44 protein-coding genes (2 of these 44 cut by a window edge) are annotated in these 57,671 nt (G+C 45.8%); 32 read left to right on the top strand and 12 right to left on the bottom strand.

All coding sequences use genetic code 11. The features are described 5' to 3' along the window. From Q0V21_RS04345 to Q0V21_RS32805, 17 genes are all read left to right on the top strand, one after another. Positions 1 to 791, top strand: the 3' portion of a protein-coding gene (locus tag Q0V21_RS04345; RefSeq protein ID WP_301878401.1) for an LLM class flavin-dependent oxidoreductase. The gene continues 391 nt to the left of window position 1, outside the view; 791 of the gene's 1,182 nt are visible here — the last part of the coding sequence; its start codon lies beyond the left edge, outside the window; the stop codon is at positions 789 to 791. 246 nt (positions 792 to 1,037) lie between these two features. Further along, positions 1,038 to 2,312, top strand: coding sequence for an ABC transporter substrate-binding protein (locus tag Q0V21_RS04340; protein WP_301877735.1), 1,275 nt, complete (start codon positions 1,038 to 1,040; stop codon positions 2,310 to 2,312). A 3-nt stretch (positions 2,313 to 2,315) separates the two neighbouring features. After that, positions 2,316 to 3,188, top strand: coding sequence for a carbohydrate ABC transporter permease (locus Q0V21_RS04335; protein WP_301877734.1), 873 nt, complete (start codon positions 2,316 to 2,318; stop codon positions 3,186 to 3,188). Positions 3,189 to 3,287: 99 nt separating this feature from the next. Beyond that, positions 3,288 to 4,103, top strand: coding sequence for a carbohydrate ABC transporter permease (locus tag Q0V21_RS04330; RefSeq protein ID WP_301877733.1), 816 nt, complete (start codon positions 3,288 to 3,290; stop codon positions 4,101 to 4,103). Positions 4,104 to 4,217: 114 nt separating this feature from the next. Next, positions 4,218 to 5,435, top strand: coding sequence for an MFS transporter (locus Q0V21_RS04325; protein WP_301877732.1), 1,218 nt, complete (start codon positions 4,218 to 4,220; stop codon positions 5,433 to 5,435). Positions 5,436 to 5,713: 278 nt separating this feature from the next. Then, positions 5,714 to 6,766: a cell wall hydrolase gene (locus tag Q0V21_RS04320; protein WP_301877731.1), complete on the top strand. Its 1,053-nt coding sequence runs from the start codon at positions 5,714 to 5,716 to the stop codon at positions 6,764 to 6,766. Positions 6,767 to 7,326: 560 nt separating this feature from the next. After that, complete coding sequence (locus Q0V21_RS04315; protein WP_301877730.1) at positions 7,327 to 8,991, top strand: AraC family transcriptional regulator; 1,665 nt, start codon at positions 7,327 to 7,329, stop codon at positions 8,989 to 8,991. A gap of 549 nt (positions 8,992 to 9,540) precedes the next feature. Further along, a complete protein-coding gene (locus Q0V21_RS04310; protein WP_301877729.1) occupies positions 9,541 to 10,425 on the top strand; it encodes a prohibitin family protein in 885 nt (294 codons plus the stop codon). A 215-nt stretch (positions 10,426 to 10,640) separates the two neighbouring features. After that, positions 10,641 to 11,393 (top strand): peroxide stress protein YaaA, encoded by a 753-nt coding sequence (yaaA, locus tag Q0V21_RS04305; protein WP_301877728.1) that lies wholly within the window; start codon positions 10,641 to 10,643, stop codon positions 11,391 to 11,393. Positions 11,394 to 11,759: 366 nt separating this feature from the next. Next, a complete protein-coding gene (locus Q0V21_RS04300; protein WP_301877727.1) occupies positions 11,760 to 15,056 on the top strand; it encodes an RHS repeat domain-containing protein in 3,297 nt (1,098 codons plus the stop codon). Positions 15,057 to 15,087: 31 nt separating this feature from the next. Further along, positions 15,088 to 19,806: an RHS repeat-associated core domain-containing protein gene (locus Q0V21_RS04295; protein WP_301877726.1), complete on the top strand. Its 4,719-nt coding sequence runs from the start codon at positions 15,088 to 15,090 to the stop codon at positions 19,804 to 19,806. 4 nt (positions 19,807 to 19,810) lie between these two features. Further along, positions 19,811 to 20,248: a hypothetical protein gene (locus tag Q0V21_RS04290; protein WP_301877725.1), complete on the top strand. Its 438-nt coding sequence runs from the start codon at positions 19,811 to 19,813 to the stop codon at positions 20,246 to 20,248. Positions 20,249 to 20,394: 146 nt separating this feature from the next. Continuing rightward, a complete protein-coding gene (locus Q0V21_RS32810) occupies positions 20,395 to 20,676 on the top strand; it encodes an integrase core domain-containing protein (RefSeq protein ID WP_367620504.1) in 282 nt (93 codons plus the stop codon). Positions 20,677 to 21,157: 481 nt separating this feature from the next. After that, positions 21,158 to 21,733, top strand: coding sequence for a hypothetical protein (locus Q0V21_RS04285; RefSeq protein ID WP_301877723.1), 576 nt, complete (start codon positions 21,158 to 21,160; stop codon positions 21,731 to 21,733). 359 nt (positions 21,734 to 22,092) lie between these two features. Beyond that, positions 22,093 to 22,815, top strand: a complete 723-nt coding sequence (gene yaaA / locus Q0V21_RS04280; protein WP_301877722.1) for a peroxide stress protein YaaA — start codon at positions 22,093 to 22,095, stop codon at positions 22,813 to 22,815. A gap of 769 nt (positions 22,816 to 23,584) precedes the next feature. Next, positions 23,585 to 24,343, top strand: coding sequence for a hypothetical protein (locus Q0V21_RS04275; RefSeq protein ID WP_301877721.1), 759 nt, complete (start codon positions 23,585 to 23,587; stop codon positions 24,341 to 24,343). 410 nt (positions 24,344 to 24,753) lie between these two features. Further along, on the top strand, positions 24,754 to 25,032 hold the full coding sequence (locus tag Q0V21_RS32805; RefSeq protein WP_367620503.1) for a DNA methyltransferase: 279 nt from the start codon (positions 24,754 to 24,756) through the stop codon (positions 25,030 to 25,032). A gap of 135 nt (positions 25,033 to 25,167) precedes the next feature. Here Q0V21_RS32805 and Q0V21_RS04265 read toward each other — a convergent pair whose 3' ends face one another. After that, the gene (locus Q0V21_RS04265) at positions 25,168 to 25,389 is read right to left on the bottom strand and encodes a hypothetical protein (RefSeq protein ID WP_301877720.1); all 222 of its coding nucleotides are present in this window, start codon (positions 25,387 to 25,389) and stop codon (positions 25,168 to 25,170) included. Between the two features lie 604 nt (positions 25,390 to 25,993). Between Q0V21_RS04265 and Q0V21_RS04255 the strand changes: the two genes are divergently transcribed. Further along, positions 25,994 to 26,275: a DUF6809 family protein gene (locus Q0V21_RS04255; RefSeq protein WP_301877718.1), complete on the top strand. Its 282-nt coding sequence runs from the start codon at positions 25,994 to 25,996 to the stop codon at positions 26,273 to 26,275. 159 nt (positions 26,276 to 26,434) lie between these two features. Here Q0V21_RS04255 and Q0V21_RS04250 read toward each other — a convergent pair whose 3' ends face one another. Together Q0V21_RS04250 and Q0V21_RS04245 are read right to left on the bottom strand one after the other, a co-directional pair. Continuing rightward, positions 26,435 to 27,799 (bottom strand): right-handed parallel beta-helix repeat-containing protein, encoded by a 1,365-nt coding sequence (locus Q0V21_RS04250; protein WP_301877717.1) that lies wholly within the window; start codon positions 27,797 to 27,799, stop codon positions 26,435 to 26,437. A gap of 469 nt (positions 27,800 to 28,268) precedes the next feature. After that, positions 28,269 to 29,864 (bottom strand): catalase, encoded by a 1,596-nt coding sequence (locus Q0V21_RS04245; RefSeq protein WP_301878399.1) that lies wholly within the window; start codon positions 29,862 to 29,864, stop codon positions 28,269 to 28,271. A 191-nt stretch (positions 29,865 to 30,055) separates the two neighbouring features. Between Q0V21_RS04245 and Q0V21_RS04240 the strand changes: the two genes are divergently transcribed. Beyond that, positions 30,056 to 32,020: an ATP-dependent DNA helicase gene (locus Q0V21_RS04240; RefSeq protein WP_301877716.1), complete on the top strand. Its 1,965-nt coding sequence runs from the start codon at positions 30,056 to 30,058 to the stop codon at positions 32,018 to 32,020. 135 nt (positions 32,021 to 32,155) lie between these two features. Here the strand turns inward: Q0V21_RS04240 and cysK are convergent, their stop codons facing one another. Next, positions 32,156 to 33,115, bottom strand: coding sequence for a cysteine synthase A (cysK, locus tag Q0V21_RS04235; protein ID WP_218671917.1), 960 nt, complete (start codon positions 33,113 to 33,115; stop codon positions 32,156 to 32,158). A gap of 303 nt (positions 33,116 to 33,418) precedes the next feature. Then, the gene (locus Q0V21_RS04230) at positions 33,419 to 33,802 is read right to left on the bottom strand and encodes a YhjD family protein (protein WP_301877715.1); all 384 of its coding nucleotides are present in this window, start codon (positions 33,800 to 33,802) and stop codon (positions 33,419 to 33,421) included. 453 nt (positions 33,803 to 34,255) lie between these two features. Between Q0V21_RS04230 and Q0V21_RS04225 the strand changes: the two genes are divergently transcribed. Then, positions 34,256 to 37,819, top strand: coding sequence for an S-layer homology domain-containing protein (locus Q0V21_RS04225; protein WP_301877713.1), 3,564 nt, complete (start codon positions 34,256 to 34,258; stop codon positions 37,817 to 37,819). 501 nt (positions 37,820 to 38,320) lie between these two features. Here the strand turns inward: Q0V21_RS04225 and Q0V21_RS04220 are convergent. Together Q0V21_RS04220 and Q0V21_RS04215 are read right to left on the bottom strand one after the other, a co-directional pair. After that, positions 38,321 to 38,554, bottom strand: coding sequence for a hypothetical protein (locus tag Q0V21_RS04220; RefSeq protein ID WP_053784364.1), 234 nt, complete (start codon positions 38,552 to 38,554; stop codon positions 38,321 to 38,323). Next, on the bottom strand, positions 38,551 to 39,588 hold the full coding sequence (locus Q0V21_RS04215; protein ID WP_079349509.1) for a nucleotide-binding protein: 1,038 nt from the start codon (positions 39,586 to 39,588) through the stop codon (positions 38,551 to 38,553). Before Q0V21_RS04215 ends, Q0V21_RS04220 begins: the two co-directional genes overlap by 4 nt. A gap of 923 nt (positions 39,589 to 40,511) precedes the next feature. Here Q0V21_RS04215 and Q0V21_RS04210 point away from each other — a divergent pair. Continuing rightward, complete coding sequence (locus tag Q0V21_RS04210; RefSeq protein ID WP_024631049.1) at positions 40,512 to 41,234, top strand: YitT family protein; 723 nt, start codon at positions 40,512 to 40,514, stop codon at positions 41,232 to 41,234. Between the two features lie 189 nt (positions 41,235 to 41,423). Here the strand turns inward: Q0V21_RS04210 and Q0V21_RS04205 are convergent, their stop codons facing one another. After that, entirely contained in the window at positions 41,424 to 41,897 is a 474-nt protein-coding gene (locus Q0V21_RS04205) for a DUF2188 domain-containing protein (RefSeq protein ID WP_301877712.1), read from the bottom strand. 224 nt (positions 41,898 to 42,121) lie between these two features. On the opposite strand from Q0V21_RS04205, the gene Q0V21_RS04200 reads away from it, so the two are divergent. Continuing rightward, the gene (locus Q0V21_RS04200; protein ID WP_301877710.1) at positions 42,122 to 42,922 is read left to right on the top strand and encodes a lipid II flippase family protein; all 801 of its coding nucleotides are present in this window, start codon (positions 42,122 to 42,124) and stop codon (positions 42,920 to 42,922) included. A 186-nt stretch (positions 42,923 to 43,108) separates the two neighbouring features. On the opposite strand, the gene msrA is transcribed toward Q0V21_RS04200, so the two are convergent. Together msrA and Q0V21_RS04190 are read right to left on the bottom strand one after the other, a co-directional pair. Next, positions 43,109 to 44,071 carry a peptide-methionine (S)-S-oxide reductase MsrA gene (gene msrA, locus Q0V21_RS04195; RefSeq protein ID WP_024631046.1) on the bottom strand — a complete coding sequence of 321 codons (963 nt, stop codon included), beginning with the start codon at positions 44,069 to 44,071 and terminating at the stop codon, positions 43,109 to 43,111. Between the two features lie 128 nt (positions 44,072 to 44,199). Continuing rightward, positions 44,200 to 44,811 carry a TVP38/TMEM64 family protein gene (locus Q0V21_RS04190; RefSeq protein ID WP_301877709.1) on the bottom strand — a complete coding sequence of 204 codons (612 nt, stop codon included), beginning with the start codon at positions 44,809 to 44,811 and terminating at the stop codon, positions 44,200 to 44,202. Between the two features lie 200 nt (positions 44,812 to 45,011). Here Q0V21_RS04190 and Q0V21_RS04185 point away from each other — a divergent pair, with 200 nt between their 5' ends. After that, the gene (locus tag Q0V21_RS04185; RefSeq protein ID WP_024631044.1) at positions 45,012 to 45,950 is read left to right on the top strand and encodes a Gfo/Idh/MocA family protein; all 939 of its coding nucleotides are present in this window, start codon (positions 45,012 to 45,014) and stop codon (positions 45,948 to 45,950) included. 84 nt (positions 45,951 to 46,034) lie between these two features. Then, positions 46,035 to 46,349 (top strand): hypothetical protein, encoded by a 315-nt coding sequence (locus Q0V21_RS04180; protein ID WP_301877707.1) that lies wholly within the window; start codon positions 46,035 to 46,037, stop codon positions 46,347 to 46,349. Positions 46,350 to 46,389: 40 nt separating this feature from the next. On the opposite strand, the gene Q0V21_RS04175 is transcribed toward Q0V21_RS04180, so the two are convergent. Beyond that, the gene (locus Q0V21_RS04175) at positions 46,390 to 47,208 is read right to left on the bottom strand and encodes an AraC family transcriptional regulator (RefSeq protein ID WP_024631042.1); all 819 of its coding nucleotides are present in this window, start codon (positions 47,206 to 47,208) and stop codon (positions 46,390 to 46,392) included. Positions 47,209 to 47,396: 188 nt separating this feature from the next. On the opposite strand from Q0V21_RS04175, the gene Q0V21_RS04170 reads away from it, so the two are divergent. From Q0V21_RS04170 to Q0V21_RS04140, 7 genes are all read left to right on the top strand, one after another. Beyond that, positions 47,397 to 48,509 carry a Gfo/Idh/MocA family protein gene (locus Q0V21_RS04170; protein ID WP_079349504.1) on the top strand — a complete coding sequence of 371 codons (1,113 nt, stop codon included), beginning with the start codon at positions 47,397 to 47,399 and terminating at the stop codon, positions 48,507 to 48,509. A gap of 172 nt (positions 48,510 to 48,681) precedes the next feature. Further along, the gene (locus Q0V21_RS04165) at positions 48,682 to 49,764 is read left to right on the top strand and encodes a Gfo/Idh/MocA family protein (protein WP_079349503.1); all 1,083 of its coding nucleotides are present in this window, start codon (positions 48,682 to 48,684) and stop codon (positions 49,762 to 49,764) included. Between the two features lie 180 nt (positions 49,765 to 49,944). Beyond that, complete coding sequence (locus Q0V21_RS04160; RefSeq protein ID WP_301877705.1) at positions 49,945 to 50,913, top strand: sugar phosphate isomerase/epimerase family protein; 969 nt, start codon at positions 49,945 to 49,947, stop codon at positions 50,911 to 50,913. 24 nt (positions 50,914 to 50,937) lie between these two features. After that, on the top strand, positions 50,938 to 51,666 hold the full coding sequence (locus tag Q0V21_RS04155; protein WP_024631038.1) for a ThuA domain-containing protein: 729 nt from the start codon (positions 50,938 to 50,940) through the stop codon (positions 51,664 to 51,666). 321 nt (positions 51,667 to 51,987) lie between these two features. Next, the gene (locus tag Q0V21_RS04150; RefSeq protein WP_148661829.1) at positions 51,988 to 52,284 is read left to right on the top strand and encodes a winged helix-turn-helix transcriptional regulator; all 297 of its coding nucleotides are present in this window, start codon (positions 51,988 to 51,990) and stop codon (positions 52,282 to 52,284) included. Between the two features lie 168 nt (positions 52,285 to 52,452). Next, positions 52,453 to 53,184, top strand: a complete 732-nt coding sequence (locus Q0V21_RS04145; RefSeq protein ID WP_079349502.1) for a hypothetical protein — start codon at positions 52,453 to 52,455, stop codon at positions 53,182 to 53,184. Between the two features lie 195 nt (positions 53,185 to 53,379). Beyond that, positions 53,380 to 54,093, top strand: a complete 714-nt coding sequence (locus Q0V21_RS04140) for a hypothetical protein (protein WP_024634542.1) — start codon at positions 53,380 to 53,382, stop codon at positions 54,091 to 54,093. Positions 54,094 to 54,174: 81 nt separating this feature from the next. Here Q0V21_RS04140 and Q0V21_RS04135 read toward each other — a convergent pair whose 3' ends face one another. After that, positions 54,175 to 54,891, bottom strand: a complete 717-nt coding sequence (locus Q0V21_RS04135) for a Crp/Fnr family transcriptional regulator (RefSeq protein WP_024631034.1) — start codon at positions 54,889 to 54,891, stop codon at positions 54,175 to 54,177. Between the two features lie 427 nt (positions 54,892 to 55,318). Between Q0V21_RS04135 and adhE the strand changes: the two genes are divergently transcribed. Beyond that, positions 55,319 to 57,671, top strand: the 5' portion of a protein-coding gene (adhE, locus tag Q0V21_RS04130; protein ID WP_053784380.1) for a bifunctional acetaldehyde-CoA/alcohol dehydrogenase. The gene runs 260 nt beyond the window's last position; the window shows 2,353 of its 2,613 coding nt (coding positions 1-2,353); the start codon lies at positions 55,319 to 55,321; its stop codon lies beyond the right edge, outside the window.

Below are 57,671 nucleotides of genomic sequence, written 5' to 3'. Positions count from 1 at the left end.
CGAGCGAGTACATGGAAGTGATGAAGCGTTCATGGACGCAATCGACCGGGCTGAATCTAACCGAGTTTGCTGGAAGTGGTGCTCAGTCGAATCAGGAAGCATCCGATGATAATCAGGAGTTTAACGGTAAATATTACAATTTCAAAGCTCCGGTAGGTATGCCTGAAACCGTGCAAAAGCCGTATCCGCCATTCTACCTCGGAGGAAGTTCACCGATTGCGAAACGGGTAGCTGTTGAACATGCAGATACATTCCTCATGTGGGGCGAGCCGCATGACTGGATTCAGGAGCAGATCGAAGAAATTGAAGGCATTCGCGAACAGATCAAAGAGGAAACGGGTCAAGATCGCCAGTTGCGTTACGGCATGCGGGCACAGGTACTCATTCGGGATACCGAAGAAGAGGCATGGGCGGCGGCTTGGGAGATTATTAGCAAAGTTCCACCTGAAGCGATCGAGAAAGCCAAAGCTGCCTTCGCGGAGACGGATGCAACCAATCAACGCAGGCAAAATGAGCTGCGGGAACTGTCCGAGAAGCAGCAGTTTGTCGTAGGTCCGAACCTGTGGACAGGTTTGTCTGTTGTTCGTTCCGGCGGAGCAATTCTTATTGTCGGTACAGCCGAACAGGTCGCTGAGCGCTTGATGGAATACGGGGATATGGGCGTAACGACATTTATCCTTTCGGGATATCCTCATTTGGAAGAAGCCGAAATTTTTGGACGGACAGTTATGCCGATCATTCGTGAGAAGTGGAAAACAAGACAAAAACAGCATTCAGTTACTACCAATTAAGTGAGTTAACCCTTTTTTTACACTTTAACGGAGAGAGTAGAACCGATCTGAAGAAGCGAAGCGTTCGCCTGAAAGCTTTCTGAAAGAAAGCTACATCGGAAGCATACGCTATCCCCGGATTTCTCCTTTAATAGAATTGAAAAAATCCGGGGGTAACAGCGATTGGAAGATTGTTATGAATACGTAGTGTTCAGTGTAAATTTAGTCGTTTAACTTACATCAAATATCTTCAGGAGGTCTTCTTTCATGAGAAAAAAACAAAAATATATCCTGCCCCTCGTCAGTATGCTGATGATGTCCATCCTGTTGTCTGCTTGCGGCGGCGGGGATACTGCTTCATCAGGAGAGAGCGGCTCCTCCGGTTCAGGCAAAGTAACAATCAGCTTCATGCACTGGCGTGGTGAGGATGTGGAGGCGCTGAACAAGACGATTGATGCGTTTGAAAAGGAAAACCCGAACATCCATGTAGAAATGCAAACTCTTCCTTCGGACCAATATCAATCCACTGTACAATCCAAAATCAGTGACGGTTCGGTTGGGGATGTATTTGCTTCCTTCCCTGGTGCACAGTTCGAAGCCTTCACCAAAGCCGGATTGTTTACGGATTTGACTGGATCGTCGTTTCTGTCAGCCTACAATCCAAAGCTGATTGAAGCAGGCCAGCACGATGGCAAACAATATGCAATTCCTTATCAACTCGTATACAACGATCCAATCTACAATGTGAAGCTGTTTGAAAAATACGGACTGACCCCGCCGACGGATTGGGAAGGTTTTCTAGCGCTTTGTCAGACACTGAAAGACAACGGCATTATTCCGATTGCATTTGCTGGAGCGGATATTGGTCCGGGCCAATTCATGAATACGATGGTGATGAACAATGCGCCGAGTGACGACATTTTTACCAAAGTGGAAGCTGGCGAAGCAAAACTGACGGATGAATTTTGGGTGAAAACATTGACTCAAATTAAAGAACTGAACGACAAAGGTTACTTCCAGCAGGATGCACTGGGAACGAAAGACCCGGCAGCGGGAGCACTCTTCATCCAAGAGAAAGCGGCGATACTGGCAAGCGGATCGTATCAGTTGGCACAGAACAAGCTGCAAAATCCGAATTTGGAGCAAAAATTGCTCGCACCGATTACCGTAAGTGCCGATCAGGCGAAATATGAAGGGGTGCACACCACTACATTCATGCTCGCGGTGAATAGCAAGTCCAAACACCCGGAAGAAGCGAAGAAGTTCCTCGAATTCCTGAGCAGTCCGGAAGTGGCTGGCCAATATGCCAACCAGACAGGACAGAACGTGACAGTGAACGATGTAAAGTACGATACACCCGAGCTTCAGGTTGCCGGAGATTGGGCGAGCAAAAAGACCGTGTTCCAGCCACGGTTCACCATCCTGAATGGAGATAATCAGAAAGCGGTGACGAACTCCATTCAGGCTGTACTGAGCGGCACTTCTCCTGAAGAAGCAGCACAGCAGGCACAGGCGATCATTGATCAGCATATCGGGAAATAAACGATGAAGAACCGTATTCAGCTATCCCTGTTTCTGTTACCCGGGTTGCTGCTGTACGTTGCACTGTTCGTATTTCCTACATTGACGGGGCTGTTCTACTCCTTTACGGATTGGGACGGGGTATCCCCGTCGTATGCATTTGTAGGGCTGGATAATTACAAGGACAGTCTCAGCAGCATCGTATTTCGCAAAGCCTTTGGCAATAACGTTGAATTCATGGTAACGGTTGTTATAGCGCAAACCTTTATTTCACTTGTCCTGGCGCTGCTTCTAGTACGTAACACAAAGACACGCATCGCGCTCCGGGCCCTGTATTTTCTGCCTGCGATTCTGTCCTCCGTATCGGTGGGGCTGATCTGGGCATTTATGTATGATCCTTCGATCGGGTTGATTAACTATGGACTGAATGAAGCAGGTATGGGGAGCATGGCCCACAACTGGATTGGTGATCCGAAGATCGCCATCTACTCGATTGCCGCGGTACAGGTCTGGGCACATGCCGGGCAGATGATGATTGTGTTTATCGCAGGTCTGCAAGGCATTCCGTCAGAGCTGTATGAAGCAGCACGTATGGATGGCGGTAGCAAATGGCAGGTATTTCGTACCGTGACCTGGCCGCTGCTGGCACCTTCGGCAACAATTGTTGTGGCCTATACGACCATTCAGTCGTTCAAGGCATTTGACCTCATTTTCACGATGACGGACGGAGGCCCGAACTACGCGACTGAAATTTTGACGACATATATCTATCATACCGCCTTTGGCAGCTACTCCTTTGGCCTCGCTTCAGCAGGTTCGATGATTTTCCTGGTTCTGCTGGCGCTGCTGACACTATTACAATTCAAAGCGCTTCGAGCCGACCGGGTAAGCTATTAACGATTGGACGAATTGAAATGCTCATGAGTACGTGAATTATTAAGTTTTACTCTGCCCAGCAGCATCCAAGCAACCAAAGGAAGAAGGGAGGGAATTTATATGTTTTTAAAATGGTTCAATCGACTGATCTTATTGGTATACGCGCTGCTGATTATCGTGCCGCTGTACTTTGTATTTGTGTCATCGTTCAAAACCAGCAGCAACTTCTTTAGCAGTCCATTTAGCTGGCCGGACCCGTTTACATGGGATAATCTCACGGGAATGTTCCGCAACCAGCCGATGTGGCAGTATTTCGAAAACAGTCTGGTCGTAACGCTGGGCACGGTTGCGATTGAGTTGTTACTCAGCAGTATGATTGCATATGCCATTGTTCGCTGGGGTGGCAGCGTGGGCAAAATTGTGTTTGCCCTGTTCGTTGCGGGACTGATTGTTCCTTCCCAGGTAAGCATGCTGCCGATCTATTCCCTGACGCGTACGCTTGGGTGGTCGGACAGTCTAACGGGACTCATTGTAGTATCAGCTGCGATGCTGATGCCGGTCTCCGTATTTATGCTGACGGGCTTCATGCGTATGCTGAATGCGGAAATACTGGAAGCGGGCAGCATGGATGGAGCAAGCGAGTGGAGGCTCTATACACGGATTGCGTTACCACTGGCTGCACCTTCTTTGGCAGCTACAGCTACGTTCCTGCTTGTGATGGTCTGGAATGATCTGCTCATTCCGATGCTGATGCTCAGCAGTAAGTCCAAGCTCACATTGCCTCTCGCGCTCATGCAGTTCCGCGGGGAATACGTGACCAACTATCCGATGATGCTCACGGGTGTGCTGGTAACAGCCATTCCGATGATCGTGCTGTTCATTCTGCTTCAACGCTATTTTGTTGCAGGTCTGACAGCGGGTTCACTCAAGGGGTAAGGTATGGGAAGAAGATCAACGGATATGCGTATTTTGCATTGATTTCTGGATCATTCTGCATAATAATGGTTTAGTGTCAGAATGATTATATAGAGATCAAGGGAGCTATAAGTGATGAGCAAACTGGAAGTATTGCGGAATCCCAAGCAGCGCAAGCTGCTGTTCAGTGCCGGCATGAGCTGGCTGTTTGATGCAATGGAAGTCGGCATGATTTCCTTCATCGTGGCTGCACTTGCCAAGGAATGGAGTCTCAGTCCCGGACAAGTCGGGGTGCTTACAAGTATCAACTCGATTGGTATGGCGCTAGGTGCATTGCTTGCGGGGGCACTTGCGGACCGTTTCGGGCGTAAGGCCATTTTGATGTGGACATTACTAATTTTCACGATTGCTAGCGGTCTTTCAGCCCTGGCGACCGGATTCGCCGTATTGTGTGTACTGCGTCTGATTGCCGGTATTGGCCTTGGCGGTGAGCTGCCCGTAGCATCTACATTGGTATCGGAGTCCATGCCTACGGCAGAACGCGGACGTGCAGTTGTACTGCTGGAGAGTTTCTGGGCAGGCGGTTGGATAGTATCGGCACTCATTGCCAACTTTGTGATCCCGGAATATGGCTGGAGAATTGCTTTTGCTATTGGTGCTGTTCCGGCGTTCTATGCGCTGTACCTGCGCCGTGCTATTCAGGACCCGCCACGTTACAAGAACAATACCAAGCTTCATAAAATCACGTTCCGTGAGAAGGTAGCTACGGTCTGGTCAGCACCGCATCGTCGTACAACGTTGATGCTCTGGATCTTGTGGTTTACCGTCATTTTCTCTTATTATGGCATGTTCTTGTGGTTGCCGTCGGTTGTCATGGCGAAAGGCTTTACGCTGGTCAAAAGCTTCCAGTACGTGCTGATTATGACGATCGCGCAGCTGCCAGGTTACTTCACAGCGGCGTACTTCATTGAGCGGTTTGGTCGCAAATTTGTACTTGTCGTTTATCTTACATTGACAGCAGTAAGTGCGATTGCTTTTGGACTGGCAACAACGGAAGCGACGATTCTGACCGCAGGTATCTGCCTTTCCTTCTTCAATCTGGGAGCTTGGGGCGGACTGTACGCGTATAGTCCGGAATTGTATCCCACTTCCGTTCGTTCCACAGGTGTGGGTCTTGCCACATCGGTAGGCCGGATTGGGGGCGTGCTTGCGCCATTAATGGTTGGTATGCTGGTTCAGCGTGAGGTTGCAATCAGCCTGATATTCACGATTTTCTTCGTGACCATCCTCATTGGCGCAGCCGCTGTGCTGTTCTTGGGCCGGGAAACGAAGGGTTTGGAACTGGCCGAATAAATGTCAATAAATACAACGCAACTTTTGTACGGGTCAACCTGCCTACGGAAATGATGGGCTGGACAAGCGGAAGGAAGTTGATACAAGAAGAGGCATGACCATGGCGTGACCATGGGCTCATGCCTCTTTTTGCTATGTTTGGAGTGGATTTTTGCCTGCGCCCTCGGTCCGATAGACGTCACTTTTTCTATATCCTATAATGACACTCGGGATGTCCAACCGTGAGAATTCAGGGGGAAGAAGTGGGATCTGGATTCAGAAAAGTGGAGGTTAATGGAATGATGAAAAACAATATTGAAATGGATCAGACGCGTAAAATGAATGAAGTGAATGCAGAGAATATGATGAATGAAAAGCATATGATGAGTGGACAGAATAGCGTGTGTGAACGGATACGTGTGATTGAGAATGTGGGGATGAAGGTGATATACAGCTATAATGGCAACGATAGGATGAGTGAGATGAACAGGAGATATGATGTGATCGACCTTACTCCTGTTCAAGAGATGAGAGAAATGAAACAGATGAAGTATATCTACAGCCTTGATGAAGAAGTTAGTTTAAATCGCGGGGATGAGAGGCTTGAATTGTATAATCTGTATGATCTGCACACAAGTACTGACCACATGGGGCCTATTACCGTCAGCCGGAAAGTCACCCATCGCAGGGGGAAAAAGGCTGGCAAAAGGGCAGGACGAGTCAGTGTGCTTCTCGGTGCCTTCGCGATGGCTCTCGGACTTACGATGGCAACTCCTTCTGCCGGAGCACAGAAGCTGGAGCAGGGCGTTCGCGGTGAACATGTGCTGCAATTGCAGGAGCAATTAAGCGAACTGGGGTATTTTAAGGCCGGAATGACTGGATATTACGGTTCTATTACCAAAGGCGCTGTCCGTAAGTTCCAGCAGGCTCAGGGGTTGAGTGCGGATGGGATTGCAGGTCCGGCAACACTGAACAGACTAAACAAGAAGGCTGCAGCCCAAGGCAACACGCTGCGCCAGTTGGCAAAGCTGATTCATGGGGAAGCACGCGGAGAATCCTTTGAAGGACAGGTTGCTGTAGGCGCGGTCGTCTTGAATCGTGTGCATTCGAATGCATTCCCGTCATCAATTCCGAAAGTGATTTTCCAGAAAGGGCAGTTCACGGCCATAGACGATGGACAGTTTAATACAAAACCAACCCAGACTTCCTACCAGGCAGCACGTAAAGCCTTGAATGGCACTGATCCGACACACGGAGCCCTCTATTATTACAATCCGAAGATTGCAACGTCGTTGTGGAGCAAGAGAAGACCAACGTTGCTGACGATTGGGCAGCATGATTTTACAAGGTGAGTTAGGTTAAGAGATATAAGTAATAATTAAAATAATGGTGAACCCCAGTTGTGCGCTGCTGAATGCAGATGCGCTGCCGGGGTTCTGTTCGTTCTGGAGGGGAGTGTAGGGATTTCTTCTTACCCTTAAGTCGCTCTCTAATTGACAATGATTATCGTTATCGAATATAGTCAAAGTGAATTATAAAGGGATTTCTTACTGAATATTAGGTTCAGTATGTGGTCAAACGGGGGAGAAAAATAGTGAACTGGGAAGAGTATATTCAAATGTGGGACAATTCATCGATTCAGCTGGTGGATATTCGCCAAATTGTAATAAGTAGCGGGGGGAAGCAGCAATATCATCTCCCAGTCAGTGGTTTTATATATATCGTGCAAGGACAAGGCTCCCTTTGGTTGGATGATGATATACATATATTTAAAAGGTTTTATCTACTGCATGCAGGAAAGGGAAGCAGGATCAGATTTGAGGCTGGACAAGATGAGGTGACGTACTATTACATTTTATATAGAGGTAGTATGTCCCCCAAAGCTAGCAAAGAAATCCAGAAGAACTATCTCATGAACAACCCTTTTCAGCTACCCTATGCCTACCAGCCTCTTGCTCCGGTTAATCTGTATCGTCATGTCGATTCGATGTATGAGGAATGGAACCGAAGACAGATTTTTGAACGTTTTCATGTGAAAATCTTTTTTTACCAGTTCGTATATACACTTGTCCAGCAACTGAAGCTTCAAGGAGTTACTTCAAAGGAAAAGGATATGGTAGAAGAGATCATCCAGTACATTCACGAACATTTTAATGAATCTATTTCTCTGGAGTCCTTGGCTGAACAATGGAATTACAGCATTCAATACTTATCGAAACAGTTCAAACTTCGTACGGGCAGAAGTCCTATCGAATATGTGATTCAGGCGCGGATGGCTAAAGCAAAAGAATTAATGATTCGGACAGATGCCACTGCACAGGAGATAGCTTCAAGCGTAGGTTATAGTGACGTTTTTTATTTCACACGTTTGTTCAAGAAGCAGGTCGGGATGACGCCAGGGCAATATAAAAAGAAAATGAAGGAGGACGTAGGCGATTCAGATAGTCCATGGGAAGGGTTCGTATCCTCTATGGGCAAACATTCTTCTACTTGTTATGTTATTGATGATAATCATTATCAATACAAAACAGAAGGGGATAGACAGATGTATAGAGGAACAAGATCGAAGATGGTATTAACACTCATGTTATGTTTTACGTTAATGCTTGCAGCGTGCACGAATGGGAACTCCAGTCAAAATAATACCCAGGGATCAGCAGGTGGAAATTCAAAGCAGAGTGCAAAGTCTACTCAAAATATGCCTTCCAATGAGGCCAAAGAAGATACGAGCATGCGTAAAGTATCAACGGTCATGGGAGAAGTTAGTGTTCCGACACATCCCAAACGTGTTGTTGTTGACTGGGACTTAGGGCCAGTCTTAGCTGTAGGGGTAACGCCAGTTGGAGCATCCAGTACACAAATGAACTTTGCAAAGTTTCTAAAACCTTATTTACCTGACACGGTTCAAGATATTGGTTTGGAGGGAAGTATCTCTTTAGAGAAGGTATTGGATTTGTCTCCAGATATCATTATTACTTGGAATACAGCAGCCTATGAAAGTTACTCTAAGATTGCACCGACCGTCGTGTTTGAGACAAGCAAGTACTCCACGATTCAGGAAGAAATTACGGCGATGGGCGATATTCTGGGTCGACAAGAAGAAGCTAAGAAGTGGAATGAAGATTTTGAAAAACGTACGGAAGCTGCCCGCAATAAAATTAGAAATGTAATTCCTAAAGATGCAACGATCTCCATTGTGGATTATATTACTGTAGACAAATTTTTGATGGTGATTGGTAATGCAGGCGAGCGTGGGGGCAGAGCTACATACGATATTTTGGGTCTGAACCCAACGCCTAAAGTGAAAAGTGAAATCATTGACAAAAAAGAGGATCGTATTGAAGTGTCATGGGAGACTGTAAACGATTATGTAGGCGACTACGTCATTGTGCTTAAAGTTGAAGGTAAAGAGCCACCCAAGCTCCCAGTGACGTGGACATCCTTAGATGCCGTCAAAAATCATCATGTGATTGAGATCGAAATGGAAAAATATTTCGCGGCGGATTCATTCTCGTCTCTGTTACAGGCCGAAGATATTGCGGATAAGATTACGAAAATGGCTGCGGCTGCTAAATGATTAAATGCTCCAATTGGATCTAGGCTTTCAATGCCGAACTGAAAACAACGCACATTGATTGAATATTAATGCCTATCGTAGATTAACTATTTTAGTTAGAGGGTACCATCAAAGTCGCCTACATGGCGGCTTTTTTTGTGACAGTAGGACAGTCACCTACAGAGAAGAGCAAGGGGGACAAACTCACTCCTGATCCATAATTCCCAGATGAATTGATGATCACTTTCTTGTTAGGAATAACCGGGTACTGAACGTCCCTCACTCACCATTTTCTTCGCTACTTTACTTAATAGTAGTTCAAGCGCTGGATATCATTGAAACCGAATACGGATTTACAAAGTATATATAAAGGAGGATATAATTAGTTGGTTATAAATTTGTACTCGGTTACATCCATAGAAGGGAGGACGAATATGCCAATTATTGGGGGGATCATTTTAATCTTTATCCTAGCATTTATTCTATGGTCATTAATGTTCCCGCTATTCAATAAAATAGGTAGTAGAGTTTTGAAGAAATACAATAAATTCAAACAAGAGGAGAATGTAGATGGAAAATTCAAAGACGTTTAAAGTAGGGGCTATTGCGGTTGCGATAGTTATTATTGTGGGAGTGTTACTGGTGACTTTCTTTGTAACACGAATTCCTAATGGATATGTTGGAGTCGTTTATTCACCCAATGGAGGCGTAAAAGATAGTACACTGAGTCAAGGGTGGAAACTAGTTGGAGCGTTTGATAAAGTAACGAAATATCCGATCCGAATTCAAACGGTTGAATACAGAGATATTCAGATTGCTACTTCTGACGGGAAAAACATCACAATCGATTTTGCTTACAACTACCAAGTAGAACCAAGTAAAGTATCTTCTATTTTCAATACATTTGGGCCAATTAGCATTCAAGAAATTGAGGATACATATCTCAAAACACGTTTCCGTGACGCAGCTCGTAAAGGTATTTCCAAGTTTACAGTAATTGATGTTTATGGTGAAAAGTCATCCGAAGCAGGAGTGGATGTCCAACAACGTTTTTCTGATGACGTTAAAGAGTTAGGCTTTATTGTATCCAACGTTACCGTAGGTGTTCCTCAACCTGACGCTAAGACGCAGGAAGCAATCGATAAGCGTGTTGAAGCTTCTCAAGAACTGGAACGTAAAACGACTGAACTTGAGATCGCCAAGAAAGAAGCAGATCGTAAGCGCGTGGAAGCACAAGGTAATGCAGACAAACTATTGATCGAAGCAGAGGGTCAAGCTAAAGCAAATAAAGAGCTTCAACAATCATTATCGAGTCAACTCGTTGAATATGAAACCATCAAGAAATGGGATGGAGCCCTTCCATATGTAAGTGGGTCAAATACGCCAATGATTCAATTGCCGACTTCGACTACAAAAATAGAGCAAAATAGCGGCTCGGGGAGCGTATCTCCCTAATAACGGTTTGAAATGCACGCCTTGCTTTCTCACCAATTTTATGTGTTGGATTCTAATGAACAAGCCGGTCCAATCGTGGGCTGACTTGTTCATTTTTGAGTCTTTTCAAAGGTACCATGAGGGATTAAGTTAAGCCTTGGCATTGGATTCAACTGTCCAATCCTGTACAATGGATAACGACAAAAACAACGGTAGATTAAGGATGGATCAGCACGATGAGAATGATCATATCACCAGCGAAAAAGATGAAGATCGATACCGATCTTATGGCTATCGCGCAGATGCCGCATTTTATAAACGAGTCAGAACAGCTATTGAGTCTGCTTCAAGAGTTATCCTATGACGAACTCAAAGCGATGTGGAAGTGTAACGATGCAATTGCCGAAAAGAACGTGGAGCGGATTCAGAATATGAATGTAAAGGACAATCTTACGCCAGCAATATATTCCTATGAGGGCATTCAGTATCAGTATATGGCTCCAGGTGTTTTTCAAGATGAGGAACTGGCGTATCTTCAGCAGCATTTACGTATATTATCCGGTTTTTATGGCATGTTACGGCCATTGGATGGTGTTACCCCTTATCGGTTGGAGATGCAGGGCAAGCTGGAAGGTCCGGGATTCCGCTCGCTCTATCAATTCTGGGGCAGTAAGTTGGCAGATCAGCTTCAATCAGAAAGCAACTGCATTCTGAATCTGGCTTCCAAAGAGTATAGCAAAAATATTTTGCCTTTTCTGAGTGAGGAAACCCGGTTCATTACTTGTGTATTCGGACAAATGGTCAATGGGAAGCTTGTTGAAAAGGCAACCTGGGCTAAAATGGCCAGAGGTGAAATGGTACGTTATATGGCAGAGCACAAGATTACAGATGTGAAAGACGTAAGAAACTTTGATCGTTTAAACTTCGCTTTTTCAGAAGAGCGATCCGACGAGAGCACGTTTGTTTTCATACAAGCAGTGGGACACTAGCCAGATGTGTCCGCTGATCATGTAACAGAATGATAACTATTTGATTCACTTAAAAGTCGCCAACTGGCGGCTTTTTTATTTTTCAGATATTAAATCTAAGTCCTAATCAAAATAGGAAAGACGATTAACTTAATTGAAATAGCATTTGAACTGCATCTAATCTATTATTCTATTTCGTATCAGGATAATTACAGGTTATTTTTAAATTGTTATCTGAGATGTAAAAGGAAAAAAGTCCCTGGAATTAGGGACTAATTCACTATGTCCTAAAATAAGGAAAATGACGATAATGATTTATTAGGCTCCATTTATACATCTGTTGAGGGAGGAAATGGAGAAAAGACATAAAGGAGGAATATAAATTCCATGTGTTTAAGAAAAGGTTTTATTGTTTTTCTGATGGCTTTGTTGTTGATTGGAACCATGTATCCGACTAGCGGTTATGCGCTTTCGGATCAATCGGATGCCATAATAACAACTGAAAGTAGCGCAGAGAATGTTGATGTTCCTATGGAGGAATCAGCTTTAACAGACGACGAATATCTGGAAGATATTGATCCGGATTTCTATGAAGAGCCGGAAGGTGTAGACGAAGTTATCGAAGAACCAGAAGATGAACCGACGGTAACTGATGATACATACGGGGAAAACTCTTTCTCTCCTCAAGCTATGGCCATGGAAGACGAAACTTTGACCATGAGTCCTGGAGATTCCTATACGTTCACGAATAACGGAAGTGCGACAAGGTCGTTAAGTACTAATGCGGCCACCTCAAGAAGCAGTGCATACGATTACGTTATTTATAGACCAGATGGCAGCATCATGGGCGAAAACATGGACTCTACTAGTAGTTTATCAGTAGGTTCAGGTTATACAGCTGTGATCACCTCGACGGGTCAGAATCCTTTTACAGTGACAATTCGTTCAGAATTTTCCTACAGTGTATCAGCTAACCCTGCCATGCTTAGGGTTACGTTATCCAAAGGAGAGAGCTATCGATATTTTAATGAAGGGACACAGTCAAGAGTTTTAAGTGCCGATACTTCCACGGCTCAGGACAGGAAGATAGACTACGCTTCATACAAAGAAGATGGTAGTCTTGTGAGTTCAAATTTTGAAACGACTGGGAAACCTTCACTTGCAGGAGGGAACGAAATTATTATTACTGGAGCGGGCTCACAGCCTGTTAGTGTTGGATTTCCCTATGAAGTCTATACCGGTGAATGGAGTGATGAGCCAGCCTATACGCGTACAACTCTAAATCAGGGCGATAGCTACCAATTCACCAACATCAGTTCCAAATCAGATGCACTCCAAAGTGATGGAACGACCAAAGATAAGCATGATTACGTTGTTTATCTTCCGGATGGAACGGAAAGTTCTACAGGGACAAATACGACGACTAAGCCTACGGTAGCAGCAGGAAGAACCGCCGTTGTAACCTTGGTTACATCAACGCCTGTAACATATGGTGTGCCATATCGGACATTTGATGTTCAAAAAGCCGGTGGTGATGCCATTACTCGAATTACCGTATATCCTGGTGAATCCATGATTTTTCGGAACAATGGTTCTTTAGCCAATCCTATTAAAAACAACGCGAGCAGTACCAACAGAGCTCTTTTTGACTATGTCCTGTATACATCAGAAGACGTTGTACATTCGGATGGTTTCAACAAAAATACAAATCCGATCATTCGCTCACAAGGTTATGCGGTCGTAACCGTAGTCGGACAAGTCCCGATTGAGTTTAGTTACACGGATGATTTCTCAGTTGAAGACAGCATGGAACCCGCATACCATCGGGTAACACTGAACCAGGGAGAAAGCGTGACATTTTGGAATAACAGCACCGATCGGGAATATCTCGACAGTGATGCGTCCACTAGTCAGGGGCGGATATTTGATTACGTGACATATTATCCGGATGGCACAGAACGGAGTACAAGAAAAGCAACAGCGGTTGAACCTGTTGTTTTTTATGGAAATAAAGCAGTGGTCACGGGTGTATCCGCTCAACCTGTAACCATAGGTGCGATTTACACCATTTTTGATGTAGAGGATCGACCTAATGATGCACTAAGCAAGATTACGGTTTCACCGGGCCAATCGGTCAAATTCCACAATGGGGGTTCACTCAGTAACCCGATTCGGAGTAACGCCAAAAAATTAGGTGCACAGTTTGATATTGTTGTGTATAAGGCAGACGGCAGAGCACATAGTGACAAATTCAATAGCAATGTAAGTCTCGCTACCATTCCTTCTGGTGGTGAAGCCATCGTTACCGTAGGGGGAAGTACACCTGTCTTATTTGAATACACGGATGATTTCTCTGTAGTGGATAGCCAAGAACCGGCTTATCTGCGCGTGACGTTGAACAAAGGAGAGAGCTATGCCTTTACCAACATAAGCTCAGATTCGAAAAGACTCCGAAATGATGCTTCCAGCAGCGCGGGGCGGGTGTATGATTACACGATTTACAACGTAGATGGAACAGTGTCGAGCAGTAGAACAGCAACAGCGATCGAGGCGTATGTCTTGGATGGTAAAAAAGTTGTCGTTACCAACATCTCAGATCAACCCATAACGTATGGTGGGATTTACCGAGTATTCCGTGGACAAGATGACCAAGTCCCTTCACCAGAAACAGAAATCACTGTCAATCAAGGGCAGAGTGCTGTATTTACGAATCCGGGTTCCAAACCTGCTCAAATTGAACGAATCGCAGGAGTAACATCCGTTGTGGATTATACGGTCTACGACAAATCCAATAAAGCATTGTATTTCGTGGAAGGTAAAAGTCATGCAACTTGGGATATTCCAGCAGGTGCAACGCTTGTTGTCACCGTAGTATCTTCGGAGCCGGTCACGATTCAATATTCTGCTCCTGTGACAGCCAGTTCCAGTCAGGAGCCTGCACTTATCAAGCGGGATTTGGCGCCAAATAACACGCTGTTGTTTTCGAATACATTACCTTATGAAGCAATACTCGTTGGATCTTCCTCAGTAGGAGGAGCCTATGATTACGTTATTCGGAATCAGAACCAAGTGGTTGTTAAGGAAGGAAAGAATGCGACAGGAGGACAATTCGTACCTGAAAAGTCTGATATTCAGGTGCATAATGTGTCAGCCCAACCGCTGAAATTTGTAGGTGCTTATCGCCACTTTACGATCAAGGAAGTGGATGTGGAGTTTCTGACTTTGTATGAGAACACAGAAACGGCGCTTCCCACAGTTCAGCAAGGGAATGTGTACTATCGTTTTAGCCCCTATAGCTCTGACAAGTATCGGATTGCGATAAAGGAATCAGGTGATTTTTCCACTGAGCCTCGGATCGAATTGTATTCAGATAAGGAACTTAGCATTCCGGTAGCTGCTTCAATAGAGCAAGAACAGCTATATGGTGAGCAATATACAGTTCTTGAATGGGAGCTTCAAGGTGGACAATATTATTATCTCAAGATAAGTGAAAAGGATGGAAAACCGATTCAGGGAGTCATAAAAGCAGCGTGGATGAACATTCGCAATGACAACAGCTATGAATATGGCTATGGCAATCAATTGCTTAAAGTCGTTCTATTTACGGGAGATCAAATTGTATTTGAATATGACCGGAACGGAAATTTGACGAAACGAACGAAAAAGATTTTCCCATTTAATTAATGATTGTCTAAATCTAGGTTGAGGTGATGGAGTGTTTAAGAAAATAACGATTATTTGGTTATGCGTCATATTGGTTCTTAGTGGGTTCGGTTCTTTTGGATATGGAGGACAAGCAGCAGCGGCGGCAGAAGGTAGGGATTCCCTCCCTTCCGCTACCTACATTACAACCCATAGTTTAAAAGAGCAGTTTGGTATCAAAGAAGATTGGATTGAGGAGAAACTAGATCAAGGTTACTCGCTGTTCCAGTTATATAAAGCTTTACAGACAGATCGTACAGGCGGTGAGGCTGCTGAGAAATGGCTAGAAGCACAAGAAATTAGCGAACCGATTCAAATGGAGGGACTACGCCCTTCCGGATCATCACAGCAAAACAACTTCTCGATTAATGCTCTTGGAGAGGATGCTCCAGGTACAGGAACAACCGTGGATGAAACTGGGCTAAATCACGTTGATATCCGGGATGATGCATCGCTGTACATGACGTCTTATGGAGCGGAATCGATCTCTACTGCTACGGGAGAGATGATGGTCAGTAGTACGGACATCTCCTTACCTGGACTCATTTCGTTTGATCTGACACGTGTCTATGACAGTGCTAGAGCAAGTGGACAGCTCGGCGTTCAATACGACGAAACGACACAAAAGTATTCCAATATGGTTACGCCACGCAAGGAAGAACTCTCAGCTGGATTGGGACAAGGCTGGCGTTGGGACATTCCTTTCATGGAAAAGCGTGGCGATAGTCAGTATGTCCAGATTCCAGGCGTAGGTTATTATCGCTTAAACGCTAATCTTGAACTTGAAGGCTACGTATGGAATGATTTAATCGTGAAGCAAGATACGACCGTGACTGTGGATGGCAAATCCAGTAGTTACCGTTTGTCGATCCGGAATGGCTACGATTATTTGTTTAACGGAACCGGAGAGTTACTGCAAATTACAGATGGTTACCGGAATACGGTGAATTTTCAATATACAACATTGGATGGAAACCAAGTCATCTCCCGAATTCAAAACAGTGAAGGTCAGGCGCTGACATTTGCTTATGACAACCTGAAGGTTACTGTACAGCTTGCCGGAACAGATCGGAAAGCAACGTACACGCAACGCGAGGACGAAGGCATTCGTATTTTGCGAGAATTCACGGATGCTCTGGATCGGACAACGACATATACGTACTATTATCCCGAATCCAAATTTAATTTCTTGCCTGAATTGCAAAGCAACCAAAATGCTCAAGGTGTGATGCATACCGCACTATTGACGCGTATTACTGATCCGTCATCGGCGATTACAGACATCGCTTATGTTCCGTCACTGAAGAAGATTGGCGCGGCTTCTTCACATTTCGTCTTTAAAGTAAGAGAACGCAAGAGCCAGTTTAGTTCAACGGATGGCGAAGGTGTTCTAGACAAGGTTAACTTTGAGTACTCTGGAGAAGATCTGGATGCATACGGTCAATCCGCATCATGGACAACGAAAGTGAAAGCAGAGAACACTGTAGATACTTGGACGTTCTCCAAAACGTTCAGCACTGCCGCGCACCCCGATTTGGTTCGCGTAGATAAGCATGCGCTAACCGGAGATGCGGTAACGTATACAACCGAGTTCAAGTATGATAGTCAGAATAAACGAAATCTGCCAACAGAGCTATCGGAGTGGGTTAGTGAGGGTGGACGTGCAGGCGAGAAGCTAACCACGACCATGACCTACGATGCCAATGGAATGGTGACTTCAGAAAAGCGCAGTACCGGACAAGAATCCACTTATGCGTATGAAACGGGTAAGGCTCCATATCACTGGATCAAACCTATTCGTTCGACCAGCAAGATTAATAGTACCTTGGAGAGATACACCGAAACAACCTATAACAGCCAAGGTTCCGTTCTGCGGAGCACGACTAAAAATGGATACGGCGGGCAGTTGCTCACTGAATCGGAAGTGAAGCTGGATGATAAAGGAAGAGTCATCAACACCACGGATAAAGGCGGCTATTTAGCTAAAGACAGCGTAGCGACGTTGAGTTATCAGGCTAATGCAGGGCATTTGGTGAAATCCAAGTCCATAACTGTGAATGATGCTGCTGGTAAAGCAGAAGCCCTCGTGGAATCGTATCAATATACGAATGCTGGTGAACTGGAAAAGACAACCGATGCATCCGGGGAACAGGAATCGTATCAGTATGATAAGAGAGGGCGACTTCTACAAATCGAACATGCAGATGGTACGAAATCAACTACGGCGTATGATGATGTTAAGAACATCATTACAAATACATCGCCAGATGGCATTGTCACGACCGAGCGGTATAATCCGTTAGGTCTTTTGGTAGAAGAGCAGACGGCTGAGGCTACTTACAAATACGCCTATGACCGCGAAGGTAATGTAACGGCTGTTGAGGATGCCGAAGGCAATGTGACGAGATTTGTAGTCGACGCGTTTGGACAAGCGATAGAGACAAAGTATCCAGACGGGACCACCGGAACAACCAATATTGATGCTGTGGGTCAAACGGTGACCTATAAGGACGCTGCTGACAATCGCACACGGGAGAAGAAGGATTTACTTGGTCGTGTGACGGCGGTGGAAGAATATCTGAATGGTGCATATGTTCCGTTACAACAAACCGAATATGATATCGATGGTAACGTAATTGCATCTATCGATGGTAACGGTCAACGAACGACCTATACGTATGATGCGCTTGGACAAATCACGACGGTAACCACACCGAAGCAAGAGACAAGCCGCTACTTCTATGGCTATCAGGGCCAAGTGACACAGATCGTATCACCGAATACGCAAACAGTCACAAAACAGTATGATGAATTGGGAAGACTCATTAAACAGACGCATCCGAGTCCAGCCGGGTATGCGACAACGTTATATTACGATAAGAAAAGTAATCTGATCAAAAAACAAGATCGACTTGGTAAAGTAACAGAGTATACGTATAACAGTGATAACATGCTCACAAGCATGAAGGCACCGGATAGCAACGTTTCTTACACTTACGACGAAATCGGCCGTAGAACATCGATGACCGATGATCATGGAAAGACCACGTACAGTTATCGTGCCGAAGATGGGATGTTGAACGGACTGACGTTCCCGGATGGGACACGACTTGATTACGAAAACAATACCCAGCAACGTCTAGGCTATACCCTGACGGATGCCAAAGGACAATCCTTGCGCATTCACGGCGAAGTAGATGCTATGAACCGGGTAACTTCCATGGACATTACCTCGGGTTCGGGAGGAGCTTCTGCACTTGCTGCATCAGGAACGACGCCTGTAGACCGGATGACTTTCAGTTACGCGTCCAATAGCTTGCTGGAGAAAGTGTCGTTTGGCAAGGGCCTCAGCACAAGCTATCAGTTCAATGGCTATGACCTCTCGGGAGTCAAGATCTCTCAAGGGACTTCGGCGGTGCAGCAGTTTACCTATGAATACGACGGTAACAAAAACATCACGTCCCGTACACAGAACGGGGAAACCGATCAATACACATACGATGAATTGAGCCGGATTCAGACCGAAACGGGCACGCAAAAAGAAACGTATACTTATGACCCGAATGGTAACCGGTACAGTACCGGAAGTGGTAAGGTATACGGTCTAAAGGATGCACAGTATACGTATGACAGCCAGAATCGTCTGATTAAAGCAACGGGTGAAGGCAAAACGGTAACCTATAGTTATAATGGGGATGGATTGTTGTATGAACGTACCGAAGGCGAGCAAACGATTCGTTATTATTACGATGAAGAAGCCAAACTCATGGCCGAGGCCGTTGTAACGTCTGGAAAAGCTGAGCTGACGTACGCCTATATCTATGATCTTTACGGGCAATTATGGGCCCGCCAGGACAAGAAAACAGGTAAACTGGAATACTACCAGTTGAATGGACACGGTGATGTGGTTGGCCTCGTGGATGAGTCAGGCAAAGTACTTAACAGCTACACTTATGATATCTGGGGCGGACCCTTAACAACAGAGGAAAACGTACCAAATGTACTTCGTTATGCCGGGGAATATTGGGATGGTACTGTAGGGCTGCAATATTTGCGAGCACGCTGGTATGATCCAAGTATGGCACGTTTCATCGGTGAGGATACGTACGAGGGAGAACTAAATGATCCGCTAACTATGAACTTGTATTCTTATGTGTTAAATAATCCATTGAAGTATGTCGACCCGAGTGGACATTCCTCTAAAAGACCCGCGAGTAATACACTTGAAGGGATGGGGCTTGGGAGCGGGAGTGCTAGTGGCGGGCGAATGACCCCGGGTGGAAGTATGGGTGGTGGTGGAGGACGTGGTGGAAGTTCAACCAAACCTAGTGCTTCAAAACCGAAGAGCTCTAAATCTATTACGGGAAAAAGTTCTATAAATGGATTAACAAGAGATGCAGCTAGGAAATTTGCCCAAAACTTATTGAAAAATGGTGAAATCAGGATAACACATTTAAAGTCAATGATTCCAAAGGGAATAAAAAATACATTTGTAAAAACAGATACAATTAAAGTGGGTGCAAAATATGAATTTGTACTTGCAGATGGACAGAAGGTCATAATTAGATGGCATTCACCTGATCCTGTTGCGAAAATGAGATATCCCGGGTCCGCATCTGGAACCCGTTGGACCGCGCAAATAAAAATAGGAAATAAACAATTAAAGACAGATGGAACATGGACAAAAAACCAATCTTTGGATCAGGTTCATATTCCAATAAAAGGGAAGTGAAAAAATGAATATTGGAGATTTTGAGAAATTACCTGATAGGTTACCTACAGAAGTTTTATTATCCTTGTTTAGAAATGTGTTAAAAGATTTTGAAACTATGAGCTTGGATAAAAAAGAATTTTTGTTGATCCTAGCCGAATTAACAGATCGACAAGTCATGACTTATGAGCTTCTAGAGGATAAAACAAGAAACGATGTAGATGTTGTATTGAGGAGGTTATGGAATACTAATTCCTACGATGATGTAGATGTGATACTCTCTATTGTTGTTAACCTTGGTTTAGAGAAGTGTTTTGATAAAATTAAAGAGTCTATGAAAGAACACAATATAGACATAGTAATTTTAAATGAAATCAAAGAGACCATTATGGAGGTTGGAAATAATATTTCAAATCCATATTATGATTTAGAACGGTTTAAATCACCTAAAAGTGAGTTGTAACCCATAAATAAAGACACATTGAAGCTACGACCGTTTCCCGGTATTCTACGGGGAAAGGTCGTTTAGTTTCTTCTGGAAATCCTATTAATTGAAGCCTATTAGTACTATTTTAATCATCATTAATATGTCTGATAGTTGTGGATGGAATGAAAATATGGATGGCTCGGTGGGGAACCCTGCATGAACGGATCCCACCACGCTCGCCTAATATGAACGCTCATATCGAGTCATTCCATCTGATACTTCAAGATGATTGTCTATCTCGATATGACTTTGCCACATATGGTGAAGCTTATGAAGCAGTCACTGAATTCATGATCTTCTACAACGAAAGAAGAATGCATTCCAGCATTAAAGACCTAGGTCCTATTGATTTTTACAAGCAGAACCTGATTTATCCCATTCCAATTGAGGCCGTCCGATTGTAATTTGAAAAGCTATGAAAGAATGAGATGAAGAGAGCATGTGTCCAAACTTAAGGGGTTAATCTGCTCAAAGTCGGTGACTTGCTTGTTAAGAGTGATGGGAATACACTCAAGATAGACAGCATTGAACTGTTGTATAAGCAGGTAACGGTTTAGAACATAACGGTTGATGAATTTCATACGTATTTTGTAAGTGACCTTGGTATTTGGGTGCATAATACGAATTGTAGTTATAAAGACATTACAGTCGGAAAGAGTGTAAGAAATATTTCAACCAATGTAACAAAGGCGGATTTTGAGAAGAGTCTTTTGAAGGAAGGGTGGAAAAAGGCAGTGAGTAAGGACGGTAAAGTCACTATCTATTCTAAAGATGGTGCGAGATACACAGTTCGTGACATTTCAAAGCAATCCCAACTAACTGTTGAATTTTGGGCTAAGGTAGCTACTGGGGTCACAACTAAGATTCGATTGGGGGATTGACAAATTGAGCAATACTATTAAAAGCTCAGAAGAATTTGAGAAAGCATCACGTTTGGTTTTAAAAGTCATTTGTGTTGACGAGAGGTTACCAAATCCAGTATTTAAAGTTTCCTTTCCAAATAAAGTTGTTTTTGATTTTGATTATGTAATGAGTTATAAATTTTGGGGTGAATTGGATGGTGACTCCTCTGTAATTATGGCTGTTTTAGATCCAGACCCTGAAAATTATTACTACAGTGAGTTTTCCCAATATAACTGGTGTGTTTTACAAAAAGGTACCACCGCTGATGAGTATTGGAATATCCTTAATCAGGGACCAGAAGAAAGCCCTGCTGATGCTATTCTATCTAACTCTGAAGTAGTTATATGGTTATCGTCGTCGCTGAATTGGGCAATATGGGGAGAAAGAAGTTACGGCATTTGTATTTTAGGTTTTAACGATGAAATGAGCAAGTACAGTAGTGACTCATGTTTTTCAATAGACAGGGCTATTACTGATTTGGTGGCTTTAAACTTTACCAAAGGTATACCCGAAGATGTGACTAATAAGTTAATGAAACATTATAGCATTAAGAACTAGGAACTGATAAGACCTTGAGGACTGCAATCCTCAAGGTCTTTATTTAATATCCCCTCCTTCGTATGGCTCATATAAAAAGGATATGAAGGATCTTGAAGATGGTTTAAGAACGTATTGAACCGTTAAAAAGGGATAGATGAAAAAAATATTGTTAGCATTAAAGCTCGTCGTAGTAAATTCCTCAGTATCCTATTGTGGTTGAATTTAAGGACAATTCACAAGAATATGTGGCACACCGAGAAGAGCAATGAGTGCAACTAAAGCTTGATACTTATTCCAAAATCAATTGAATTTCTATGAATTGTAATGAACAAAGCAATCCATTTGTGGGCTAGTTTGTTCTTTTTTAGTTCTGAAAAATGAAAATCGACACGGATTATATAGCTTGTCAGCAGATGCCCCGCTTTATGAACGAGTCAGAACAACTACTGGGTTTGCTTCAAAAGTTAACCTATGATGAACTCAAAGCGTTATGGAAGTGTAACGATGCAATCGCCGAACTGAATGTGGAGCGGATTCAGAATATGAATTTGAAGGACAATCTGACGCCAGCCATCTATGCCTATGAAGGTATTCAGTATCAGTATATGGCTCCGGGTGTTTTTCAAAATGAGGAACTGGCGTATCTTCAGCAGCATTTGCGCATATTATCCGGTTTTTATGGCATGTTACGGCCATTGGATGGTGTTACACCTTATCGGTTGGAGATGCAGGGCAAGTTTCAAGGTCCGGGCTTCAAGTCCCTATATCAATTTTGGGGTAGCAAACTCGCAGATCAGCTTCAATCGGAAAGCAATTGCATTCTAAATCTGGCTTCCAAAGAGTATAGCAAAAACATCACTCCTTTTCTGAGCGAGGAAACAAGGTTTATCACTTGTGTATTCGGACAAATGGTCGAAGGGAAGGTCATTGAAAAGGCAACCTGGGCCAAGATGGCCAGAGGCGAAATGGTACGTTATATGGCAGAGCACAAGATTACAGATATAAAGGACGTCAGGAGCTTTGATCGGCTAAACTTTAGTTTTTCAGAAGAACTATCCGACGAGAATACGTTTGTCTTCGTACAAGAAGAGGGAAAATAGCCAGCTCTATACCGGTGAGTTTCCTGTACATATTGTGAAAAGGATGTTGGCACGTCCGGAAGGAACATGTTGAATCAGGAGAACGATCTTCAGTGGAGTGTTTACTTAAACTTCTAACCGAAACTAAGAACCCTCTCATAAGAAAAGAGTTTGCAATTGTACTAAAAGACATTGGCGATAATTGGGGGAGAATCTGCTATTTAAGGCGTTGCAGGTCCGGTAAACTGAACAGACTGAACCAAGAAAGCTAAGACGAAGGTAATATGCTACACCAGTTGGCGAAACTGATTCATGGGGAAGCACGCCGAGAATCTTTTGAAGTTCGATGGCTGAAATAGCTGTCGTCTTGAGCCGATTGCAGTTATTGAACGAGCCTGAAAGATTTTTGGGCTCGTTTTGCTTTAATAAAGTATCACGTGTGATAACTAAAAATTATATTTTGAACCCTAGCATACTGGCTTCATCATGAGATCAAGTTGAACTCCGTTTGACCATTTTTCAGTGACATTAGGAGGATAGAAAAGTCGGGAATGAAACACACAGCTGCAATAGCGTCATATGACTGGGGCGTTCCTCTTCTCGCTTTAAATATGGTTACTAAATGCTAATTGTGAACATATAATGGATATATGAATATATAATTGTAAATTTTATGTAAAACTTATATGAAAATCATTGTTTTATTAGGATAATTATGGAACAATTGTAATTGATCTCTTAGATCGAAAAAATTGCTGAGGTGGTTTTATTGTCTAGGGAAAGGAAGTTTTTGTTAGTAGCATTGAGTTTAGTTCTCTTCCTAACGATTGTTGGTTTCCAGCAAGCTAGGGCCTCAGAAGCTACAATTGATGAACAAGAAACAAAGGTGGTGGTTCCCGATGAACTTCTTATTAAAACATCAGAAGGAGTCAAAGGAATTGAAATTAAAACGCCTGACGGAAAAATAGAAGTCAAAAGGGCTATCGTTACAGAGTATGTTCCTGTTAACTCGACTGCTTATTTGCTAGCTACTGGCCAAGATCCAATTGAAAACAAACTAATCAAAGTGGTGGATGTTACTTACCTTGATGAAGAAAAGAATGACGACTGGAAACATGAAGTAGCACCTGCAGCAATCGGTGACTTATATGCTAAAAATCCGAGCGCTGAATATGCAACAGTTAACCCTAACTATGTAGTTGCTTCCGTAGAAGAGACCGGAAGTTCTGGCGGTATATTAACACTTTCTCAATCTGTGACGGTTGGTAACTCCTTTAATGCTAGCGTAGGTATCAGCGCATCAGTTGTGTCTGCAACTGTTGGTTATAACGTATCTCAAAGTTGGACATCAACCGCATCCTTCAGTGAGAGCATCGCGAAGGACGATCACAAGACGGTGATTAATGCATACAATCGTTACATGACAAGACACTACGAAGTTTGGAAGAAGGGACTTTTCTCTGACAGTTTGGAAACTCATGGTACTTCAGATCGTCACGTTGGCTTCAGGTTTGATCTACTCCGAATTCCTGATTATCCTAGTATGTAATGAAATAGTGATTAAAGTAAAGGAAACGACGGGTTTGTTCCGTATCATCGGGACTCACCTGTATTTTGTTCCTTGACACCCGCCGTACAACGTTGCCGTTGAAAGTGACTCTTCCCACCTGGCCGCTGACGGGCGGGAGACAATAATGAACGACGAAATGCCCGCAGAGTTTGCGGGCTTTTTGCATTCCGTATTTGAGAGGTATGCCGAACATATGGTGCCAACGGCGGGGATATACGTCTTTCATCCATCTTCTTACCAGTGCCAGTTCGAGGTCGCATGAACGCGGCAGGCATTGTAATCCGGAGTCAATGCGTATGGGTGAAGAACGCGGCTTCATTCGGTTGGTCGCAGTACCGTTGGCAGCATGAGCCGGTATTCTACGCTCATTTAAAAGGAAAGGCCCCAGCTTGGTTGCGACCGCCGAGACCACGGTATGGCGCACTGGCCTCCCTTTGGAGGAACCTGAACCATCCACGGTCTGGGAAGTGTCCCGTCGTGACATCGGCAAGTACGTTCATCCGACACAAAAGCCGCTAGAGTTGCTGGCAATACCGATTAAGAACAGCAGTCGTCCAGGCAACTCAGTGGCGGATTTCTTCGGCGGAAGCGGATCTACTTTGATGATTTGTGACCAACTGGATCGGCCGTACCATGGAGATCGATCCGAAGTTCTGCGACGTTATTAAACGGCGGTACCGGGAAGCAATCGGCATCAAGCCTGTGCTAGTTTGTCGTGTTGGTTCTGAACAATAAACCAGATGATAAAAAGCTGTTTGGATCAATAAGCAAGATTTCAAATTCAAATAACTAACATATTTACCTTAATACATCTGAGGTAATGGAGTTCCTGGAGGTCTCCACCAAGATTCAACGGTTCTCCAAGCAGTATCAAAATCGTAGCCTTTTCCCATTAAATATCCAATGGCAACTGCTTCTGTTAATGCATGTTGATACCCAAGGTACTGGGCTTCTCGTAATCCATGTCTAACAACCGGGCTTATGGTTACAAGAGTTTGATGTTGAAGATGTTGTTGGTTAGTCATATTCATTTTTTACTCCTCACTTTTAATAAATGATTTTTAATAATATATGAGGGTATAGGCAGAGGCGGAACATGTCTTTTAAATATTTCAACTGAGATTGTGCGACTGCTCGTTCAACTAATGGAACACAATAACTCAATAAATCAGATTAGCAATTACAAATTCAAATTTGGCTACCGAGGACTTAATGAATAGTAAGAGATATTCGAACTGACTCGGAAACCTTTATTGTTTAGATGTAAACGTCTTTACCAGGGCTATTTGGTTTTGCTTTCAGCATGAAAGGACTTAGCAACGGGTTTTTAAAACTCAAGCCGAATCACTTTGATGGATATGGCCTTCTTACATCTGTCCGATTTAAAAGATAATCTGTACTTGTCTGATGATAGTCAGCCAACTTAATCAGTAAAGCCGTTGGAATGTCCAACTCGCCTCGTTCATAGTTGCTATATATGCGTTGACTACAGCATGATAAGCTTCTTTTGGTGTTTGAGGCATGGTTTAACTTTAACTTTGACTCAATAAAAAAACACTAGCGGATTTCCCGCTAAATTCGCATCTGGCCTCATTCCTTAATGTACAATCTTCCTGAGGTGACTTTACCATGAAGGATAATATGTCAAACCTGATCGAGGATTTGTTTCACGGAAACCTCCGGTTGGACGAGTCGATTCATCCTGAGCAGGCCGAGTATCAGGAAATTAATCGTCAGATATCGGACCTGATGCAGGACTACAAAACACGGCTTGCGGGGAACGAGTACGATGCTTTAGAGCAACTGATAGACTTGATCGGACAATCTACATCTATGTACGTGGAAGCAGCGTTTGAGCAAGGTTTTCGCACAGGCGGTAAACTCATCATTGAGGTTTTATGCAAAACGTGAGTATCTATTAGGGTATGAACAGCAACTCAAAAATCCCTTTCACCAACACCAGCAATTCGGCTGGCATAGGGAAGGGGATTTCATGTTTAATCCGTTTCTTTTACTCCACATGTGCACTCAACACACATATCTTACTCTAACTCCAAACTACGCTACAACCTACCGCGCTCCAATATTCGTACCCGACGGCGTACCCGAGCCAATCAGATCACTGCCTGTGGCAAGCTTCAGGAAGTTGCCCAGGACAGGCGTTCCATCCGTGCTGCGCGTCACCGAAGGCACAAGGGAGACAAAGTCGGCTCCGCTGGCGAGCAAGCCTTTGGCGTTTTCGCTTTTTTTGTTTTTCCACCAGACGTTGGTGCTGCTGACGTCGGTTCCGCTGGTTTTGTCGCTGGCGCCGCCTTCGAAGGACAAGTTGTTGGTGAAGATATGTGTGCCTACATCAAAGGCAAAGTTGCTTTGACCATTTTGCCAGGATGTATTGTTTTTCATCTGAATGGAACCGGGATTGCTGTTATAGGTGAAGCCGTGCTTTTTATTTTGAAAAGCAATGCTGTTCTCCACAATGTGATTTACCGCGATTTTCTCGCCGCCCAGCTTGAAGCCGTTACCGTCACTATTGGAGGTGGATGTCCCATCCGAAGTTTGCCCGTTGTGATGGGCGATGCTGTTGCGGATCGTGACGACGCCAATGGCGCCTGTGTCCGTTTTACTGTACAGATCCCAGCCATCGTCCACATTATAGGCAGCGATACAACCGTCGAACAGGTTACCTGGGCCTACTGTCAATTTGGCAGCAAAGCCGTCTGCATCTTCTCCGTCATCCGGATCATAGTTATCATGGGAATACGAGCGAATAATTTCATTGTAGGCAGGCCATTCGCTGTTTGCCGCAGTAGAGGCATAACGGCCGAGCTGAATACCGGTATCCCGGTTATGGTGAGCTTCGATCTGTTCCAGGCGGTTATAGCTGCCCCCGATAAAGATACCGTTATCACCCGCACCCTTCACTTCAAGCCCTTTGACGAGCCAGTAGTCTCCGAACATTTGCAGCCCGCGATTGGTGGAGGCGAACGCTTGAGCCGAGAAATCAAAGACAGGCTTTTCCGACCCGTACGCCACCAGATTTTTGCGCTGTCCCGATGCACCACTGTTGCCTCGCTCAATCGTAACGGTTTCCGAGAAACTGTACGTGCCACCGCGCAAATATATCGTTTTGCCCGGTGCGATCTGGGTTAACGCGTTAGCCAGTGACGTAGGACTCGCAAGGGTTCCGGGGTTACTTGCTGAGCCACCAGGAGCGACGTATAGATCACCTGCAGCAGCGAGTGCAGTGCTGGACACAGCAACGGATTCAGAGGGATTTTGCAGCCCGCTCTCGATCAGCTCCGCAGCACCGGCCGTTCCACCACTGAGCAATAATAGAGGGATAGCGGCACTCAGACAGATGTGAGTCATTTTTGATTTCAGCGAACGTTGAGATGTTGCATGTGCATAAGTAGAAGCAGGGGTAAATAATTTCATTACGCAAACCTCCTTAGTAATTGGGAAATGAAGTCCTAGAGGACACAGGTTCATGGTAAATGTTGTAAACGGTATCATCAATAATCATTTGATCAGATGGACTCAACCTGCTGACAAGCCTTATATAACTGGTCGGAAATGGAAATTCATAGGAGTAGCGCATAATCCTGCGCTCAGTTCATGTTCCTCATTTAACAGGGGATCATCTGAAATGAACATAGGAAGAGCCCCTTTTCCCAGCAAACAGCATTATCCATACCTCCAATCAGCCGAAATCAACTTCACAATATTTAAAATGGAAGTGTCCGCGTGATCAGCTCACAGGCTGCTTTGGATGGAACGCCAAATACCCCCGATAGCAGGCTGCATCAAGCAGTCTTAGCTACCAGGGGTTATGAAACGTACCTATACGTTGCTACAAAGCATGTCCGCTGCCTTTAAAATAAACATCAGCTAAACCAGCCAGTCCTTAATACGGATCTGCTTCATGGCTGTCTTTGGCAGCCTGTTCAATAGTAGGCTCATGTTTGGGTTGAACTGTGGCGCTGTCATCGGTTGAAACGGAGGATAATCCTTCCGCTACCCGACGTCCATAATCGGCATCCGCTTGTGTAAAATAGAAGATCATCCGCTCACGAATATCCGGTTTGCATGTAGCTAAAGCATCTACCAGATTGCTAATCAACTCGTTTCGCTCCCAATCCTTAAATGAACGGTAGGTATCACCGGCTTGTCCGAAGTCATTGGTCCGCTCAATTTTTTCACGAACAAGATGACCTTCAATAAGAGGTTCATGTTCCTTGCCGCGCGGAGCTGCTTCCTTTAAGCCACCCAATGAGGAAGGCTCATAGTTGACGTGTGGATTTTGACCCGGCGCACGATCGACCTGATATTGCATCTGCCCGCCGCTCTGATTGGTGGCTACCCGCTTTTTGGGTGCATTGACTGGCAGTTGCAAATAGTTGGCTCCGACCCGGTGACGCTGGGTATCGGAGTAGGAGAAGGTGCGTCCTTGCAGCAGCTTGTCATCCGAGAAATCCAGTCCATCCACAAGCACACCTGTGCCAAAAGCCGCTTGTTCCACTTCATTAAAATAGTCCTCGGGATTACGGTTTAAGGTCATTTTTCCAACAGGCAAAAACGGAAACTGCTCTGGCGGCCACAGCTTGGTTGGGTCCAGCGGATCGAAGTCCAGTTCAGGATGCTCGCCGTCCTCCATAACCTGAACACACAACTCCCATTCGGGATAGTCTCCGCGTTCGATTGCTTGATACAGGTCCAGGGTGGCATGGTTGAAGTTCTGTCCCTGAATATCGCTGGCGTCCTTCTGAAGAAGGTTCCGTATCCCCTGATTGAGCGGTTCCCAGTGATATTTAATGAGCACGCCTGTGCCTTCCTGATTCACCCATTTATATGTATTGACGCCTGATCCCTGCATTTGCCGATAGTTGGCCGGAATTCCCCAAGGGGAGAAGAGAAACGTAATCATATGGGTCGCTTCAGGGCTGAGGGAGACAAAATCGAAAAATCGTTCCATATCCTGTGCATTGGTCAGAGGGTCCGGCTTGAACGCATGCACCATGTCCGGGAACTTGAGCGGGTCACGAATGAAAAAGATTTTCAGATTGTTGCCCACCAGATCCCAGTTGCCGTCCTCGGTATAGAATTTCACAGCAAATCCGCGCGGGTCCCGCAGCGTCTCCGGGGAATGTCCGCCGTGAATAACCGTGGAGAACCGAACGAAGACGGGCGTTTCTTTACCTTTTTCCTGAAACAGACGTGCGCGTGTATACTTCGATACTGGTTCATCCCCGGCCGTCCCATAAGCCTGAAATACGCCGTGAGCGCCAGCGCCGCGGGCATGCACTACCCGTTCCGGAATACGTTCGCGGTCAAAATGGGTGATCTTTTCGAGAAAGTGATAGTTCTCCAGCGTAGTCGGTCCCCGGCTGCCGACGGTTCGAACATTCTGATTGTCCGTAATGGGGTGACCCTGACGATCCGTTAATGTCTCAGACGCTGATTCGGGGGAATGCTTTGATTGAGAGTCATCGTGTTTCAAGATGGAACACCGCCTTTCCTTATGATGGATTCAAATATATATTTTCCCTGCGAGCCCGTTCTATACATCAATTCCATTAAAAAAAGCTTGTCACCCACCCCATCGCGTGGGATAATTAACTTTTGCCCAGTGGCCTTTTTTGAACGGAAAAATAAAATTGGACCGCTTGTATAAGAATGGAGGCTGACCTAGGATTGTCTACACAACGTTATCCTTTTGCATATGATCCGGCTGAACCTTTTGTATCCCGTCTGGGAGAGTGGGTAGCCGATGTTTTTTACGATATTTTGCCAGAGTTCGGTTTCGAGGTACGGGATGAACAGATTTTTATGGCGTACCAGCTCGAACGGGCCTATGGAGATAAAAAGACCATTATGGCGGAGGCCGGTGTCGGAACAGGCAAGACGTTAGTCTATCTGCTCTACGCGGTCTGTTATGCACGTTATACGGGCAAACCGGCGGTGATCGCCTGTGCCGATGAGTCCTTGATTGAACAGCTTGTGAAGCCCGGCGGAGATATTGCAAAGCTGGCTGCACATCTGGACTTGGAAGTGGACGCACGTCTGGGTAAGTCACCGGATCAATACGTCTGTCTGAACAAATTAAGTGCGATGCGATTTGCGGATGAGGATGCGCCTGTTATTGAAGAAGTGCATGAGAGTCTGCCGGATTTTGTGAATACGCCGGGTACACTTCAGGCCTTCCATCCGTATGGTGATCGCAAACAGTATCCACATCTGAATGATCGTCAGTGGAACAAAATCAACTGGGACCCGTTCCAGGATTGTTTTGTTTGTCCCAAAAGACAACGCTGCGGTCTGACGCTGTCGCGTGACCATTACCGTCGTTCCAAGGACATCATTATTTGTTCCCATGATTACTACATGGAGCATGTGTGGACCTATGAAGCGCGCAAACGCGAGGGTCAATTACCATTGCTGCCTGATCACAGCTCCGTTGTATTTGATGAAGGACATTTGCTGGAAGAAGCGGCCCTGAACGCACTGAGCTACAAATTGAAACACCGCATCTTCGAGGAACTCGTGACTCGTCTGCTTGAAGGGGAGATCCGTGAATCCCTTGCGGAGCGTGTGGATGAAGCGATTGAGAGCAGTGAACGATTGTTTGCGCTGCTGGATACGTATACGGTGGCAATTCCCGGATCGGAACGAAAAGAAGTCCGGGTAGAACCGCCGCTCCTGCGTGAGATTGAACGGCTGACCAGCGTATTGGATGCGATCGGCGAAGAATTGGTATTTGAGAGCGGCTTGTTCTCGCTGGATGGCTATCAGATGCGTGTCGTGGAAGAGCATCTGGACATGATTCAGTCCGCACTTGCGTTGTTCCGTAAGGAAGATGGGTACATCTGCTGGGCCGAAGAGAGCGAGGACGAAACGACCTTATCGATCATGCCGCGTACCGTGAAGGAAATTCTGAACGAGCGCGTGTTTAATACGGGTATTCCGATTGTCTTCTCTTCTGCAACGTTATCTGTGGATAGTTCATTCCGTTATGTGGCAGACAGCCTGGGGATTGATGATTTTGTATCGTTCTCCGTCGCTTCCCCATATGACTACGCGGACAAAATGCAGATGAAGATTACAGATGAAACCGTACCTGGTCACCCGGAAAACGAAAATCGGTTGCGTGACGCCGTATCGCTGCTTCAGGAGAGTGGGGGCCGTGCGCTGATCCTGTTCCGTACGATGGAGGAATTGCGTGCGTTTAAGCAAGACATTGCTCAGGTCCCTGAGGCACAAGGATTACGCTTTATGTATGAGGGTGACCGGGAGATCAGTGACCTGATAGCGGCTTTCCAGCAGGATGAGGAGAGTGTGCTATGCTCCGTCAATCTGTGGGAAGGGCTGGACGTTCCAGGACCGTCATTATCCAATGTCATGATCTGGTCGCTTCCATATCCACCGCAAGATCCTGTCTTTAATGCCAAACGCAGTGCATCGGCAGCGCCTTACGAGGAGGTCGATCTTCCGTACATGCTGCTGCGTGTGAAGCAAGGTCTGGGGCGTTTGATTCGGACGAGCAGTGATTCAGGGACAGCTGCGATTCTCGACGAATCGTTGTACAGCAAAAAGGAAGCCAAAGACCGCATTGCGGCCCTGCTTCCCGAAGGTGTAGAATGGACAACCCTGACACACTAGTTCACATTCATATTTAGATTCTTTAACTGGCTCCTTTCCAGAGTAAGTACTTGTACGCTGCGGATTCAACGTCCGGCTGTGATCAAGCGCTCATTTTGGAGGGGAGCCTTTGACTTGTGTAAGAATTCTTCTTTGTTAAAAAATACCCATGCTCAAATACCGTTCCCCGGTATCAGGCGCAATGCAGAGCACACGGTGACCCGGCCCCAGTTCCCGCGCGATGCGCAGGGAGGCCCACACCGAAGCGCCAGAGGAAGGGCCGAGCAGCAGCCCTTCCCGGGCAGCAAGCTGCCGCATCGTATCCAGTGCATCCTCATCGGACACCTGGATAATGGCATCCCACACGTCGGTATTCAGAATGTCCGGAATGAACCCCGGACTTGTACCGACGAGCTTGTGAGGTCCGGGCTCGCCACCGGACAGCACCGGAGAACCTTTCGGCTCCACCGCATAGATGCGAATGTCCGGCAGCTGCTTGCGCAGTTCTTCGCCGGTTCCGGTAATGGTGCCGCCAGTTCCCGCCGTGGCGATGAAGGCATCCAGCTTGCCTTCCATCTGCTGCATAATTTCGGGAGCCGTGGTAATCCGGTGAATATCCGGGTTCGCCTGATTCTCGAATTGCTGGGGAATGAAGCTTCCCGGAATGTCGGCCTGAAGCTCTTTGGCCTTGCGAATCGCACCGGGCATCCGCTCTGCCGCAGGGGTGAGCACCACATCTGCGCCGTAGGCTTTCAGAATATTGATGCGTTCCTTGGACATGTTGTCCGGCATGATTAGAATGGCTTTATATCCTTTGGCAGCCGCGTTCATCGCAAGACCGATCCCGGTATTGCCGCTGGTCGGCTCGATAATGGTTGCGCCGGGAAGAAGAAGCCCAGCCCGTTCAGCCTGAACGATCAGGTTATAGGCGGCACGGTCTTTAACGCTGCCGCTGGGATTGAAATATTCCAGCTTGACGTATACGTCAGCGGAATCGCTGCCTGTAAGTCTGTTCAGTCTGACGGCAGGTGTCTCGCCGATCAGTTCGGTAACATCTGCGGCAATGCCTGTATGTGCAGGTGTTTGATTTTTAATTAAATGCGAATTCAAGTCCATGAAGTACAACTCCTTGATTGATAAGACGTTGAGAGCTAATCCGGTTGAAATCAAGTCTACTGAACAAGTCTGTCCCGCCGCTATTGGCTGGCAGGCTTGTTTTTGTAATAGGAATTGAATTCAGACCCTGCCTTATTGGAATGGTTGGATATATCTCTTTTCTATCTTAATGAACAGAGTCTCCCCGGGTCAACTTGTTTCATGTAAGGAGAAGAGATCCGAATTTGAGCGGGCATATGACGAGAAGGTCCAGCGGATCATTCAGCCAGAATCATGTCTGGGTACAGTATGGGCCGAGTTGCATCAAGTCTGCGTCAAGTCCATATCGAGATGTCGACTAAGCTCTTTTTTGACTTCATTCCGCGCAAACGTCCACAGCATATAGAACCGCTGCAAATATCCTCTGCACAGATACTGGGTTTCGATCCCATCGACTTGCCGTTTTTCCTCCAGAACCTTGACGCCACGGGTTCTCATCTGTTTGCGAAGCGTCAGCATTTCCTTGAGTACTTGATTCTGAATACGGGTCAGGGACAGGATGTAGACTTCCGGCATTTTGAGCTGCAACGTATCCAGAGTACGAATATCCCGTTCAAGTACATCCAGCAGCAGAGTGCGTACAACCATGCTTTTAATCAAACGGTGGTCTTCATCCGCAGGGGATGGGGCGGAAGAGGAGGATGACATACTTTCACTTCCTTAACCATGATTATAAAATCGATTCAATTAAGAACAAATGTTCCTGTTCTGTATTATAGTCAGCATAAGCTTGGCTCATACAGGTTTCAACCTGAAATTTTTTACAATCCCTTTATTAAGCATAGGACTGATGCGTTGAATCCCTTATCTAATTATGGGTCCAAGGCCATATTCGGACACTGTTATGCAATAGAGAAAATCCAATTTTAGCTTAATGTTCAGAATTGGTTCAGAATCAATCGTTATACTGTCTGTACATTACGTAATTACATATGAAGGGGGAGTAAAAGTTAGAGATACATACTGGATGAGTATAAGCAGCCAATGCATCTATCAGCAAAGTAACCGGCTTTTTAGTAGATTTCGTAGGATATGCATGTAGATAGAGTAAGGGTTATAGAGTAACAATCGGATGTTATAAAGCAAAGGGAGAGGATGAAGATGATGAGTAGAAAGGTGCTAGAGGTTAAAAAGACAGTTGCGATGCTGTTGGTGTGTCTGTTAATTTTCGGTGGTGTTCCCGGATTCCAAACGTTGGGCATGGATCGCGCCTATGCTGCGAGTGGAGTTTGGACAGATGTAGGTGGCGCTGGATTCACGGCAGGGCAGGTAGAAAATATTTCGTTAGTTTTTGATCGGGAGGGTACACCTTACACCGTTTTTAGGGATTTAGAGAACGACAATAAAGCAACGGTTCTAAAATACGTTTCTGGGGCGTGGCAATCTGTTGGATCGGTTGGATTTTCTGCTGGTGAAGTGTGGAGTTCCTCGCTCGCATTTGATTCTCAGAATACTCCACATGTAGCTTATCAGGATATGGACAATGAAAGTAAAGCTACTGTTATGAAGTTCAACGAAAATCAATGGGAAGTTGTGGGCAGTGCTGGTTTTACGGCTGGAGCAGCAGTGTACGTTACACTTGCATTCAGTCCTGATGACACCCTCTATATTGGTTACCGAGATCATGCTGCAAATACTAAAGTGACGGTTAAAAAATTGAATGGAAATCAGTGGGAGACGGTTGGCTCTGCCGGTTTTACGACCGGAGTTGCACTGGAGATGTCCAAACTGATTGTAGATGCGAACGGAATTCCTTACTTTGCTTTTAAAGATTCAACGAATAATAAATTGACTGTAATGCAATTTGCAGGTGGTTCATGGAAAAATGTAGGGACCGCGGCATTTACAGCAGGCGCAGCATCATATCCTTCCTTAGTGTTTGGGCCGAATGGTGTACTTTATGTTGCATTTCAGGACGGTTCCAACAGCTATAAAGCAACTGTAATGAAACTGAATGGCAGCCAGTGGGAAGTGGTTGGGAACGCAGGATTCTCATCCGGAAGTGTATATAACTTGTCTTTGGAATTTGATCCTCTAGGGGTGCCTTATACTTCTTTTAGAAATTCAGTTAATCATAGCATGGAGCCTCAGGGTGTAATGATGAAACTTGATGGGAATCAGTGGACCATGGTCGGAGGGAAGCCGTTCTCTGCAGGTCAAATAAGTGAAACTTCGCTTGCTTTTGGTCCGAACGGGATGCCTTATGTTGCTTATGTAGACAACTCAAAAAGTAATAAAATGACGGTCATGACGCTTTCTACTTTACATTCAGTGGGTTACAATGCCAATGGTGCGACCACAGGAAGTGTTCCAGTAGACAATCTGAAATATGAAAAAGATACAACAGTGACAGTGTTGGATAACGCAGGAGCACTGGAGAAGGAAGATTATCAGTTTACAGGTTGGAACACAGCCGCAGACGGGAGTGGCACCAGCTACATCGTAGGAGATACTTTCTCGATGAATGATAGTGATGTTACGCTGTATGCACAGTGGCAACCCCTTTATGTAAATATTAGTTTTGAATCGAACGGCGGAACCGAGATTGAAAATCAAAAGGTGAACTACAATAGCTTGGCAGTAAATCCTGATGCTCCGGAAAAAGCGGGATACACGTTCTCCGGCTGGTATAGCGATATCCAGTTGCTTCAAGCTTTTGATTTTAATACAAATCTGACGCAAAATATTACGCTTTATGCGAAGTGGAAGTCATCTACAGCAACACTCTCAAGTCTGACGGTAAGTGCAGGGCAGATGACACCGGACTTCTCTGCGGAGGAGCTTGATTACCTCGTGGATGTCGAATCTGATGTGACGAGTGTGAGCTTCTCCTTGAGCAAAGGAAATGAAGGACAAGGCGTAATCGTAACAGGCGCAACAGGTGAGACGGTGACAGATGGTATATACACATATACCGTTACAGATCTGGTATACGGTCCAAATCCTGTAATTATCGATGTTCAAGCAGAGGATGGCAGTAGTAACAACTACACACTTAACTTTAATCGTATTGACATCACTAACGCCAAACTAAATGCAATGAATCTAACTAATGTCACATTGTCTCCGGTGTTTAACACGGATGTAGAGTTGTATGAAGCGACGGTCAGCAGTTCGGTCAGCACGACTGAGATTAGCGTTGAACCAGATCAAACAGGTGTTACTGTGAAAATTAATGGTGTTAGCGGCAATAGTACACTGGTGCAATTGGTCAGTGGTATCAATACAATTACGATTGAAGTGACTGCGTTGGATGGAGTAAGTAAGAAAACGTATACGTTGAACATTAAGCGCAATAGTGATAATTCGGGAGGATCGGGTGGAAATGGAAACTCTGGTGGTTCCAGTTCTGGGGGAAGCAGTGCAGCGACACCAGCGACTAACCCTGTCGTAACTCCGCCAACCACAGGTGCTCAGGTGCTCGTGAACGGTAAAGCCGAGAACGCAGGCATCCTAACCACTAGCGAAGTGAACGGACAAAAAGTTGTAATTCTTTCAGTGGACGCACGTCTCATTGCACAAAAACTCCAAACTGAGGGGAACAACGCTATCGTCACGATTCCCGTGACAGGCAGTGGCCCAGAAGATCGGATTGTTGGTGAACTGACAGGTCAGACCGTCAAACTCATGGCTGACAAACAAGCAGTGCTGGTGCTTCAAACAGATATTGCCTCCTACACGTTACCTGCACAGCAGGTGAATATTGAGCAACTAGCTCAGCAACTTGGTGTGAATTCTGACAATTCTTTGGAGAACATCAAATTGCGCATCGAAATTTCACAGCCATCAGAAGCTACCATACAGACAGCACAGTCAGCAGCTGAGCAAAATGGATATGCTCTTCTGGGGTCACCGGTTGATTTCAAAGTAACAGCCGCCTTTGATAACAAATCCGTGAGCGTGGATAAGTTCAATAGCTATGTATCACGTACGATTGCATTACCAGGTAACGTTGATCCAAATCAGATCACCACAGGTGTTGTAATAGATGAAGATGGTACTGTACGTCATATACCAACGAAAATTACACAGGTCAATGGGATATACCATGCACAGATTAACAGCTTGACCAACAGTGTATATGCCGTCATCTGGCATCCGCATACATTCACCGATGTTGCCAGGCACTGGGCCGAGATCGACGTGAATGATATGGGTTCACGTATGGTGATCCAAGGCATCACGGACACAACCTTTGAACCGAATCGTGGGGTTACACGTGCAGAATTCGCAGCTATCCTGGTACGTGGTTTGGGGTTGAAGTCTGGAGAACAGGTTAACTCCTTTAAAGACGTGAACGGAAGCGAATGGTACGCGGATGCTGTGAACACGGCGTCCAGCTACGGTTTAATTGATGGATATGAAGATGGAACATTCCGTCCAGAAACACAGATTACACGTCAGGAAGCTATGGCTCTCATTAAACGTGCTACGAAACTGACTGGAATGAATACGAATGTGCCTGCCGATGACGTTAAGGAATGGTCTGATTACGCAGACGCCGAGCAGGTAGCAAGTTGGGCGAAGGAAGCAGTATCAACCAGCATCTACACTGGACTTGTGTCTGGACGTGGAAAAGATACGATTGCCCCGAAACAATCGATTACCCGCGCTGAAACAGCAGTAATTATACGTAGGTTGCTTCAACAATCCGGTCTGATCTAGAGTTTTTCTGAATTATTGAATTGTTAGTGAAGCAGGCAGCGCGAGATATGCGTTGCCTGTTTGTTTTGCCTATAGTATTGGACTGTATAAAGACTAAATAAAGGATGAAAAACGTCTCTTCTACGCACTTGTTGATAAAACTATAATTCAGTATTTACAGAACATATGTTCTTGTATTATAATTGAAAATACGAACGGAGAGAGAAGTGTTATTAACAGCCTACATTCTCTGCTTATTCCTTTAAACTTTGAAGAGCATCATTCAGGACAAGCCTTCTCCAAAATAAGGTATAATTTTTGGGTTTTGCAGGAAACCTAAGGGCATAAAGAAAACAACTTGATGTAACAGAGGAATGGGATGAAGAGCTCTTAGTCCGTTGGTACTAGCGAAGGTTATGAAGGGATTGCCGAAGCATTGCGACAAAAGAGCCCCTGCCTTGGGCGGCGGGGCCAGATGATCTGCCGATCCAGACGGCAGAGTTGTATATGAGCATAAAGCGGTTAAGCCAGATACTGAGGCTTCTCGTAAAGAGCCTCTTTTTCCAGAATCACTTTGTAAGGTCTTTCCTTACCCTTCAGGGAAGGGCCAATCGTAGTCAGCGGTACGGCCGGTTTGTGGAAACGATCTTCTTCCTTGGGTTCCGGAACCGGTCGTGATGCTTCGGGCGCAGAACTGAGGCGTACCTTTTTCTCGCTGCCCCAGCGCTTGCTTATTTTTTTCGTTTCCGGTTTCATTCCGGTTCGCCTCCTAACAAATCGTTGATGGCGTTGAACAGATGACGATTCTCCAAGTCAATCTGCTGAAATATCGCCTCATCCGCTTCAATATGTCCAATAATGTGGACTGTAATTACATATCTCTTGGCTACAGGATAGCATAGCAGATACTCTTTCTCAAGGTAATCGTCGTAGAGATTGATCTTGATTTTGTTCTCCAGGTAAGAATCAATGACCAGAATACGCTTCGGGTCATCGGGCTGCTTGTCGTCATTGGCGGACAAGTTATATTTTCTCCCCGGTTCCCCAACATTACCACATAATTGCTCAATATGACCACTATCATCTGTACGGTATATGGCCGTTCCGCGTACAGCGAATGGAGGATGAGAGACGAAGGCACTGCGAAGTGCATCGCTCATTCGCTCCAACATTACCGAGTCTGCTTTGCGGGTACGCAGCAATTCTCTGAAGAATCGAAGCAGCTTGAGCAGTTGTAACCGTGCCTCCCCCTCAGACCTTTTGTGCTTCTCGATGATTTTTTCCACTTCGGGATCACTCCAGCGTCCCTGTTCTTCGATACTGTCGGCGATTTTGGAGCAGGCCACCGAAACGGCTGGCGCCCATTTCCCGTCTGAACGAATTTCATAAACGAGTGGATTTAACCCCAACAGGTCTGTAGGCATGCGTAAACCTTCAATTTTGGAGGTGTCTTTGATGTCCGTAATATCCTCAGGAAGAATGAAAAAAATGCGCTTTCGTCCCAGACGACCCATAAACAAACCCATTTCCAGCATTGTATTATCACGGACAGAGGCATAGTACTTCCCGCGAATTTTCGATATATCATCCGGATGAAAAATAAAAATGGCAAAGTCAGTCGTCCGCACTTCTGTTTCCAGATCGTCCATAGTATAACTGCTTGGATTAAAAACTCCGGAGTACCAAGGGGTAACTTCGGCCGAGAAACGCAAGTTTTCGTGTACTGCGGCTGCAATCGGCTTCGCTTCCAGCGAGCAGCCAATAAAGACTCTTGGCTTTAACGTTTTCATCAATCCGCCTCGCTTAAACGGTAGTGGGAATCAATTGTTATATTATACCATAAAAAGCAGAGTAAGTCTGGAAACGTTTAACTGGACCAAAGATAAGCCGATTACATCTGCTATAGTGTATGTGCAAGAGGAAAATGATTCCTTTAAAATCCGCGGAAAAATAAAAAATGGACCCAAATTGTCACAGTTGGGTGACTGGACAGTTATATTTGGAAGCTTCAATCATAGAATGAAGGAGCAGGTTGCACTATTAGGTAGAGAAGCTTGTCCTGGTGTGGCTGTTTGACGGCTTATGCAGGACTAAGTGTGCTTTTTGCTCATATTTGAAGGGTCGACTGTTTCGACCCAATCACATCGGTGTTATATAATAGAAGAATAAGCAAGTTAGCTTTGGTGTTTAAGCAGAATGAACGATTACACGCTTTGAATCATGTTGAACTTACATTCACACAGGAACGAAGAGTGCAGAACCCGTCTGTAGAAGCGAAGCGCTCGCCTTTATCAACGAATTTTCCCATTTGAAATATGGGATCAGAAAAATTCGTGGATAACAGCGATCGAAAGAGGGTACTGCAATCGAAGTGGGTTAAGTGTGATTTCAGACGTTCGACTTTGTGCATAGTGTAATATTTCAATTCGTTTAACCAAGCACAGCTAACCACCAACAGACAGAAAGGATCAGGATACCATGAGTTCCCGAAGGATAATCTCCCCAAGGACGATCTGGAAACGTTACGATCTCTCTTACACTTAGCGCCCCTTGTAGAGTACACCACCGTAAAGAAAAAAAACGGCTGACTCTGCGAAAGAGGGGATTGGAATGAATACTATTCGAAGGACAAATACGATGATTTCTTCCAGGCTTGCCTTTTGCAGGGTACGGTCGGTGCAAACCAACCTTTACAAACTGCGAGGGAACCTGAATGAAGAGAAAATCGTTAACCTTACAACAAGTTAAGACAGAGGCGGGAAAGTTCGCCATTATGCTGCTCGGAACATTTATTTTGGCATTTGCCTACTATCACATTAATTTTCAGAATCATTTATCGGAGGGCGGATTTGTCGGTCTGGCCCTGCTTGGAAAATACGCGACAGGCTTGTCACCAGCTATCGGCATGCTGCTGCTGGATATTCCAGTCATGATTCTGGCCTGGTTCCTCAAGGGCTGGAAGTTCATGATTCAGGCGCTGCTGGGTGTGGCTGCATTCTCATTGTTCTATGACGGGTTTGAGCGGTACTCCACCTTGGTCATTCCGTTTCACGGTAATCTGTGGATTCCGGCAGTCCTGTCCGGTGTGATCACCGGCGTGGGAGCTGGCATGGTGCTTCGATTCGGAGGAGCGACAGGCGGAGATGACATTCTGGCGGTGCTCATTAGCCGTTGGAAGGGCTGGAAGCTGGGAACGGTTTTCTTTGTCAGCGATGCGTTTGTACTCGGATTGTCGCTTTTCTTTCTACCGGTAAAAGAAACTTTATATACCATTCTGGCCGTATGGATTGCCAGTAAAGTGATTACGTACATGGTCAGTTTCCCGGCTCGTCGTACAGTTACGACTTCTGCTGTGAAGCTGCCCGTGTCAACTGCAGCCAAAGTAGTCAGCGGTGCTTCACAACGAGCTCCGGTGGCTAGAGGGGTTTCGCATTAAACGAAACAACCGCCTTATTCGTAATGAATGTTGTTCGAGTAAGGTGGGCTTGCGTCATACCAAAACCAAAGCCCTTTTGCATGCTTGATGGGAATCATTCCATTAGCGGCGAAAGGGCTTTTTGCTTGCTCAAGTAAACGAATAGACGTAGTACGTTCACGATATATTCTTTTTAACAATCAGCTCCACTTAAGGCTTGATGGAAGAAGCAATTTGACCATCTTCATTATGGATAATAGCCCGAATGTTCTGTTTTTCACTCTTTTCTTTGGCAACATCCACAGCTTCGGCTTTCGTTCGGAACGTAGCCAGAGATTCGGATTGGCCTTCTTCCTTAATGGCCCAGCCAGAGTCGGTAGGCACCACATGAATATTATCATGGCTTTTGGAAGAAGAGACAGGCTCGGAATGACGGCGTGAAGATGAAGATTTACCATGGTCCGATTTGCTGTCTGATGAAGACTGTTTCGTGTCATGCTTGGAGCCCTCTGACTTGGGATGATTCTCATCCCATTCTTCTGCTTTTGCAGTAGCGATTGCAATGGAGCGTCCTTCCTCATAACCGTCATCCAGTAGGGCATTGGCAATTTCGATGGCCTTATGTCTGACACGAGGCTCCAGATTTTTCATGGAAACGGGATAATCCTGTTTGTTCCACGGCATATTGATTCCCTCCTGTACAATATAAGTTATTTGTATATTACCCTGTACCGGGATGAATAAACGAATGTGTTGCAGAACCTCAAAGCTTTTGCTTAGATTACGTACATTCTTCCGTTCAATTTCTCTGCACCTTTCTATACTTTTATGTGGATGAGGAGTATAATGCTTCCATACTTAAAAGTACAATAGAATCACAATAAGAAAAATGATAAGGAGATTTACATATGTTTAGTTTGAGCCTGGCCATCCCTATGTTGTTTACGATGCTTATTCATGCGGCTGACAGTCTGTCCTATGCGCTGCGCCTTGGCGGATTGCGTACTCGCAGAATTGCGCTGGCCTTGTCCCTGTCCGGGATTTTGCTGCTGGTGTCGCGTACCTCCAATATGGCCCAAGGGCCAATGGTAGGCAATTTGGTGGACACAGCGACAAGCGGTGGAAACCCACACTTTGCAGCGCAACTGCACTGGCTAATGGGTGCGGCTACGGCAGGAACAGCCATAGCGATAGTATGTTTTCCAACCATGGTCAAACTCGCTTCCCGGATGGTCGTTCATTTTGAAGCGGCAGGGTCGATTCCTTCCATGGTTCGAGGCATGTTAAAGCGCAGCAAGATCAAAAATGCAACGTATTATATTACCCCGCCATCTTGGAAGATGGCGAAGCGATTAGTACAACATGGCATGCCCAGACGTCTAATGACGTTGAACATAGCGGTGACAGCAATTTATACGACCGGAGTCCTGTCCAGTCTTTACGCTGCGTATCTTTATCCGGGGCAGGCTGTAGCTGCTTCACAATCCACCGGACTCATTAATGGAGTAGCGACCATTCTGTTAACGATCCTGATTGATCCTCGTATCTCGTTGCTCAGCGACAAATCACTGCGGGGTGAGATTCGGCTGGATCGAATGAATCAGATCTATGGCTGTATGCTCGTATCCCGTTTATTTGGCACATTGCTCGCTCAGTTGTTATTAATTCCATTTGCCTACTGGATCGGCTGGATTGTAAGTATAATGTGATAGCCGCTGTGAAGAGGTAGGTAAGAAGTTGAAGATGTAACCCTGATTCGGGTCTATACAAAAAGGCACACCAAAAAGGGGATTTCCCATATGTCATAAACATGACGGGAATCCCCTTTTTGGTGTATTCTCAGCGGTCGATTCGTTAGCGCTTCATGAAATTCCGTTACTTCATTGAACCGTTACTTATTTAAACAGTACGGCGTACTCGGCGTATCCTTCTTTTTCTAGATCCTCTTTGGGTACAAAACGAAGGGCTGCGGAATTGATGCAATAACGCATTCCACCCGCTTCAGCAGGGCCGTCGTTGAACAGGTGACCCAGATGGGAATCTCCTTCACGACTTCTCACTTCGGTACGAATCATGAAGTGGCTGAGATCCGTTTTTTCCTTCACATTGTAGTCCCGCAGTGGACGAGTGAAGCTTGGCCAGCCGCAGCCGGAATCGTATTTGTCAGTGGAACTGAACAGTGGCTCACCGGATACGATGTCCACGTAAATTCCGTCACCGTGGTGATCCCAGAATTCGTTATGAAACGCTGGTTCGGTTGCGTTGTTCTGGGTAACTTCATATTGCAGCGGCGTCAGGCGCTCTTTCAGGCCGTCTTTATCCACTTTGCCGGACCAATTGCGTTCGATAAAGTCTTCACGTCCAGAACCTTTACGGTACCGTTTATAGTGCGCAGGGTTTTTGTGATGATAACCTTGGTGATGCTCCTCTGCTTCATAGAACGTTTTCGCTGGCAAAATCGGTGTGAAGATGGGTTTGTCAAAACGTCCGCTTTGTGCCAAAGCTTCTTTGGATGCTTCTGCAATCTGGCGCTGCTCTTCGCTGTGATAGAAGATGGCCGTCTGATAAGATGAGCCACGGTCATGGAATTGCCCACCGGTATCCGTTGGATCGATCTGTTGCCAGAACAATTCAACGAGCTTCTCATAGGGGAAGATAGCCGGGTCGAACGTAATTTGAACAGCCTCAACGTGACCTGTCGTTTCCGAGCAGACCTCCTCATATGTTGGGTTCTCCGTATGTCCTCCTGTATAACCCGATACAATCTTGTGAATGCCGGGCAGTTCCTCGAAGGGGGATACCATACACCAGAAGCACCCGCCTGCAAAAGTTGCTTTTTCACTTGAATGTTGTTCCATGCTATAGTCACTCCATTTCTGATGAAGAATGATATTTTGGCTTACTCTTCTATTATATCCCGAATTGGCAAGCCAACCAAGCAGGATCGTAAAGAGGATGAATCAGAACTGTTTCTGACGGGTCCGATTTAGACTTTTTTACGAGAGCGCAGGCGAAACAAGAGCAACATGATCGTCATGAATACCAGATAACCACCAAGGATCAAAAGACTCAGCCAGATCGATGATTCTGCTTGCGCACCCACGTAGGCAAAAACAAAAATCGCAGGCAGTTTGCCAATCGCCGTCGCGACCATGAAGACCCAGAATGGGGTGTAGGTAATGCCCGCATAGATATTAACCGCCATTTGGGGCACGATGGGCAGCAGCCGCATAGACATGATACCCATGAAGGGATGAGCCTTCATCCATGTTGTAAATCGATTCAAACCTCGAATGCGTCCGAGGTAGGATCTGGCTTGATTTCTGAATATCGTTCTCGCTCCAGTGTATACCACCAGTGCAGCAAGTGTGGTTCCAAGCCAGCATATCCAGGCTGCTGTTGCGGTACCGTAACTATAGCCAAAGGCAATAATGACGATTTTGTACGGAATTACGGGTACAAGAGCAAATAACGTCGCCATGGCGAGTAAAAGTGGAATGGACTGATGCAGATCGGTCCAGGCCAGCAGTTCATATCTGTAAATAAACGTGACTCCGGCAAGTAAAACATATAAGAGGAGCCATAACCATTTTCGCAAAAGCCCAAACGCTCCTTTCAGATCAGGAAAGTCCATCTTCATCCCGATCCGTATCACTTTCTCTCTAAAGTTTACCACGTTCGACTAACGGATGGACAATTCGCGCAGGCTCTGGCCTCAATCACTGGCATGTTGCTGCCCGAAGGGTTACACTATAGGACGTAGAATTATAGAACTCATCTGAAGGTGGAATGATCATAATGGAAACAACCAAGCGAACCCGTGCTGCGATCATCGGACTCGGGGATATTGCACGTAAAGTATATTTACCGCTGTTGACTGCCCACTCGAACGTGGAAATCACGGGGATTATGAACCGTTCTCCCGAGCCGGTGAAGGAAATTCAGCATACCTATAGATTGAACAATGGCACAACGGATATGAAAGAATTGTTGTCCTGGGATCTGGATGCGGTGTTTGTACATACAGCGACAGAAGCTCATTTTGACATTGTCATGCAATGTCTGGAGCGGGGGCTGGCTGTATACGTGGACAAACCTCTGTCCTATACGTTGCGGGAGTCGGAAGAAATGACCGCTTTTGCCGAAGCGCAAGGCCTGTTGCTGGCCGTAGGATTTAACCGGAGATTTGCACCATTGTATCAAAACGCGAAAGATTGGATGCAGGCTGGACAAGGCTTCGAATCTCTGACAGTCACGAAGCATCGGACGGGTATTCAGGATCGTCCGGCTGCGGAAACTATTTATGATGATCTGATCCATATCCTTGACCTGATGTTATGGTACTCGGATCACAATGTGCAGCTGCTGCATCAGTGGATACGCAAAAATGAACTGGACCGATTACTGCATGCGGCAGGATCAGCCAAGCTGGGTAGAACGGCTTATGGCAGATTTGATATGGTACGCCAAGCCGGAGCTGATTTGGAGAAGCTTGAATTGTACGGCGGGGGTCGCTCGGTAGAAGTGCTCAACATGGACATGGCGAAGTATGAGGAACGCGGTGCACAGGAACGCAAGGAAACCTTTGGCAGTTGGGAAAGTATTTTGACCCGGAGAGGCTTCACGGGAGCTATTGATCAATTTTTGGCAAACCTGGAGACCCCGGATGACTGTGCAATCAGTGCGAGTCACGTCATGGACAGCCATGACTTGGCTGAACAGCTGATCCGCGGTTGATCTTGCAGAAGGGTAGTGCGGGAGTGTGAATGTTGACTTCCGCACCAATGACTCATTAAACGATATTGGAGGAACAATAACACCATGGATGAATATGAAAAAGAACGCAACAAACAGATTGAGGAAGCGGTAATTGAGACGTATAAACAGGAAGAGGAAATGATGATTCTGGTATTTGCCCAGTGGTGTGTCAATCAAGGACTGGATCCGGAAGAGATGTACCGGCAAGCTTACCCGGAACAGATGAGCAACGAGCGTTTGCAGCAGGTGCTGAAGCTGGTTGTATCCAAGGAGGAAGCCGGTGACATTCCGGACGATACCGTATTGGGCGTACTGTCCATGTTTGGCAACGAAGATTTGGCGATGGTTGTATCTGAAGCGATTGCCGCCCGCAAATAAGTTTCGGTTACGAATAATACGTATTAATGAAGTGAAGCGATTACATCTGTTCCCGGTGAATGACTCGGAATTCTTTGGGCGACATGCCAAAACGGGAGCGAAACACCCGATGGAAATACGTATAATTGTTAAAGCCGGAAGATTCGGCTACATGTTCAAGCGTCATAGGACTGAAAATAATCCGTTCTCTGGCCATATTTAGCCGTACATCAAGCGTATACTGCATAATACTTTTACCAAACGCTTCTTTGAAAAGATGAACTCCCCGTGAAACACTGATTCCAATATGGGTAGCAATATCTTCAAGCTTGAATAGAGAAGAAGCGTTCTCTTCAATGTAACTTTTAATCTCATACGCCACATAGTTGGTATTGGTATTCGTCGGATGCTCCGAGAGCAAACGATCTACTTCAAGACATAAAATGCGCATATAATAACTGGAGATTTCAGGGTAAGGGTTGGAAATACGGCGCTGCTCCAGTACGAGCTGGCGAAACAGGGTGAGCAGGCTTTCAGTCAGCTGCACCTTGATCCGGTTCGGCCTCTTGTGATGCTTCCACCACTCATCCACCCAGTCCCCATTGAAGAAAATGTGGTAATCACCACTCTCCACAAGTCGTTCACCCATCGGATTTTTCTCTTTGTCTACTCTTAGTTCATACGGTTCATCAGGATTATAAAGAAGCAGATCACCCGCATCAACAAGCGACATGACGCCGTCTATACGGGCTCGGCAACGTCCATCCGTCTGGAGCCTCATCAGGTAATTCTTTACTCCCTCAGGGTGCAAGCCTATATAAGGTTTGCGATGAAACGAGAAGCCTGCTGTAAGAACCTGGCAGGAATAATCAGTCGGCATTGGCATACTCCTTGCAATTTGAAAATTATGACCAGATAGTTCATGTTTCGATCATATTATTCATTTTAATTGAAGCCGAAACGGAATACCATAGTATTAAATTCAAGTGCAACAATCTAGCGCAAAACCTTCAATTACAAATATGCAAATTACAGGTTCTCACCACGCATAAGGAGATGAACACCACTGTGGAGAAAATGAAAGCAGGCATTATTGGTTGCGGTAACATTAGCGCCATCTATCTGGAAAATTTAAAAGATAATCCTCTGATTGAAGTGGTGGCTGTTGCGGATTTGATCCGTGACCGGGCACAAGAACGCGCTGATGAATTCAATATCGCAAACGTTTACAATGTAGATGAGATGCTGCAAGATAACGAAATTGAGCTTGTGCTAAACCTAACGGTTCCTGGCAGTCATGCCATGACGGATCTGGCTGTGCTTGGAGCAGGCAAACATGTGTATGCCGAGAAACCACTGGCAATCTCTCTAGAGGATGGTCGGAAGGTAATTGAACTGGCTGAGGAAAAAGGCTTGTATGTCGGTTCAGCACCGGATACGTTCCTTGGATCGGGCATTCAGACTGCACGCAAGGCCATTGAAGAAGGGCTGATCGGCAAGCCAATTGCAGCAACTTCATTCTTCATGGGTGGAGGACCAGAGGCTTGGCATCCGGATCCAGAGTTCTTTTATGTTGCTGGTGGCGGACCCATGTTCGATATGGGGCCTTACTATTTGACCGCTCTGATTACTCTCCTTGGACCGATTCGCAGAATCAGTTCCTCTGCAGGTGTACAGATTACAGATCGTGTTATTGGTTCCGGACCGAAGGAAGGTACACCTCTTCAGGTACAGACGCCAACACATCTGGCAGGAACGATTGATTTCGAGGAAGGTGCCATTGCAACAATGATCACCAGCTTCGATATCCGGGGTGCTTCGGATTTGCCGCGAATTGAAATTTACGGTACTGAAGGCACTATGAGTATACCGGACCCCAACTTTTTTAATGGGGAAGTGAAGCTGCGCAGATTCGGTCAGGACACATGGGAGACTGTGACGCCTGCTTTTGAAAGCAGACAGAACGAGCGCGGGATCGGTGTTACAGAAATGGTTGAATCCATTCGAGCCGGACGCGAACACAAGGCCAGTGGCAAGCTTGCCTACCATGTGCTTGAAGCTATGCATGCGTTCCAGCGCTCCTCGCTAGAGGGCAAACACATCCAGCTGGAGAGCACTTATGAAGCAGCAGCGGGAAACAATACAGATGGAAATCAGTCAGAGGCTGTACAATCACATTAATTGATTTCGGATGAACCAGCCGTCGTTAAACGCGATGTATGATACCGTAACCGCTTTCTATCTGCAAGTGGAGCTGGATTCGTGTTGGGCTCACGCCGCAGGCCCCCCAACAGAGGTCATTAGAACAGGATGAACTGAATTAGAAAATATGCCGCTAATGGAGGACTTGTTCATGTCTAAAGTACTTAATATCGCCATCGTTGGTTGTGGCGGAATCGCCAAAGGTAAACATATGCCCAGCTTGTCCAAACAATCTCAGGGCCGTATGGTCGCTTTCTGTGACATTGTGAAGGAACGTGCGGAGGAGGCAGCAGCAGAATTCGGTGCTGAGGGAGCCAAAGTATACACCGATTATAACGAGATGCTGAAGGATGAGAGCATTGATGTGGTACACGTGTGTACACCAAACGACTCTCATTCCGTCATCACGGTCGCTTCTCTTGAGGCAGGCAAACATGTTATGTGTGAAAAGCCAATGGCGAAGACTTCTGCACAAGCGCAGGCTATGCTGGAAGCCGCACAACGTACAGGCAAAAAGCTGTCCATTGCATATCAGAACCGTTTCCGCAATGACAGCCAGTATCTGAAACAAATGTGCGAAGAAGGCGAGCTGGGCGATATCTATTTCGGTAAGGCGATAGCACTTCGCCGCCGTGCTGTACCAACCTGGGGTGTGTTTCTTGACGAAGAGAAACAGGGTGGCGGACCGTTGATTGATATCGGTACGCATGCACTGGATCTGACACTTTGGTTGATGGATAATTACAAGCCGAAGAGTGTCATGGGCTCCACTTTCCACAAGCTGGGTCAGCGTGAAAATGCGGCGAATGCATTTGGACCGTGGGACCCGGAGCAATTCAAGGTGGAGGATTCTGCATTCGGATTTGTGACGATGGAGAATGGTGCCACGATCATTATCGAATCCAGCTGGGCATTGAATGTAGCTGAGTTCGGTGAAGCCAAATCACTGCTCTGCGGTACAGAAGGTGGCGCGGATATGAACGATGGTCTGCGGATCAATGGCGAGAAGCGCAGTCGTCTGTATGAAACCAAGGTGGATCTGGACGCAGGTGGAGTTGCTTTTTATTCCGGCAGTGCAGAAAATGAAGCCGATCGGGAAGCGAGAATGTGGCTTGAAGCGATTATCGAAGACAAGGATCCGGTTGTAAAACCAGAGCAAGCCATTGTGGTCACTCAAATTCTTGAAGCAATCTACGAGTCTGCTCAGACAGGCAAAGCGGTTTATTTCGACTAAACCGGCAGGGTGTCATTTCCAATGAAATAACCAGTATTCTTACGTTTAATTTCAGGATAGAATAGCTCTTGATTTTCCACAATAATGATACAATGATGTGATCTGAACGGTATATTTATGCAGTTCATAGTTCATAAAACCAGCAATTAATATGATATCTAATCTAGGGAGGAATCGCACTTGAAACTCGGCGTATTTTTGGTATTATTCGGAGGACGTAAATTGGAGGATGCACTCGACTATGTAGCATCCAAAGGCTTGAAAGCAGTAGAAATCGGAACAGGTGGACATCCAGGGAATGCGCATTGCAAACCGGATGAGCTGCTGAGCAACCCGACAGCATTGAAAAACTTCAAAAATGCAGTGGAATCCCGTGGTCTGACCATCAGCGCATTGAGCTGTCACGGTAATCCGCTTCATCCACAAAGGGATATTGCAAAGGGATTTCACGATGATTTTGTCAAAACGGTAGAACTGGCTGAGAAGCTGGAAGTGCCTGTCGTAAATACATTCTCCGGTTGTCCGGGAGACCATGAGGATGCCAAATATCCGAACTGGCCTGTTGCACCATGGCCGAATGACTTCCAGGAAGTTCTCAAATGGCAATGGGACAACAAAGTTATCCCTTACTGGACAGAGTGGGGTAAGTTCGCTGCGGATCACAATGTGAAAGTGGGACTGGAACTGCACGGTGGATTCTCGGTGCATACACCAGCTACCTTGCTGAGACTGCGTGAAGCAGCAGGTGAAGTGATTGGCGCGAACCTGGACCCAAGCCACATGTGGTGGCAAGGGATTGATCCGGTTCAAGCGATCCACATTCTGGGACGTGAAGGCGCGATTCATCACTTCCACGCGAAAGATACAACAATTGATCCAATTAACGTAAACAAATATGGTGTAACGGATATGCAGGATTACACCAACATGCTTGATCGTGCTTGGCAATTCCGCTCGGTCGGTTATGGTCATGATAACAAGACTTGGGCTGATATTATTAGTGCTCTGCGTCTGGTCGGATATGATTATGTTGTAAGTATTGAACACGAAGATGGTCTGATGTCGGTAGAAGAAGGATTCTCTAAAGCAGTGCAAAATCTCCAACAAGTATTGATTGAAGAACCGCTGGGAGATATGTGGTGGGTTTAGAGTTACACTAGGGGGAAATTGAATATGATTAACGTCACCATTTGGAATGAATTTGTCCATGAGAAAATTCACGATGAAGTAAGAGAAGTCTATCCAGAAGGTTTGCATATGGCGTTGGCAAACGGACTGGGAGGCGAAGGCTTTGCTATTCGCACGGCAACACTGGATCAGCCTGAGCATGGATTAAGTGATGAGGTGCTGAATTCTACAGATGTGCTTATATGGTGGGGACATATGGCACATGATCGCGTGAGCGACGAGATTACACAGAAGGTTGCACAGCGGGTCCTGGATGGTATGGGAATGATTGTGCTGCACTCCGGTCACTTCTCCAAGCCATTCAAGGCGCTGATGGGCACAAGTTGTGATCTGAAATGGCGTGAAGCCAATGAGCAGGAGATTATCTGGTGTGTGAATCCGTCCCACCCGATTGCCGAGGGTATCAATAGCAAGATTATTTTGGAAAAAGAAGAAATGTACGGGGAATTCTTCGATATTCCAGTGCCGGATGAGCTGGTGTTTGTAAGCAACTTCCAAGGCGGAGAGGTATTCCGGAGTGGATGTACGTTCCTTCGCGGTTCCGGAAAAATCTTTTATTTCCGCCCAGGTCACGAAACGTACCCGACCTTCTACAATCCGGAGATTCTAAAAGTAATCAGCAATGGAGTGAAGTGGGCATATCCTGCGCGCAACGTTAAGCCGGAATTTGGCTTCAGCGAACCTGTAAGAGCGCTTGGAAACGTACTGGTTTAAGCCCTAAATTGGCTTTGTGAATGCATAAATAAACGATATACCAGAGAACCCTTCTCCAAGTCGAGTATGACTGTGGCAGCTGGGTTCTTTTTGGGTAAGATAGCTACATGGGAGTTAGACGATATTTTCCCATGGTTCCTCTGACCCATGTGATGTATACTGAGTTGTATCATCGAAGTTGAGTTATGCCCCTAAAATTTTAACTTTTTAGCGGCAGACGTTTTCTTTGAGACTTAAATATGTTATTATGAAATATACTAACTAAACGTAAGTTGAGTGATCTCTAAAGAGGTGATTAATGTGGAAGGCCAAGATCTGCGGATGTGTCCGCGCTTTGAGACAGCGTTTTCCTTTCTGGGTAAGCGCTGGAACGGTCTGATTATTCAAACGTTGATGAGTGGTTCGAAGCGATTCAAGGATATCTCCAACCTGATTCCATCGATGAGTGACAAGATGTTGTCAGAGCGGATGAAGGATCTGGAGAGCGAAGGCATTCTGATCCGCCATGTCTATCCGGAGACGCCGGTTCGTATCGAATATGAACTGACAGAGAAAGGCAAGGCGCTACAGCCCGTTATGAATCAAATTCAAGACTGGGCAGAGCAGTGGGTTGAGTAGTAACTGATCCCTTAGCTCAAACTAAATGAACTGATGGGATAAAGGCTCTTGATTTCCAGTGGAAATCAGGAGTTTTTGTCTTAAGGGTTCTGCACATGTTGTCGCGAGTTGTAGTATAATTGTAAAATAAAATGGCCGCAGGCGGCCGGAGCGAGGAGGCCACTTGTCATGAGAGAAGAAAGCTTATCCCGTGAAGTACGCTACGGCAAGCAAGATATTGCAGAACTTGAGAGCGCATCCATTCAGGTACATCTGATCTACAAAAAAGCTGCGGAGCTATTTAATCGCACTGTATATTCCCCGTCGGTGAAGGATGATGTCGCAGGAGAGAAGACTCATTCCACGAATAGCAATGGTCAGGGAACGGCTCCGGCGGTACTGCAAAAATGGATTCAGACAACAAGAGGCTGGAAATGTATCGGATGTGAGCTGAAACAACCCGATTCCATCGGGGTTCAGGCCGAAGCCACCTTTCATGAAGAACGTATGTATCTGGGGGTGGGCGAAGGTCGTTTTGTTCGAGCGGAGATGCTGATTCAGGCGATTGTATGGTCACAATATGAGAAGATTCGCATGTTCGCTCCCTGGCTGGGTGATGACACCTTTTACACAGTACAGGAGCTTGATGTGATTGCACGTTATATTGTACCTACCTATTTCTCTGAACGGCCGCTGCATGAGCAAGGCAAGGTCTCCAAGGTTCACCATCCATCTGGTCAAATTCCACTTTACCAGGAATATGTGGATGCACCTTCATTCTGCGTACAGGTGGACGGTGGGTTGCTCGAAGGGCGTTTGTTGACAGGGGTGTATGTGTCGGAGGAACAGTTCTTTGGACTTAATCCGTATCTGAAGGATGGAGACGGAGGCCGCACCTATATGCAGGCTTGTGTCCAGTAATAACGTACCCAATAGACTGTAGTGATGATTGGAGCCAGAGAGCCTGCTTGCAGGCTCTTTGTGTTGTACCACCCAGTTATGGACGCTACTGGAGGAAAAGTAACGGCATTGACACTTTTTTTGCATGAATGTTGTGCCATAATAGAGGTTATGGACAACAGGGTGAATGATTTTACGCAGGGTGGTGTTACCTACATGAAGAAGAGAATCCCCGGTTACATAGGTATATGTCTGCTTATTCTGGTTATATTGGCCGGGTGTAGCGAGACACAGCCTTCCGAACAGCCTATCGTCAAAGAGACCGAATCACAGAATACAATTACAGTGGCAGTGGATGGCAGTACTTTTTTGCCTGACGCAACGAAGTCTATTAAGCGAGATTTTAGTGAAGGTCTGACGCTCAAGAAAGCACTATTGAACAGTGGACTTGTTGATTTTACGGCAGATGGAAAGCGGATCCAATCCGTTGGGGAAGTTTCGTTGGATTCCTCGCTCAGCTGGGCTGTCAAACTGAACGGCAAGGATATTGACCCCGAAAAGTGGGACATGGAGCTTCATGCCAAAGATGAAGTGATCATATATGTGAAAGCCGCTGACAATGGGGGAGACGATGTTGCTTACCAAACAACATTGCTCAAGGTGAGCGGCGGAAATATTATGCCGAATCTCAATCGTCAATATGCCGGGGTGTATGTTCAGGAATGTACGGTGCGTGATGTATTAAAGTCCAGTGGGATTGTAAGAATGTCGGAAAACAACAAATTTGTTGTTTCCGTTGAAAATGTAATTCCCCGGATGAACCAACGCTGGATGATCATGGTGAATGACAAGGAACTGATGGAAAACGGTTTGGACATGAAGTTGAATCCACGTGATGCAGTAAAGCTCGAGTTGACTACTGTATCTTAAGCATAACAAAAGCCCATCTTCTGTAACGAAGATTGGGCTTTTTTCATTTGCATATCAGGTGGTGCCAGGGCGGGGAAAGCATCAGATCCGGCAAATCTCGTTAGGACACAGTTCGCAGTGGCAGATGCCCTGCAGCATGTGCAGATCCTTGATGACGATCATACCGTTGTCATATTCAATAGCATCTTTTTTACGCAGATCGCTTAACATGCGGTTGACACTTTCACGGGTCGCTCCAATCATATTGGACAAATCCGTGTGGGTTATTTTTTTATGAATGATGACATGATCTCCATGAGGCTCACCATAAGAATTGGACAACCGAATCAGCGTGGAGCAGAGTGCGCCCGGTTTGCCATATAACATCAAATCACGGAATTTCGTCTGGGTCAACCGGTGATGGATACCCATCCATTTCATAAAATCGATGGCGAAGTCACAATGTTGGCAGATCAGCATCTCCAGGTCTTTGTGCTCCAGTACTCCGATTTCACTATCCTCAAGTACCTCGGCCGAGAAGCTGTGTTTGGACCCGAAGAACGGGTCAGCCTGACCAATCATATCCCCGGACTGATACATGTACATAATCAATTCCTTGCCTTCATCCGTGGATTTGGTAATCTGTGCCCGGCCCCGTTTCATATAATAAAGTTTGTCAGAGACATCTCCTTCCCAATACAGATGGGTTCCTTCCGGATAGGTTCTGTCCTTCATCGTTACGAGCAGATGGTTGAAATTCGCTTCCGAGAAACAGTTGGTATTGCCGCGTTTTTCCAGTACACTCAGTTGTTCTCTCATAAGTCTATCTCCCCTTTGTGTCCATCGGACGGCCTTCTGTAGCTTGGTCCGGCCTCCGTGGTTCGCCGCAAACCGTTGCCGTCCTGATCAGGGTCATCTCGGCCGGGAAGGACGGTACAAATTGCGGTGGTTCAATTTTTAAGTTCAGTATATACCTTATCTTGCCGTTTGAGGGGCATGGAAAGGGGGCAAAAATGGCGAAATTTCAAACATTGTGATTAAATTCACTTTCTAAAGGGGAGGATGAATCTGACAGCCCTATAATTTAAATAGGAAGTGTAATGGCCGGTGGGGAGACACTAAAAAACTTAAATTAAATTTGTTATACTTTGTGAAAAAAATCACATAATTTACCCTTTACCCATGGTACGATGTGAATGTAAAGAAGAGAGACAAACCAATACGAACCTTTAGGAGGATGAGGGAGATGGCTGTAAAGAACGAAGTCGCCCCAGTAAAAGAACCGACAGCAGGTCAGTATATTCAAACGTTAATTGACAAAGCGAATAAAGCACACGCAGCATTCATGTCCATGGATCAGAAACAGATTGACCGCATCGTGCAAGCAATGGCGCTGGCAGGTCTGGACAAACATATGATGCTCGCCAAAATGGCCGTGGAAGAAACAGGCCGGGGTGTGTATGAGGATAAAATCACCAAAAATATATTTGCAACAGAATATGTGTATCATAGCATTAAATATGACAAAACAGTAGGGGTTATTGAAGATAACGAATACGAAAGCTTCCAGAAAATTGCGGAGCCTGTCGGCATCATCATGGGAATTACCCCGGTAACGAATCCGACATCCACTACGATGTTCAAAGCACTTATTTCCATCAAAACACGTAACCCGATCATCTTCGGTTTCCACCCATCTGCACAGAACTGTAGCCGGGAAGCCGCGAAAATTCTGCTTGAAGCTGCTGTGAAGCATGGCGCTCCAGCGGACTGTATCCAGTGGATTGATGATCCTTCCATGGATCGCACAAACGCACTGATGAATCATAATGATGTGGCGCTCATTCTGGCAACAGGCGGATCAGGCATGGTACGGGCAGCATACAGCTGTGGTAAACCGGCACTGGGCGTAGGGCCAGGTAACGTGCCTTGCTTTATTGAAAAAAGTGCAGATATTAACCAAGCGGTAACGGATCTGATTTTGTCCAAATCGTTTGATAACGGCATGATCTGTGCTTCCGAGCAAGCGGTCATCATCGAGGAACCGATCTTTGATCAGGTGAAAAAGAAAATGATCGCCAACGGTTGTTACTTCGTTAACAAGGATGAGGCTGCGAAACTGACCGCAGGTGCGATTAACGCTGAGAAATGTGCAGTGAATCCGGCGATTGTGGGTCAATCTGCAGTCAGCATTGCGAAAATGTGCGGTATCGAGGTTCCTGCTGGCACCAAAATTCTCGTAGCCGAGATTGAAGGTGTAGGCACGAAATTCCCATTGTCGGCTGAAAAACTAAGCCCGGTACTGGCTTGTTACAAAGTGAAAACGGCAGCTGAAGGGATTGAGCGTGCAGCAGAAGTGGTTGCTTTTGGCGGCATGGGTCACTCCTCGGTTATTCATTCGACGAACGAAGAAGTGATTGGCAAATTTGCAGATCGTCTGCAAACCGGACGGATTATCGTGAATTCACCATCCACACACGGCGCCATTGGTGACATCTACAACACCAACATGCCGTCACTGACCCTGGGCTGCGGATCGTACGGACGTAACTCGACTTCTTCCAACGTAACCGCTGTGAACTTAATCAACGTGAAAAGGGTGGCTCGCCGTACCGTGAATATGCAGTGGTTCAAAGTGCCGAACAAAGTCTATTTCGAAAAAGGTGCAACACAGTATCTTGCCAAAATGCCGGACATCACACGCGTAGCTATTATTACGGATGCCATGATGGTCAAACTCGGTTATGTGGAAAAAGTAGAGCACTATCTGCGTCAACGTCAAATGCCGGTAGCCATTGAAGTGTTCTCTGATGTAGAACCCGATCCATCGACAACAACGGTAGACCGCGGTACGGAAATGATGCGCCGCTTCCAGCCAGACTGCATTATCGCACTCGGCGGGGGATCACCGATGGATGCTGCCAAAGCGATGTGGTTGTTCTATGAATATCCGGACACAGACTTCAACGACTTGAAACAAAAATTCATGGATATCCGCAAACGGATCTACAAATATCCACGTCTCGGCGTGAAAGCGAAATTCGTAGCCATCCCGACAACTTCGGGCACAGGTTCGGAAGTAACATCGTTCGCGGTCATCACGGACAAAAACCAAGGGAACACCAAATATCCGCTGGCAGATTACGAGTTAACACCAGACGTAGCCATCGTAGACCCGGAATTCGTATACTCTCTGCCTAAAACCGCTGTAGCGGATACAGGTATGGACGTATTGACTCACGCCATTGAAGCCTATGTATCCGTCATGGCGAATGATTACACGGATGGTCTCGCAATCAAAGCAATTCAACTGGTATTCCAATATCTTGAGCAATCGGCGCTGCAAGGTGACAAATTGGCTCGTGAGAAAATGCATAACGCTTCGACGATCGCCGGTATGGCTTTTGCCAACGCATTCCTGGGCATTAACCACAGTTTGGCACACAAATGGGGCGGTCAGTACCATACCGCACATGGACGTACCAATGCGATCCTGATGCCGCACGTTATTCGCTACAATGCGAAAAAACCGACGAAGTTTGCATCGTTCCCGAAATATTCGCACTTTGTTGCAGATGAGCGCTATGCCGAGATTGCCC

The organism is Paenibacillus sp. 11B, from assembly GCF_030487755.1.
Classification (GTDB): Bacteria; Bacillota; Bacilli; order Paenibacillales; family Paenibacillaceae; genus Paenibacillus; species Paenibacillus vandeheii.
Note: the sequence above shows the minus strand (reverse complement) of the source record. Positions and strands in the feature narration are given on the sequence as shown.

What these genes read in the sequence shown, in the direction of transcription:
- Q0V21_RS04225 (WP_301877713.1), top strand. Translation starts at nt 34,256, where the DNA reads ATGATGAGTAGAAAGGTGCTAGAGGTTAAAAAGACAGTTGCGATGCTG.
- Q0V21_RS04180 (WP_301877707.1), top strand. Translation starts at nt 46,035, where the DNA reads ATGGATGAATATGAAAAAGAACGCAACAAACAGATTGAGGAAGCGGTA.
- Q0V21_RS04255 (WP_301877718.1), top strand. Translation starts at nt 25,994, where the DNA reads ATGAAGGATAATATGTCAAACCTGATCGAGGATTTGTTTCACGGAAAC.
- Q0V21_RS04150 (WP_148661829.1), top strand. Translation starts at nt 51,988, where the DNA reads ATGTGTCCGCGCTTTGAGACAGCGTTTTCCTTTCTGGGTAAGCGCTGG.
- Q0V21_RS04325 (WP_301877732.1), top strand. Translation starts at nt 4,218, where the DNA reads ATGAGCAAACTGGAAGTATTGCGGAATCCCAAGCAGCGCAAGCTGCTG.
- Q0V21_RS04215 (WP_079349509.1), bottom strand. Translation starts at nt 39,588, where the DNA reads ATGAAAACGTTAAAGCCAAGAGTCTTTATTGGCTGCTCGCTGGAAGCG.
- Q0V21_RS04335 (WP_301877734.1), top strand. Translation starts at nt 2,316, where the DNA reads ATGAAGAACCGTATTCAGCTATCCCTGTTTCTGTTACCCGGGTTGCTG.
- Q0V21_RS04220 (WP_053784364.1), bottom strand. Translation starts at nt 38,554, where the DNA reads ATGAAACCGGAAACGAAAAAAATAAGCAAGCGCTGGGGCAGCGAGAAA.
- Q0V21_RS04315 (WP_301877730.1), top strand. Translation starts at nt 7,327, where the DNA reads ATGAACAACCCTTTTCAGCTACCCTATGCCTACCAGCCTCTTGCTCCG.
- msrA (WP_024631046.1), bottom strand. Translation starts at nt 44,071, where the DNA reads ATGGAACAACATTCAAGTGAAAAAGCAACTTTTGCAGGCGGGTGCTTC.
- Q0V21_RS04230 (WP_301877715.1), bottom strand. Translation starts at nt 33,802, where the DNA reads ATGTCATCCTCCTCTTCCGCCCCATCCCCTGCGGATGAAGACCACCGT.
- Q0V21_RS04310 (WP_301877729.1), top strand. Translation starts at nt 9,541, where the DNA reads ATGGAAAATTCAAAGACGTTTAAAGTAGGGGCTATTGCGGTTGCGATA.
- Q0V21_RS04155 (WP_024631038.1), top strand. Translation starts at nt 50,938, where the DNA reads ATGATTAACGTCACCATTTGGAATGAATTTGTCCATGAGAAAATTCAC.
- Q0V21_RS04320 (WP_301877731.1), top strand. Translation starts at nt 5,714, where the DNA reads ATGATGAAAAACAATATTGAAATGGATCAGACGCGTAAAATGAATGAA.
- Q0V21_RS04145 (WP_079349502.1), top strand. Translation starts at nt 52,453, where the DNA reads ATGAGAGAAGAAAGCTTATCCCGTGAAGTACGCTACGGCAAGCAAGAT.
- Q0V21_RS04290 (WP_301877725.1), top strand. Translation starts at nt 19,811, where the DNA reads ATGAATATTGGAGATTTTGAGAAATTACCTGATAGGTTACCTACAGAA.
- Q0V21_RS04205 (WP_301877712.1), bottom strand. Translation starts at nt 41,897, where the DNA reads ATGCCGTGGAACAAACAGGATTATCCCGTTTCCATGAAAAATCTGGAG.
- Q0V21_RS04185 (WP_024631044.1), top strand. Translation starts at nt 45,012, where the DNA reads ATGGAAACAACCAAGCGAACCCGTGCTGCGATCATCGGACTCGGGGAT.
- Q0V21_RS04175 (WP_024631042.1), bottom strand. Translation starts at nt 47,208, where the DNA reads ATGCCGACTGATTATTCCTGCCAGGTTCTTACAGCAGGCTTCTCGTTT.
- Q0V21_RS04250 (WP_301877717.1), bottom strand. Translation starts at nt 27,799, where the DNA reads ATGAAATTATTTACCCCTGCTTCTACTTATGCACATGCAACATCTCAA.
- Q0V21_RS04300 (WP_301877727.1), top strand. Translation starts at nt 11,760, where the DNA reads ATGTGTTTAAGAAAAGGTTTTATTGTTTTTCTGATGGCTTTGTTGTTG.
- Q0V21_RS04210 (WP_024631049.1), top strand. Translation starts at nt 40,512, where the DNA reads ATGAAGAGAAAATCGTTAACCTTACAACAAGTTAAGACAGAGGCGGGA.
- Q0V21_RS04265 (WP_301877720.1), bottom strand. Translation starts at nt 25,389, where the DNA reads ATGACTAACCAACAACATCTTCAACATCAAACTCTTGTAACCATAAGC.
- yaaA (WP_301877722.1), top strand. Translation starts at nt 22,093, where the DNA reads ATGAAAATCGACACGGATTATATAGCTTGTCAGCAGATGCCCCGCTTT.
- Q0V21_RS04340 (WP_301877735.1), top strand. Translation starts at nt 1,038, where the DNA reads ATGAGAAAAAAACAAAAATATATCCTGCCCCTCGTCAGTATGCTGATG.
- Q0V21_RS04330 (WP_301877733.1), top strand. Translation starts at nt 3,288, where the DNA reads ATGTTTTTAAAATGGTTCAATCGACTGATCTTATTGGTATACGCGCTG.
- Q0V21_RS04140 (WP_024634542.1), top strand. Translation starts at nt 53,380, where the DNA reads ATGAAGAAGAGAATCCCCGGTTACATAGGTATATGTCTGCTTATTCTG.
- Q0V21_RS04135 (WP_024631034.1), bottom strand. Translation starts at nt 54,891, where the DNA reads ATGAGAGAACAACTGAGTGTACTGGAAAAACGCGGCAATACCAACTGT.
- cysK (WP_218671917.1), bottom strand. Translation starts at nt 33,115, where the DNA reads ATGGACTTGAATTCGCATTTAATTAAAAATCAAACACCTGCACATACA.
- Q0V21_RS04200 (WP_301877710.1), top strand. Translation starts at nt 42,122, where the DNA reads ATGTTTAGTTTGAGCCTGGCCATCCCTATGTTGTTTACGATGCTTATT.
- yaaA (WP_301877728.1), top strand. Translation starts at nt 10,641, where the DNA reads ATGAGAATGATCATATCACCAGCGAAAAAGATGAAGATCGATACCGAT.
- Q0V21_RS32810 (WP_367620504.1), top strand. Translation starts at nt 20,395, where the DNA reads ATGAAAATATGGATGGCTCGGTGGGGAACCCTGCATGAACGGATCCCA.
- Q0V21_RS04165 (WP_079349503.1), top strand. Translation starts at nt 48,682, where the DNA reads ATGTCTAAAGTACTTAATATCGCCATCGTTGGTTGTGGCGGAATCGCC.